The organism is Streptomyces sp. 8N616, from assembly GCF_052246385.1.
Taxonomy (GTDB): domain Bacteria; phylum Actinomycetota; class Actinomycetes; order Streptomycetales; family Streptomycetaceae; genus Streptomyces.
In genome coordinates this window covers 1-55,164 of record NZ_JBQQBY010000042.1, presented here as the reverse complement: position 1 = coordinate 55,164, position 55,164 = coordinate 1, and the positions used below count along the sequence as shown (strand labels likewise).

Annotated in this window: 57 protein-coding genes (1 of these 57 only partly in view); 36 read left to right on the top strand and 21 right to left on the bottom strand. The window is 70.2% G+C overall.

Annotation, left to right across the window (positions count from 1 at the left end; all coding sequences use genetic code 11):
• Together ACTWQC_RS30210 and ACTWQC_RS30205 are read right to left on the bottom strand one after the other, a co-directional pair.
• Positions 1-34, bottom strand: partial view of an HAD family hydrolase gene (locus ACTWQC_RS30210; RefSeq protein ID WP_443319023.1) — the 5' portion only. 914 nt of this gene lie to the left of the window's left edge; 34 of the gene's 948 nt are visible here — the first part of the coding sequence; the start codon lies at positions 32-34; the stop codon falls past the left edge of the window.
• Positions 35-283: 249 nt separating this feature from the next.
• Complete coding sequence (locus ACTWQC_RS30205) at positions 284-565, bottom strand: glutaredoxin family protein (RefSeq protein ID WP_443319022.1); 282 nt, start codon at positions 563-565, stop codon at positions 284-286.
• Between the two features lie 281 nt (positions 566-846).
• Here ACTWQC_RS30205 and ACTWQC_RS30200 point away from each other — a divergent pair, with 281 nt between their 5' ends.
• The 7 genes from ACTWQC_RS30200 to ACTWQC_RS30170 all read left to right on the top strand — a co-directional run bounded on the left by ACTWQC_RS30200 (position 847) and on the right by ACTWQC_RS30170 (position 7,279).
• Positions 847-1,653: a redox-sensing transcriptional repressor Rex gene (locus ACTWQC_RS30200; RefSeq protein WP_443319021.1), complete on the top strand. Its 807-nt coding sequence runs from the start codon at positions 847-849 to the stop codon at positions 1,651-1,653.
• Positions 1,650-3,068, top strand: coding sequence for a glutamyl-tRNA reductase (locus ACTWQC_RS30195; protein WP_443319020.1), 1,419 nt, complete (start codon positions 1,650-1,652; stop codon positions 3,066-3,068). The genes ACTWQC_RS30200 and ACTWQC_RS30195 overlap by 4 nt, the downstream gene beginning before the upstream one ends.
• The gene (hemC, locus tag ACTWQC_RS30190; protein WP_443319019.1) at positions 3,065-4,027 is read left to right on the top strand and encodes a hydroxymethylbilane synthase; all 963 of its coding nucleotides are present in this window, start codon (positions 3,065-3,067) and stop codon (positions 4,025-4,027) included. Before ACTWQC_RS30195 ends, hemC begins: the two co-directional genes overlap by 4 nt.
• A complete protein-coding gene (locus ACTWQC_RS30185) occupies positions 4,024-5,682 on the top strand; it encodes a uroporphyrinogen-III synthase (protein ID WP_443319018.1) in 1,659 nt (552 codons plus the stop codon). The genes hemC and ACTWQC_RS30185 overlap by 4 nt, the downstream gene beginning before the upstream one ends.
• Complete coding sequence (gene hemB / locus ACTWQC_RS30180) at positions 5,679-6,680, top strand: porphobilinogen synthase (RefSeq protein ID WP_443319017.1); 1,002 nt, start codon at positions 5,679-5,681, stop codon at positions 6,678-6,680. The genes ACTWQC_RS30185 and hemB overlap by 4 nt, the downstream gene beginning before the upstream one ends.
• 75 nt (positions 6,681-6,755) lie before the next feature.
• Positions 6,756-7,025, top strand: a complete 270-nt coding sequence (locus ACTWQC_RS30175) for a type II toxin-antitoxin system Phd/YefM family antitoxin (protein ID WP_443319016.1) — start codon at positions 6,756-6,758, stop codon at positions 7,023-7,025.
• Complete coding sequence (locus ACTWQC_RS30170) at positions 7,022-7,279, top strand: Txe/YoeB family addiction module toxin (protein ID WP_443319015.1); 258 nt, start codon at positions 7,022-7,024, stop codon at positions 7,277-7,279. Before ACTWQC_RS30175 ends, ACTWQC_RS30170 begins: the two co-directional genes overlap by 4 nt.
• Before the next feature lie 81 nt (positions 7,280-7,360).
• Here the strand turns inward: ACTWQC_RS30170 and ACTWQC_RS30165 are convergent, their stop codons facing one another.
• The 3 genes from ACTWQC_RS30165 to ACTWQC_RS30155 all read right to left on the bottom strand — a co-directional run bounded on the left by ACTWQC_RS30165 (position 7,361) and on the right by ACTWQC_RS30155 (position 9,116).
• Entirely contained in the window at positions 7,361-7,954 is a 594-nt protein-coding gene (locus ACTWQC_RS30165) for an AMIN-like domain-containing (lipo)protein (RefSeq protein WP_443319014.1), read from the bottom strand.
• 89 nt (positions 7,955-8,043) lie between these two features.
• A complete protein-coding gene (locus ACTWQC_RS30160) occupies positions 8,044-8,301 on the bottom strand; it encodes a DUF397 domain-containing protein (protein WP_443319013.1) in 258 nt (85 codons plus the stop codon).
• Positions 8,298-9,116, bottom strand: a complete 819-nt coding sequence (locus ACTWQC_RS30155; protein WP_443319012.1) for a helix-turn-helix domain-containing protein — start codon at positions 9,114-9,116, stop codon at positions 8,298-8,300. The genes ACTWQC_RS30160 and ACTWQC_RS30155 overlap by 4 nt, the downstream gene beginning before the upstream one ends.
• Here ACTWQC_RS30155 and ACTWQC_RS30150 point away from each other — a divergent pair.
• Genes ACTWQC_RS30150 through ACTWQC_RS30140 form a run of 3 tightly spaced genes read left to right on the top strand, consistent with a single transcriptional unit; the run spans position 9,115 to position 10,445 of the window.
• Positions 9,115-9,813, top strand: a complete 699-nt coding sequence (locus tag ACTWQC_RS30150; RefSeq protein ID WP_443319011.1) for an ATP-binding protein — start codon at positions 9,115-9,117, stop codon at positions 9,811-9,813. The two genes, ACTWQC_RS30155 and ACTWQC_RS30150, sit on opposite strands and share 2 nt — an antisense overlap.
• Positions 9,728-10,294: a Uma2 family endonuclease gene (locus ACTWQC_RS30145; protein WP_443319010.1), complete on the top strand. Its 567-nt coding sequence runs from the start codon at positions 9,728-9,730 to the stop codon at positions 10,292-10,294. The genes ACTWQC_RS30150 and ACTWQC_RS30145 overlap by 86 nt, the downstream gene beginning before the upstream one ends.
• Complete coding sequence (locus ACTWQC_RS30140; RefSeq protein WP_443319009.1) at positions 10,287-10,445, top strand: prevent-host-death family protein; 159 nt, start codon at positions 10,287-10,289, stop codon at positions 10,443-10,445. Before ACTWQC_RS30145 ends, ACTWQC_RS30140 begins: the two co-directional genes overlap by 8 nt.
• A 69-nt stretch (positions 10,446-10,514) precedes the next feature.
• Here ACTWQC_RS30140 and argS read toward each other — a convergent pair whose 3' ends face one another.
• Positions 10,515-12,287 carry an arginine--tRNA ligase gene (gene argS / locus ACTWQC_RS30135; protein ID WP_443319008.1) on the bottom strand — a complete coding sequence of 591 codons (1,773 nt, stop codon included), beginning with the start codon at positions 12,285-12,287 and terminating at the stop codon, positions 10,515-10,517.
• 121 nt (positions 12,288-12,408) lie between these two features.
• On the opposite strand from argS, the gene lysS reads away from it, so the two are divergent.
• Positions 12,409-14,163 carry a lysine--tRNA ligase gene (lysS, locus tag ACTWQC_RS30130; protein WP_443319007.1) on the top strand — a complete coding sequence of 585 codons (1,755 nt, stop codon included), beginning with the start codon at positions 12,409-12,411 and terminating at the stop codon, positions 14,161-14,163.
• A gap of 63 nt (positions 14,164-14,226) precedes the next feature.
• Here the strand turns inward: lysS and ACTWQC_RS30125 are convergent, their stop codons facing one another.
• The 3 genes from ACTWQC_RS30125 to ACTWQC_RS30115 form a co-directional block, all read right to left on the bottom strand.
• The gene (locus ACTWQC_RS30125; RefSeq protein WP_443319006.1) at positions 14,227-15,636 is read right to left on the bottom strand and encodes a DUF2637 domain-containing protein; all 1,410 of its coding nucleotides are present in this window, start codon (positions 15,634-15,636) and stop codon (positions 14,227-14,229) included.
• Positions 15,637-15,821: 185 nt separating this feature from the next.
• Positions 15,822-16,574 carry a DUF3558 domain-containing protein gene (locus ACTWQC_RS30120; protein WP_443319005.1) on the bottom strand — a complete coding sequence of 251 codons (753 nt, stop codon included), beginning with the start codon at positions 16,572-16,574 and terminating at the stop codon, positions 15,822-15,824.
• A 111-nt stretch (positions 16,575-16,685) separates the two neighbouring features.
• Positions 16,686-17,618: a hypothetical protein gene (locus tag ACTWQC_RS30115; protein ID WP_443319004.1), complete on the bottom strand. Its 933-nt coding sequence runs from the start codon at positions 17,616-17,618 to the stop codon at positions 16,686-16,688.
• Between the two features lie 163 nt (positions 17,619-17,781).
• On the opposite strand from ACTWQC_RS30115, the gene ACTWQC_RS30110 reads away from it, so the two are divergent.
• Positions 17,782-18,975 carry an RtcB family protein gene (locus ACTWQC_RS30110; RefSeq protein ID WP_443319003.1) on the top strand — a complete coding sequence of 398 codons (1,194 nt, stop codon included), beginning with the start codon at positions 17,782-17,784 and terminating at the stop codon, positions 18,973-18,975.
• 30 nt (positions 18,976-19,005) lie between these two features.
• Here ACTWQC_RS30110 and ACTWQC_RS30105 read toward each other — a convergent pair whose 3' ends face one another.
• Entirely contained in the window at positions 19,006-19,773 is a 768-nt protein-coding gene (locus ACTWQC_RS30105; protein WP_443319002.1) for an SDR family NAD(P)-dependent oxidoreductase, read from the bottom strand.
• Between the two features lie 49 nt (positions 19,774-19,822).
• Positions 19,823-20,158, bottom strand: a complete 336-nt coding sequence (locus tag ACTWQC_RS30100) for a YnfA family protein (protein WP_443319001.1) — start codon at positions 20,156-20,158, stop codon at positions 19,823-19,825.
• A gap of 91 nt (positions 20,159-20,249) precedes the next feature.
• On the opposite strand from ACTWQC_RS30100, the gene ACTWQC_RS30095 reads away from it, so the two are divergent.
• The 7 genes from ACTWQC_RS30095 to ACTWQC_RS30065 all read left to right on the top strand — a co-directional run bounded on the left by ACTWQC_RS30095 (position 20,250) and on the right by ACTWQC_RS30065 (position 28,493).
• On the top strand, positions 20,250-20,987 hold the full coding sequence (locus ACTWQC_RS30095) for an AAA family ATPase (RefSeq protein ID WP_443319000.1): 738 nt from the start codon (positions 20,250-20,252) through the stop codon (positions 20,985-20,987).
• 322 nt (positions 20,988-21,309) lie between these two features.
• Complete coding sequence (locus tag ACTWQC_RS30090) at positions 21,310-21,432, top strand: hypothetical protein (RefSeq protein WP_443318999.1); 123 nt, start codon at positions 21,310-21,312, stop codon at positions 21,430-21,432.
• Positions 21,433-21,734: 302 nt separating this feature from the next.
• Positions 21,735-22,193: a hypothetical protein gene (locus ACTWQC_RS30085; protein WP_443318998.1), complete on the top strand. Its 459-nt coding sequence runs from the start codon at positions 21,735-21,737 to the stop codon at positions 22,191-22,193.
• A gap of 444 nt (positions 22,194-22,637) precedes the next feature.
• Entirely contained in the window at positions 22,638-25,367 is a 2,730-nt protein-coding gene (locus ACTWQC_RS30080) for a SpoIIE family protein phosphatase (protein WP_443318997.1), read from the top strand.
• Between the two features lie 12 nt (positions 25,368-25,379).
• On the top strand, positions 25,380-26,492 hold the full coding sequence (locus ACTWQC_RS30075; RefSeq protein WP_443318996.1) for a sugar ABC transporter substrate-binding protein: 1,113 nt from the start codon (positions 25,380-25,382) through the stop codon (positions 26,490-26,492).
• A 16-nt stretch (positions 26,493-26,508) separates the two neighbouring features.
• Complete coding sequence (locus tag ACTWQC_RS30070) at positions 26,509-27,297, top strand: ATP-binding cassette domain-containing protein (protein ID WP_443318995.1); 789 nt, start codon at positions 26,509-26,511, stop codon at positions 27,295-27,297.
• Positions 27,294-28,493, top strand: coding sequence for a sugar ABC transporter permease (locus ACTWQC_RS30065; protein ID WP_443318994.1), 1,200 nt, complete (start codon positions 27,294-27,296; stop codon positions 28,491-28,493). Before ACTWQC_RS30070 ends, ACTWQC_RS30065 begins: the two co-directional genes overlap by 4 nt.
• 45 nt (positions 28,494-28,538) lie before the next feature.
• Here ACTWQC_RS30065 and ACTWQC_RS30060 read toward each other — a convergent pair whose 3' ends face one another.
• Positions 28,539-28,907, bottom strand: a complete 369-nt coding sequence (locus ACTWQC_RS30060) for an ArsR/SmtB family transcription factor (RefSeq protein ID WP_443318993.1) — start codon at positions 28,905-28,907, stop codon at positions 28,539-28,541.
• A 109-nt stretch (positions 28,908-29,016) separates the two neighbouring features.
• The gene (locus ACTWQC_RS30055; RefSeq protein ID WP_443319035.1) at positions 29,017-29,595 is read right to left on the bottom strand and encodes a hypothetical protein; all 579 of its coding nucleotides are present in this window, start codon (positions 29,593-29,595) and stop codon (positions 29,017-29,019) included.
• Between the two features lie 116 nt (positions 29,596-29,711).
• On the opposite strand from ACTWQC_RS30055, the gene hemL reads away from it, so the two are divergent.
• The 7 genes from hemL to ccsB all read left to right on the top strand — a co-directional run bounded on the left by hemL (position 29,712) and on the right by ccsB (position 37,794).
• Positions 29,712-31,040, top strand: coding sequence for a glutamate-1-semialdehyde 2,1-aminomutase (hemL, locus tag ACTWQC_RS30050; protein WP_443318992.1), 1,329 nt, complete (start codon positions 29,712-29,714; stop codon positions 31,038-31,040).
• Between the two features lie 8 nt (positions 31,041-31,048).
• A complete protein-coding gene (locus ACTWQC_RS30045; protein WP_443318991.1) occupies positions 31,049-31,810 on the top strand; it encodes a histidine phosphatase family protein in 762 nt (253 codons plus the stop codon).
• Between the two features lie 187 nt (positions 31,811-31,997).
• Entirely contained in the window at positions 31,998-33,254 is a 1,257-nt protein-coding gene (locus ACTWQC_RS30040) for a hypothetical protein (RefSeq protein WP_443319034.1), read from the top strand.
• Between the two features lie 107 nt (positions 33,255-33,361).
• The gene (locus tag ACTWQC_RS30035; protein WP_443318990.1) at positions 33,362-34,003 is read left to right on the top strand and encodes a TlpA family protein disulfide reductase; all 642 of its coding nucleotides are present in this window, start codon (positions 33,362-33,364) and stop codon (positions 34,001-34,003) included.
• A gap of 7 nt (positions 34,004-34,010) precedes the next feature.
• The gene (locus tag ACTWQC_RS30030) at positions 34,011-34,772 is read left to right on the top strand and encodes a cytochrome c biogenesis CcdA family protein (protein WP_443319033.1); all 762 of its coding nucleotides are present in this window, start codon (positions 34,011-34,013) and stop codon (positions 34,770-34,772) included.
• Between the two features lie 5 nt (positions 34,773-34,777).
• A complete protein-coding gene (gene resB, locus ACTWQC_RS30025; RefSeq protein ID WP_443318988.1) occupies positions 34,778-36,700 on the top strand; it encodes a cytochrome c biogenesis protein ResB in 1,923 nt (640 codons plus the stop codon).
• Positions 36,697-37,794, top strand: a complete 1,098-nt coding sequence (gene ccsB / locus ACTWQC_RS30020) for a c-type cytochrome biogenesis protein CcsB (protein ID WP_443318987.1) — start codon at positions 36,697-36,699, stop codon at positions 37,792-37,794. The genes resB and ccsB overlap by 4 nt, the downstream gene beginning before the upstream one ends.
• A gap of 11 nt (positions 37,795-37,805) precedes the next feature.
• Here the strand turns inward: ccsB and ACTWQC_RS30015 are convergent, their stop codons facing one another.
• Together ACTWQC_RS30015 and ACTWQC_RS30010 are read right to left on the bottom strand one after the other, a co-directional pair.
• The gene (locus ACTWQC_RS30015; protein WP_443318986.1) at positions 37,806-38,759 is read right to left on the bottom strand and encodes an isopenicillin N synthase family dioxygenase; all 954 of its coding nucleotides are present in this window, start codon (positions 38,757-38,759) and stop codon (positions 37,806-37,808) included.
• Positions 38,759-39,157: a PLDc N-terminal domain-containing protein gene (locus tag ACTWQC_RS30010; protein WP_443318985.1), complete on the bottom strand. Its 399-nt coding sequence runs from the start codon at positions 39,155-39,157 to the stop codon at positions 38,759-38,761. The genes ACTWQC_RS30015 and ACTWQC_RS30010 overlap by 1 nt, the downstream gene beginning before the upstream one ends.
• A gap of 56 nt (positions 39,158-39,213) precedes the next feature.
• On the opposite strand from ACTWQC_RS30010, the gene ACTWQC_RS30005 reads away from it, so the two are divergent.
• The gene (locus ACTWQC_RS30005; RefSeq protein ID WP_443318984.1) at positions 39,214-40,665 is read left to right on the top strand and encodes a menaquinone biosynthesis decarboxylase; all 1,452 of its coding nucleotides are present in this window, start codon (positions 39,214-39,216) and stop codon (positions 40,663-40,665) included.
• Positions 40,662-41,579, top strand: a complete 918-nt coding sequence (mqnP, locus tag ACTWQC_RS30000) for a menaquinone biosynthesis prenyltransferase MqnP (protein ID WP_443318983.1) — start codon at positions 40,662-40,664, stop codon at positions 41,577-41,579. Before ACTWQC_RS30005 ends, mqnP begins: the two co-directional genes overlap by 4 nt.
• An 86-nt stretch (positions 41,580-41,665) precedes the next feature.
• Here mqnP and ACTWQC_RS29995 read toward each other — a convergent pair whose 3' ends face one another.
• Positions 41,666-42,379, bottom strand: coding sequence for a rhomboid family intramembrane serine protease (locus tag ACTWQC_RS29995; RefSeq protein WP_443318982.1), 714 nt, complete (start codon positions 42,377-42,379; stop codon positions 41,666-41,668).
• 83 nt (positions 42,380-42,462) lie between these two features.
• On the opposite strand from ACTWQC_RS29995, the gene ACTWQC_RS29990 reads away from it, so the two are divergent.
• The 7 genes from ACTWQC_RS29990 (at position 42,463) to ACTWQC_RS29960 (ending at position 48,628) form a co-directional block, all read left to right on the top strand.
• Positions 42,463-43,203 carry a UbiX family flavin prenyltransferase gene (locus tag ACTWQC_RS29990; protein ID WP_443318981.1) on the top strand — a complete coding sequence of 247 codons (741 nt, stop codon included), beginning with the start codon at positions 42,463-42,465 and terminating at the stop codon, positions 43,201-43,203.
• A gap of 134 nt (positions 43,204-43,337) precedes the next feature.
• On the top strand, positions 43,338-43,793 hold the full coding sequence (locus ACTWQC_RS29985) for an Lrp/AsnC family transcriptional regulator (protein WP_443318980.1): 456 nt from the start codon (positions 43,338-43,340) through the stop codon (positions 43,791-43,793).
• Between the two features lie 99 nt (positions 43,794-43,892).
• A complete protein-coding gene (mqnE, locus tag ACTWQC_RS29980; protein ID WP_443318979.1) occupies positions 43,893-45,056 on the top strand; it encodes an aminofutalosine synthase MqnE in 1,164 nt (387 codons plus the stop codon).
• 128 nt (positions 45,057-45,184) lie between these two features.
• Positions 45,185-45,904, top strand: coding sequence for a UdgX family uracil-DNA binding protein (locus tag ACTWQC_RS29975; RefSeq protein WP_443318978.1), 720 nt, complete (start codon positions 45,185-45,187; stop codon positions 45,902-45,904).
• Between the two features lie 19 nt (positions 45,905-45,923).
• Positions 45,924-46,448: a GNAT family N-acetyltransferase gene (locus ACTWQC_RS29970; RefSeq protein WP_443318977.1), complete on the top strand. Its 525-nt coding sequence runs from the start codon at positions 45,924-45,926 to the stop codon at positions 46,446-46,448.
• A gap of 111 nt (positions 46,449-46,559) precedes the next feature.
• The gene (locus ACTWQC_RS29965; RefSeq protein WP_443318976.1) at positions 46,560-46,874 is read left to right on the top strand and encodes a DUF4229 domain-containing protein; all 315 of its coding nucleotides are present in this window, start codon (positions 46,560-46,562) and stop codon (positions 46,872-46,874) included.
• Positions 46,875-47,263: 389 nt separating this feature from the next.
• Entirely contained in the window at positions 47,264-48,628 is a 1,365-nt protein-coding gene (locus ACTWQC_RS29960) for a dicarboxylate/amino acid:cation symporter (RefSeq protein WP_443318975.1), read from the top strand.
• A 634-nt stretch (positions 48,629-49,262) separates the two neighbouring features.
• Here ACTWQC_RS29960 and ACTWQC_RS29955 read toward each other — a convergent pair.
• The 5 genes from ACTWQC_RS29955 to ACTWQC_RS29935 all read right to left on the bottom strand — a co-directional run bounded on the left by ACTWQC_RS29955 (position 49,263) and on the right by ACTWQC_RS29935 (position 53,347).
• Positions 49,263-49,964 carry a hypothetical protein gene (locus tag ACTWQC_RS29955; RefSeq protein ID WP_443318974.1) on the bottom strand — a complete coding sequence of 234 codons (702 nt, stop codon included), beginning with the start codon at positions 49,962-49,964 and terminating at the stop codon, positions 49,263-49,265.
• A gap of 224 nt (positions 49,965-50,188) precedes the next feature.
• On the bottom strand, positions 50,189-50,419 hold the full coding sequence (locus tag ACTWQC_RS29950) for a hypothetical protein (protein WP_443318973.1): 231 nt from the start codon (positions 50,417-50,419) through the stop codon (positions 50,189-50,191).
• A gap of 60 nt (positions 50,420-50,479) precedes the next feature.
• A complete protein-coding gene (locus ACTWQC_RS29945) occupies positions 50,480-51,895 on the bottom strand; it encodes a hypothetical protein (protein WP_443318972.1) in 1,416 nt (471 codons plus the stop codon).
• Positions 51,896-52,126: 231 nt separating this feature from the next.
• Entirely contained in the window at positions 52,127-52,279 is a 153-nt protein-coding gene (locus tag ACTWQC_RS29940) for a hypothetical protein (protein WP_443318971.1), read from the bottom strand.
• A gap of 279 nt (positions 52,280-52,558) precedes the next feature.
• Positions 52,559-53,347, bottom strand: a complete 789-nt coding sequence (locus tag ACTWQC_RS29935) for a hypothetical protein (protein ID WP_443318970.1) — start codon at positions 53,345-53,347, stop codon at positions 52,559-52,561.
• Between the two features lie 1,037 nt (positions 53,348-54,384).
• Here ACTWQC_RS29935 and ACTWQC_RS29930 point away from each other — a divergent pair.
• Complete coding sequence (locus tag ACTWQC_RS29930) at positions 54,385-55,149, top strand: TetR/AcrR family transcriptional regulator (protein WP_443318969.1); 765 nt, start codon at positions 54,385-54,387, stop codon at positions 55,147-55,149.
• The last annotated feature ends 15 nt before the right edge of the window (positions 55,150-55,164 follow it).

Sequence of the window (55,164 nt, the reverse complement as noted above, 5' to 3'; positions counted from 1 at the left end):
GCCTTCTGTGGTTGAGCCATCCCAGTACGGACATGACGTGAGCATAGCCAGGCCGTCCGGTCAAACCGGAGTCGGGAGGATTCGGGGCGCGTGAACTTCACACGGCGCGCTTGTTACCGCGCGCGGGTCACAGCGCCCGGCCCGTCGCGCGCGTGGCGCCGCTCCGCGCGCCTGCACCGCCCCCGGCGCGCCGGAAGCCCGGTCGCGGCGGGACCTTGGTCCTGCCGCGACCGCCCGCTGCCCGCAGGCCCCCGCCGCCCGCCGGAACCCATCGCCGGGTCCCTCAGCCCGCGCCCAGGGCCTTCCTCAGTCGCTGCGGATCCACCCGCCAGAAGTCGTGCTGCGCCCCGTCGACGAGGACAACCGGAATCTGCTCCCAGTACTTGCGGTGCAGCTCGGCGTCCAGGGTGATGTCCTTCTCCTCCCAGGCCGCGCCCAGCTCCTCGCAGACCGCGACGATCACCTTCCGCGCGTCGTCGCACAGGTGGCAGCCGGGCTTGCCGATCAGCGTGACGGTGCTGTCGGCGGGATTCCTGCGGGGGGTGCGGGGCAGCAGCGGGCTCATGACTCCGGGCTCATGACTCGATTACCATCAGGGGCGCTTTTGGGGTTGTCCGGGGGCAATGTCGTAAGGAGAGTGTGCGCGTGCCCCCGTCGGCGGCACAACGGATCCGTCCCGCGAGGGGTTCCGCGATCATGTCACCGAACCGCGTGACCCCGGTCACTTTGACCGGACAAAGCGGACACCATCTTTGTGCACGCGTTCACAAAGACATAGCCTGCTGTCGACGGGGCGGTCGTGGGACGTGTGACCGCCTGCAGCCCCGCTCTACCCGCAGGAGCACCGTGGCAACTGGCCGAACACACCGACCGGCGACCCGCAGCCGAGGGATTCCCGAGGCCACCGTCGCCCGGCTTCCGCTGTATCTGCGCGCACTGACCGCGCTCTCCGAGCGCTCGGTCCCCACGGTCTCCTCCGAGGAGCTCGCCGCAGCCGCCGGGGTGAACTCCGCCAAGCTGCGCAAGGACTTCTCCTACCTCGGCTCGTACGGGACGCGTGGCGTCGGCTACGACGTCGAGTACCTCGTGTACCAGATCTCCCGCGAGCTCGGCCTGACCCAGGACTGGCCGGTCGTGATCGTCGGAATCGGTAACCTCGGCGCCGCGCTCGCCAACTACGGGGGCTTCGCCTCCCGCGGCTTCCGGGTCGCCGCGCTGATCGACGCCGACCCCGCGATGACCGGCAAGCCGGTCGCGGGCCTGCCCGTCCGGCACACCGACGACCTGGAATCGATCATCAGCGACAACGGCGTGTCCATCGGGGTCATCGCGACCCCGGCGGGCGCCGCCCAGCAGGTCTGCGAGCGGCTCGTCGCCGCCGGTGTGACCTCGATCCTCAACTTCGCGCCCACCGTGCTCTCCGTGCCCGACGGCGTGGACGTACGCAAGGTCGACCTGTCGATCGAACTCCAGATCCTCGCCTTCCACGAGCAGCGGAAGGCCGGGGAGGAGGGCGCCGCCGAGCTGCCCGAGCCGGCGGCCGGGGCGACGGCGGCCGGGGCGGCGGTCACGCCTCCGCCGGCCGTCCGGGCGAGCGCCGACGGCGGCAGAAAGGGACCCGACGGGGACGTGCCCGCCGTGATGCCCGCATGAGTCTTCTGGTCGTCGGACTGAGCCACCGCAGCGCCCCGGTGAGCGTGCTGGAGCGGGCCTCCCTCGCCGCCGAGTCGCAGGGCAAGCTGCTGCAGGACGCGCTCGCCGCGGAGCCCGCCGCCGAGGCCGCGGTGCTCGCCACCTGCAACCGCATCGAGCTGTACGCGGATGTGGACAAGTTCCACGCCGGTGTCGCCGAGCTGTCCACGCTGCTGTCCGTGCACAGCGGTGTCTGCCTCGAGGAGCTCACCCCGTACCTCTACGTGCACTACGAGGACCGGGCCGTCCACCACCTCTTCTCGGTGGCCTGCGGCCTGGACTCGATGGTCGTCGGCGAGGGCCAGATCCTCGGCCAGATCAAGGACGCGCTGGCGCTCGGGCAGGAGCTGCACACCGCGGGCCGGCTGCTCAACGACCTCTTCCAGCAGGCGTTGCGGGTCGGCAAGCGGGCGCACAGCGAAACCGGCATCGACCGCGCCGGGCAGTCGCTCGTCACGTTCGGCCTCGAGCAGCTCGCCGACGGCGGCCCCGTGGAGGAGTGGGCCGCGGGCAAGCGCGCCCTCGTCATCGGCGCGGGTTCCATGTCGTCCCTCGCCGCAACGACGCTCGCGCGCGCCGGTGTGGCCGAACTGGTGATCGCCAACAGGACGGTGGACCGCGCAGAGCGGCTCGCCACGACCCTCGCCACCGGCCAGCTCGCCGCCGGGTCCGGCCCGGCCCTGCGCGTGCGCGCCGTGCCGATGGAGTCCGTCGACGACGAGCTCGCCGGCGCGGACCTGGTCGTCTCCTGTACGGGCGCCACGGGGCTCGTCCTGACGGCCGGTGCCCTGCTGACGGCACTCACGGACGGCCCCGAGCGCGCGGACCGCCCGGAGAGCAGGCTCGACGTGCTCGACCTCGCGATGCCGCGTGACGTCGACGCGGCCGCCCACCGCATCGACCGCGTCCGCCTCGTCGACATCGAGACCCTCGCCGAGGCCTCCGCCACGCCCTCTGATCAGCCGACTCCGTCGGCGGGGCCCATGGCGGCCGACGTCGACCGCGTCCGCGCCATCGTGTCGGAGGAGGTCGGGGCCTTCGGCGCCGCTCAGCGTGCCGCCCACATCACCCCCACCGTGGTCGCCCTGCGCACCATGGCCTCCGATGTCGTCGCCAGTGAGATCGCCCGGCTCGACGGCCGCCTCCCCGACCTGGACGACAAGCAGCGCGCCGAGATCGCCCAGACCGTGCGCCGCGTCGTCGACAAGCTCCTGCACGCGCCCACGGTGCGGGTCAAGGAGCTCGCGGGCGAGCCCGGCGGCGCCGGGTACGCCGACGCGCTGCGGGAACTCTTCGACCTCGACCCGCAGGCGGTCGCCGCCGTCAGCCGGGCCGACAGCTCCACCACGAACGACCCGAATCGAGGGCGCTCATGAGCACCACAGAGCCACTTCGTCTCGGCACCCGGCGCAGCAGGCTCGCCCTCGCCCAGTCCGGGCGCATCGCCGACGCCGTGCGCGAACTGACCGGCCGCCCCGTCGAGCTGGTCGAGATCAGCACGTACGGCGACACCTCCCGCGAGGCCCTCGCGAAGATCGGCGGCAGCGGTGTCTTCGTCACCGCGCTGCGCGACGCACTGCTCCGCGGCGAGGTCGACTTCGCCGTGCACTCCCTCAAGGACCTGCCGACAACCCAGCCCGAGGAGCTGATCCTCGCGGCGGTGCCGGAGCGCGAGGATCCGCGCGACGCCCTCGTCGCCCGCGACGGCCTCACCTTCGAGCAGCTCCCCGCCGGATCGCGTATCGGCACCGGCGCGCCGCGCCGCATGGCGCAGCTCAATGCCTGGGCCCGCAGCCTCGGCCGCGACATCGAGACCGTGCCGATCCGCGGCAATGTCGACACCCGCATCGGATACGTGCGCTCCGGCGAGCTGGACGCCGTGGTCCTGGCCGCCGCGGGCCTGACCCGTATCGGCCGCATCGACGAGGCCACCCAGAAGCTGCCCGTCGACACCGTGCTGCCTGCCCCCGGCCAGGGGGCCCTGGCGGTCGAATGCGCCGCGTCCAGCGCGGACCTCGCAGCCCGTCTCGCCGAGCTCGACGACCCGCACACCCGGGCCGCCGTGACCGCCGAGCGTTCCCTGCTCGCCGCCCTGGAGGCCGGCTGCAGCGCACCCGTGGGCGCGCTGGCCGACCTTCTGGCCGACGGGCAGGTTGTCACCGAAATGCGCCTGCGCGGCGCCGTCGGCACGACCGACGGCGCCACGCTGGTGCAGCTGTCCACCACCGGTCCCGTACCCGTGTCTCACGACGACGCCCTTGCTCTCGGCCGCGAACTGGCCGCCGAGATGCTCGCCAAGGGTGCGGCCGGTCTTATGGGGGAGCGAGCACTTTGAGCCCCACCGCCGCAAATCTTGCAAGAGCACCACACGCTGCTCTCGGTCACGTCACCTTCCTCGGTGCCGGACCCGGAGATCCGGGACTGCTGACGCTGCGCGCCGTCGAGGCGCTGGCCCGCGCGGACGTCCTGGTCGCCGATCCTCAGGTGCTGGATGTGGTGAGCAAGCACGCGAGGGCAGGCGCGGACATCCCGCAGCCTGAGCATGACGAGCCGTCAACCGCTGCGGCACAGCCCGCCCTGCGAGATGCGGCCAATCTTGTCATGGCGGCCGCGCGGGGCGGCAAGCGGGTGGTGCGTGCGGTCGCGGGCGACCCCGGCATGGACGGCGACACCGGCCAGGAGATGCTGGCGTGCGCTGCCGAGGGCATCCCGTTCGAGGTGGTGCCCGGGGTGGCCACGGCCGTGGGCGTGCCCGCGTACGCCGGTGTGCCGCTGCGGTCCTCCGAGGGCGCCGACGTCCGCTTCATCGACGCCCGTACGGCCTCCGACCGCTGCTGGACCGAGACCGGGGCCAGCGACGCGACCGTCGTCGTCACCACCACCCTCGACTCGGTCGGTACGGCCGCGGGCGAGCTGGTCGCGGCCGGGCGCAAGCCGGACACGCCGCTGACCGTCACCGTCGCCGGTACGACCACCCGCCAGCGCACCTGGACCGCCACCCTCGGCACCATCGCGCAGACCCTCAAGGCCGCCAAGGTGCTGCCCTCGCCCGACGGCGGCCAGCCGGTCATAGCCGTGGTCGGCGAGCGCGGCGCCCCCGCCCGGCGCGACCAGCTCGCGTGGTTCGAGTCCAAGCCGCTCTTCGGCTGGAAGGTCCTCGTGCCGCGCACGAAGGAGCAGGCCGCCTCGCTCTCCGACCAGCTGCGCTCGTACGGTGCCGTCCCCCATGAGGTACCGACGATCGCCGTCGAACCGCCGCGCACCCCGCAGCAGATGGAGCGCGCCGTCAAGGGCTTGGTGACGGGCCGTTACGAGTGGATCGCCTTCACGTCGGTCAACGCGGTGAAGGCGGTCCGCGAGAAGTTCGAGGAGTACGGGCTCGACGCCCGCGCCTTCGCCGGGATCAAGGTCGCGGCGGTCGGCGAGCAGACCGCCAAGGCGCTGGTGGCCTTCGGCGTGAAGCCGGACCTCGTACCGAGCGGGGAACAGTCCGCGGCCGGGCTGCTGGAGGACTGGCCGCCGTACGACCCGGTCTTCGACCCGATCGACCGCGTCTTCCTGCCGCGCGCCGACATCGCGACCGAGACGCTCGTCGCGGGCCTGATCGAGCTGGGCTGGGAGGTGGACGACGTGACCGCCTACCGGACCGTCCGCGCCTCGCCGCCGCCCGCCGAGACCCGCGAGGCGATCAAGGGCGGCGGCTTCGACGCCGTACTGTTCACCTCGTCGAGCACGGTGCGGAATCTGGTGGGCATCGCGGGCAAGCCACACAACGTCACCATCATCGCCTGCATCGGCCCGGCGACGGCCAAGACGGCGGAGGAGCACGGCCTGCGGGTCGACGTCCTCTCGCCCGAGCCGTCGGTGCACAAGCTCGCAGAGGCCCTTGCGGAGTTCGGCGCGCAGCGCCGCACGGCAGCCGTCGAGGCAGGTGAACACGTCACCCGGCCGAGCGAGCGCCGACCGGGATCGCGCAGGAGGCGCACGTGAGCGTTTACGGAAATTTCCCCGGCGCGCGGCCGCGGCGGCTGCGGACCACCCCAGCCATGCGGCGGATGGTCGCCGAGACCCGGCTGCACCCGGCCGAGCTGATCCTCCCCGCCTTCGTGCGGGAGGGCATCAGCGAGCCGGTGCCGATCTCCTCCATGCCGGGCGTCGTCCAGCACACCCGCAACACGCTGCGGAAGGCCGCGGCCGAGGCGGTCGAGGCGGGCGTCGGCGGCATCATGCTCTTCGGCGTCCCGGAGGAGCAGAAGAAGGACGCGACCGGCTCGCCGGGGACGGACCCGCACGGGATCCTGCAGCTCGCCCTCCAGGACGTACGGGCCGAGGTCGGCGACGAGCTCGTCGTCATGTCCGACCTGTGCCTGGACGAGCACACCGACCACGGCCACTGCGGCGTGCTGGACGCCGAGGGCCGGGTGGACAACGACGCGACGCTGGAGCGGTACGCGGAGATGGCGCGGGTCCAGGCGGACGCGGGCGCCCATGTCGTCGGCCCCAGCGGCATGATGGACGGGCAGGTGCGGGTCATCCGCGAGGCCCTGGACGGCATCGGCCGCCAGGACGTCGGGGTCCTCGCCTATACGGCCAAGTATGCGTCGGCCTTCTACGGGCCCTTCCGCGAGGCGGTGGCCTCGTCCCTCAAGGGCGACCGCAAGACGTACCAGCAGGACCCGGCCAATGCGAGGGAAGCCCTGCGGGAACTGGCGCTTGATCTGGCCGAAGGCGCCGACATGGTGATGGTCAAGCCCGCGCTGCCGTATCTGGATGTGCTGCGGCGGATCGCGGACGAGGTGGACGTGCCGGTCGCCGCGTACCAGATCTCCGGCGAGTACGCGATGGTCGAGGCCGCGGCCGCGCAAGGGTGGCTGGAGCGCGACCGCGCGATCATGGAGACGCTGACCTCCGTCCGCCGTGCGGGCGCGGGGCTGATCCTGACCTACTGGGCGACGGAGGTCGCGCAGCGGCTGGGGCGGGGCGACTAGCGCCCCTACGAGGAGCCGCCGCCACATCGGTGGAGTGGTACGATTTCTTGTACCGCTCTGGAAAGGGTGCCGCCCATGTCCATCACCGCCAGCGAGGCACGCAAGAACCTCTTCAAGCTCATCGAGTCAGTCAACGACGACCGCACGCCCGTCGAGATCGTCTCCCGCAAGGGCACGGCTGTCCTCATCTCGCTCGAGGACTACGAAGCGCTGCAGGAGACCGCCTATCTCCTGCGCTCCCCGGCGAACGCCCGTCGCCTTCTCGAGTCGATCGCCGAGGCCGAGAGCGGGAGCGTCGAGCACCATGAGCTCGTGGACGATGAGGCCGGGGACACCGCTGCGTGAAGCTCTCGTTCACGTCCCGGGGCTGGCAGGACTACACCTACTGGACTGAGACGGACAGGAAGATGACCCGGCGGATCAACCGGCTCATCAACGAGGCGCTACGCGATCCGTTCAACGGCATCGGCAAGCCCGAGCCTCTGCGGCAGCAGCTCGCCGGTTATTGGTCCCGGCGGATCGATGACGAACACCGCCTCGTCTACAAGCCCAAGGGCGACGAGCTCATCGTGGTGCAGGCCCGCTACCGCTACGAGTAGCAGCTGAGCAGCAGCCGGTGGCGGCGTTCCGATCGGGGCGCCGCCACCGGCTTTCCGTGTGCTGAGCCGTCCGGTCCGGCGTCAGCGGGCCGTTGTCCAGGTGTGGGCGACGTCGACCACGAGCTTGTCGGACACCTGGAAGACCCGGAAGGGCAGTCGGGCGCGAACGCCCAGTCCTATCTGGGTGTCGCCCTCGAAACTGCCTGCGAACCGGGTGTCCTTGAAGGTCCGGTATCCGTCGATGTTCACCCCGGGCAGCGGCTGTCCCGACCGCCCCGGGTACGTCACCGCGCCCGTCTCCGGGTCATAGCTCGGCGCCGCCACACGGATCTCGATAATGGCTCCACCGCTGACCGGGATGTAGTCACCCGAACCGTCCTGGTACAGCCGGTCGACGTACCGGACGTTGTAGCCGATCGGGCCGCCGCTCGTGCCGCGGATGTCGAAGACCATCCGGTCGTAGCAGTCGTGCCGACCGGTCCTGATGTCCAACAGCGGCCGGTAATCGCTGTCCCAGTCCGCCTTGTCACCGCTTCCCCAGGCTGTCGCGCAGGCCGCCGCGGTCGCGGCGGATGCTGCGGGTGCCGCCGCGGCAGCGGTGGCCGAGACCGCCGTCACCGCCAGCCCGGCGCCCGCCAGAACGAGAGCGGCCAGTGCAGTTCCCCACCGTCGCATGTCTACCCCCCAAGGTTTCGACTACGGGTACGTCAGTGGGACCGTCGAGTAACCCGGAGGGTTGTGGGCCTAATCCTGTTTAAACTTGCTCAATCCTGCCGTTCGTGCAGATTGAGCCAGGATGCGAAGGACGTCCAGGCGTCGGGGGTGAAGGTGAGGTTCGGGCCGTCCGGGTCCTTGGAGTCGCGGACGTGGACGGCGGCGGGGTGGGCGGCGACCTCGACGCATTCGCCGCCCTCATCGCCGCTGTAGCTGGACTTTCGCCAGGTGTAGGCGACTTCGAGGCAGGCGCCGCCCTGCTCGCTGCTGTAGCTGGACTTGAACCACTCCAGTGCGCCGTCGTTCATAGGTCTCCTAGCAGCCGGTCCAACAGGCCCTTCGTCTCCTCGGGGTTGAGGGCCTGTGTCCGCAGCATCGCATACTTGTGGGCCAGGATGCTCAGCTCATCGGGGTCGGAAACGAACTGGCTGCCGCGTTGCGTCTCGGTATAGGCGAGTTGTTGATGGTCGGGGGTCTCCAGCAGGATGAACGGGCCTGAGAGACCGGCATGGGTAGTTCGGCCGACCGGCATGATCTGAAGTGTGAGGCCGGGAAGGTCGGCGCACTCGCGCAAGTGGCGTACCTGCTCCCGGTACACCTCGTCGCCGCCCAGGCGGTCCATCAACACGACTTCGGAAATGACGAAGCTTGCGATTGGCGGGACCTTGCGGTGAAGAATCTCCTGGCGCTCGATGCGGGCCGCGACTCGGAGCTCGATCTCCTCCCCGCTGAGCACAGGGACGTCATTGCTGATAACCGCCCGGGCGTAACGCTCGGTCTGCAGTAGGCCTGGGATGACCTGATTCTCGTACCAGGAGAGAGCGATCGCCTCGCGCTCACAGTCGATGTATTCCGTAGCCCATACCGGGTACTTATCGATCTCCGGCATGTTCTCCACCGCCACCGCGAGCGCGCCCTTCGTCTCCAGGATGCGGTCCAGATCCTCCGCAAGATCCAGCTTCAGCGGGCGCCTGCCCTGCTCGATCGACGCGATGGTCTCCTCGTGGAGACACAGCCTCTCGGCCAGCTCCCGCTGAGTGAGCCGGGCCGCCCGGCGGAACTGAGCCACCAGGGCGCCTACGAGTCGTAAAGCTGATGCGTTTTTCCTCTTCCGTGGGTGCATGTCCCCCAACTCCCCACCCCTGTCCAGGCGTTACTCACCGTCAGCCCGTACAAACAATCCGTACGGGTTCGCCTACTGGCGCAGCCTAGTCGCGGAGAGTGACCATGGTGTCATGAATGGCACCACTGAACCGCCGTCTTTCCGCGAGAAGTTCTACCGCCGCGACCGCCGGTCCGTACCCGCTGCCAGGGGGTTCACCCAACGGGTGCTGGCGGACTGGGGGTTCGGCGGACGGTCGGACGACGTATTACTCTGCGTGAGCGAGTTGGCCACGAATGCGCTGCTGCATGGGGTTCCGCCGGGGCGCGGCTTCAGGCTGTTCCTGTCACTGGACGGAGACGGCGGCCCGCTCCGCGTCGAGGTGCACGACAGCGGCGAGGGGTATCCGCGCATCCCGGAGGCGGGGGCCGGGGCACGGGACGAGTCCGGCAGGGGCCTGCTGCTCGTAGAGGCGCTCGCCGACAAGTGGGGCGTCGGCGAGCGCGACCCGGGCAAGATCGTCTGGTGCGAGTTCGCGGACGTCGCCGACCCCCGGACTGAGACGGGGCTCGGTCGACTCGCCGCGCCATGGTCCGCCGATAGAATTCGTGGGGAGTGGAAGGGAGGACGTCATGACTCTCACGACCCCGGAGCACGCCATGAGCCCGCTTCGCAAGGCCGCCGAGGCCGCCGAGGAAGCCACCGGGCTGCGCGCTGAGATCATCCGAGGAGTCCTCATGATGTCCCCGACCCCGCGCGGCAAGCATGCCGGGATCATCAACGCTCTCTACGACCAGCTGCGCCCGGCGGTCCCGGACCACCTGCGCCCCTTCCAGGTCGCGTCCGTCGCGATGCCCGGTGACCCGGACGACTACGCCACTCCCGGCCTGCTCGTCTGCGACGCCGGGTTCGGGGAGTCGGACGACTGGCTGGCCGACCCCGGCGATGTCGACCTGGTCGTCGAAGTGGTCTCCAAGGGCAACAGCACCAAGGACACCCGCGACATGGTCGGCTGGTACGCCGACGCAGGCGTGCCCGCGTATCTGCTCGTCGACCCGCGCGACGGCACGTGGACGCTCTACACCGTCCCGCGCGAGGGGGCTTACCAGGGCGTCCTGCACGGTCTCTACGGCGAGACCGTCGCCGTTCCTCGGCTCGACGTGGAGATCGAGACCGGCGGGTTCGCGCGGTATGCCTGACGGCGAGGACTCTGCCGATCGCGCGGTGATGGTTGCCGATATTGAAGATGCTCTTGCGCTCACGGAGTACCGGGCCCTTTCAGCGTGCGATAAAGCGGCAGGCGTTCCCCATGACGAGGTGCGTGCGCGGCTCGGCCTGGAGCGTGCGTGACGTACGAGAACGACACGCGAGAGCCCCCGGAGGTCTGCCGACCTCCGGGGGCTCTCGCGCTGTCGGGGGTTACAGCCGCTCGGGGGTGCGGATGCCCAGCAGGGACATGCCCTGGTGGAGCGTGCGGGCCGTCAGGTCGCACAGGAAGAGGCGGTTCTCGACCGTCTCCGGGGTCTCGGCCTTGATGACCGGGCACTGGTCGTAGAAGGTCGTGTAGAACGAGGCCAGTTGGTAGAGGTACGCGGCCAGCTTGTGCGGCTCGTACGTCTCGGCGACGCCCGCCAGGGACTCCGCGAACTCGTCAAGGTGCAGGCCGAGGGCCCGCTCGGCGGGGGCGAGCGGCAGGTCCGGGTGGGCCTGCGGGCGGGCGGTGTCGCCCGCCTTGCGGATGATCGACTGGATACGGGCGTACGCGTACTGCAGGTAGACGCTGGTGTCGCCGTTCAGCGAGACCATCCGGTCCAGGTCGAAAACGTAGTCCCGGGTCAGCGAGTTCGACAGGTCCGCGTACTTCACGGCGCCGATGCCGACCTGGGCGGCCCGCTCGGCGACCTCCGCCTCCGTCAGGTCCGGGGCCTTCTCCGCCACGACCTGGGCCGCCCGGTCGATCGCCTCGTCCAGCAGGTCGACCAGCCGGACCGTCTCGCCCTCACGCGTCTTGAACGGCTTGCCGTCCTTGCCGAGGACCGTGCCGAACGGGAGGTGCGTGGCGGTGACTTCGTCGGTCAGCCAGCCCGCCCGGCGGGCGGTCTCGAAGACCATCCGGAAGTGCAGCGCCTGCCGGGCGTCCACCACGTAGAGCAGGGTGCCGGCCTTCAGCCGGCCCGTACGGTCGCGGATCGCGGCGAGGTCGGTCGCCGCGTAGCCGAAGCCGCCGTCGGCCTTCTGGACGATGAGCGGGACGGGCGTGCCGTCCTGGCCCTTGATGTCGTCGAAGAAGACGCACAGCGCGCCCTGGGAGCGGACGGCGACGCCCGACTCCTCCAGCAGCTTGCAGGTCTCGACGAGCATGTCGTTGTACGCGCTCTCGCCGACGATGTCCTCGTCGCGGATCTCGACGTCCAGCTTGTGGTACACGCCCTGGAAGTAGATCTTCGACTCGTCGACGATCTTGTGCCAGAGGGCGAGGGTCTCGGCGTCGCCGGCCTGGAGGTCGACGACCCGCCGGCGGGCGCGGGTCTTGAAGTCCTCGTCGGAGTCGAAGAGGGCGCGGGACGCCTTGTAGAGGCGGTTGAGGCGGGACATGGCCGCCTCGCCCTCTCCGTCGCCGTTCGCGGCGTCCGACTCGTGGTCCAGCTCGTGCGGGTGCTCGATCAGGTACTGGATGAGCATGCCGAACTGGGTGCCCCAGTCGCCGATGTGGTGGCGCCGGATCACCGTCTCGCCGCGGTGCTCCAGGATCTGCACGATCGCGTCGCCGATCACGGTGGAGCGCAGATGCCCGACGTGCATCTCCTTGGCCACGTTGGGCTGGGAGTAGTCGATCACGGTGGTGCCCGGCCGCTCCGCGTACGGAACGCCCAGGCGGTCGTCGGCGGCCCGCGCGGCGAGCGTGGAGGTGATCGCGGAGTCGGTGACCGCGATGTTGAGGAAGCCCGGGCCCGAGACCTCGACGCCCGCCAGGACGTCGTCGGCCGGGAGCCGGTCGACGACCTTGGCCGCCAGCTCCCGCGGGTTCCCCTTCAGCTTCTTGGCCAGGCCCAGCACGCCGTTGGCCTGGAAGTCCGCACGGTCGCTGCGTCGCAGCAGCGGGTCGGCGGAGCCGGCCTCCGGCAGGGCAGCCGAGAGGGCGTCCGCGACGCGCTGGTTGACCGAAGCGGCGAGGGAAGGGACCGAGGCCATGGATACGTACCGTTCCGTTGGTGTGGAAGGGGATTGACGCCAGTATCCCATGGCGCCGCCAGTGAATTTCGGTCTGGGACAATGGGGGCGCCAGGCTGTCGAGCAGAGAATCAAGAAGGAAGTGCCGATCGTGGCTCAGAGCACTGAGACCGACTGGGTCTCCAGGTTCGCGGACGAGGTCATTGCCGAGGCGGAGCGCCGCGCCCCCGGCAAACCGATCGTCTGCGCCTCGGGCCTCAGCCCGTCCGGGCCGATCCACCTGGGCAACCTTCGCGAGGTCATGACCCCGCACCTCGTCGCGGACGAGATCCGGCGGCGCGGACACGCGTGCGTGCACATCCTGTCGTGGGACGACTACGACCGGTTCCGGAAGGTGCCGGCCGGTGTCGACCCGTCCTGGTCCGAGCACATCGGCAAGCCGCTGACCTCCGTGCCCGCCCCGCCCGGCAGCTCGTACGCGAACTGGGCCGAGCACTTCAAGGCACCGATGATCAAGGCACTTGAGGAGCTCGGGATCGAGTTCCACGGCATCAGCCAGACCGAGAAGTACACCTCGGGCGCCTACCGCGAGCAGATCCTCTTCGCCATGCGCGAGCGCGAGCGGATCGACGAGATCCTCGACCGCTACCGGACGAAGGACAAGGTCGCGGAGGCGAAGAAGAAGGCGCAGCCGAAGCAGCAGCAGAAGGGCAAGCTCGACGAGGCGGACGCGGCAGCCGCCGAGGCCGCGGCGGAGGGCTCGGGTGCCGCGACCGAGGACGACGGCAAGGCGGCCGCGGGCTACTTCCCGTACAAGCCGTACTGCTCGGTCTGCGAGCGCGACCTGACGACGGTCACGGCGTACGACGACGCGACGACCGAGCTCTCGTACACCTGCGCCTGCGGGCACGCCGAGACCGTGCGGCTCTCCGAGCACGACCGCGGCAAGCTGGTCTGGAAGGTCGACTGGCCCATGCGCTGGGCGTACGAGGGCGTGATCTTCGAGCCGTCCGGCGTCGACCACTCCTCGCCGGGCTCGTCGTACGTGGTCGGCGGGCAGATCGTCCGGGAGGTCTTCGGCGGTGAGCAGCCGATCGGGCCGATGTACGCCTTCGTCGGCATCAGCGGCATGGCCAAGATGTCGAGCTCCAAGGGCGGGGTGCCGACCCCGGCCGACGCGCTGGAGATCATGGAAGCGCCGCTGCTGCGCTGGCTGTACGCGCGGCGCAAGCCCAACCAGTCCTTCAAGATCGCCTTCGACCAGGAGATCCAGCGGCTCTACGACGAGTGGGACGCGCTGGAGCGGAAGGTCGCGGAGGGCGGCGCGCAGCCGGCGGACGCGGCCGCGTACAGCCGCGCGACGCGTACGGCCGCGGGTGAGCTGCCGCGGACGCCGCGGCCGCTGCCGTACCGGACGCTCGCCTCGGTCGTCGACATCACCACCGGGCACGACGAGCAGACGCTGCGGATTCTGCGGGACCTCGACCCGGCCGACCCGATCACGTCGCTGGACGAGACCCGGCCGCGGCTCGACAAGGCCGAGCGGTGGATCACCACGCAGGTGCCGGCCGAGTCCCGCACGCGGGTCCGGGAGGAGCCGGACACCGAGCTGCTGGCCTCGCTGGGCGAAGGGGAGCGGGAGTCGCTGCGGCTGCTGCTGGACGGGCTCGACGAGCACTGGTCGCTGGACGGTCTCACGGCGCTGGTGTACGGGGTGCCGAAGATCCAGGCGGGGCTCGCGCCGGACGCGAAGCCGACGCCGGAGCTGAAGGTGGCGCAGCGGTCGTTCTTCGCGCTGCTCTACCGGCTGCTGGTGGGGCGCGACACGGGGCCGCGGCTGCCGACGCTGCTGCTGGCGGTGGGGGCGGACCGGGTGCGGAAGCTCTTGGGGGCGTAGCCCTGACCGGCCGGTTGTGGGCATTCGTTCCGCCCCGCGGAACGAATGCCCACACCCTTCTGCTCAGCCCGCCATTCCCATTTCCGTCTCGTAGCGGTCGCGCAGCTCGCGCAGGTAGGTGCGCAGGTAGTTCTCGCTCAGCAGGCTGCCGTCGCGGTTGGTGACCCCGAAGCGGTCGTGGAGGGCGCGGGAGAGCTGGCGGGCGGTGGGGCGGTTGCCCTGTTCCGCTATGAAGCCGCGGTACGCCTCGAAGTAGACCTCTTCGTGCGGGACTCCGTCGGGAAAGCCGGTGGGGTCGTCACCGGCCTCGGGCGCGGGGTAGTCCTCCGGCGCCGGCGCGGGCTCGACGAAGAGCTGTTCCTGCGGCTCCTGCGCGGTGGCGCGCGGCGACGGTACGAAGGCGGAGTGGCCGTTCAACTGGGCCTGGCCCAGCGCCCGGTAGCGGCCCGGGCCGACCGGAACGGTGACGTGCGGGGCCTCGGACTCGGCCGCGTACGTCGCGGGGGCGGGTGGTGGCTGGGGCCGTGCGGACGTCTGGAGGGCGTCCTGACGGTCCGCCGCGGCGTCGGAGACCTCTGGGGCGTACTCCTCGCCGTACGCCCCAGAGGCGTACTCCTCGGCGGTCTGCCCGAGCCCGAGCCCGCGCCCGATCCCGGCCCCGGTCTCCGTCCCGTCCCCGCCGCCGGCGGTCAGCGACCGGCGGTCCGTCGCCTCCCGTTGGGCGAGTTCCGGCGCCGGGGCCCCCTGGCCGGCGCGTTCGGCGGGCAGGACGGGCGGGTCGATCCCGGCCGCGGCGAGGCCGGCGGGACCGGTCTCGGCCAGCGGTATGCCGTACCGCGCCAGCTTCAGCGGCATGAGGGACTCCACGGGCGCCTTGCGGCGCCAGGCGCGGCCGTAGCGGGCGCGGAGGCGGGCCTGGTAGACGAGGCGGTCCTGCTCGAGCCTGATGACCTCGTCGTAACTGCGCAGCTCCCACAGCTTCATCCGCCGCCACAGCCGGAAGGTGGAGGGGAAGGCGAGCAGCCAGCGGGCGATGCGTACCGACTCCATGTGCCGGTCGGCGGTGATGTCGGCGATCCGGCCGATCGCGTGCCGGGCCGCTTCGATGGCGACGACGAAGAGGACCGGGATGACGGCGTGCATGCCGACGCCGAGGGGGTCGGGCCAGGCCGCGGCGCCGTTGAAGGCGATGGTCGCGGCCGTCAGCAGCCAGGCGGTCTGGCGCAGCAGCGGGAACGGGATCCGGATCCAGGTCAGCAGCAGGTCCAGGGCGAGCAGGACGACGATCCCGGCGTCGATGCCGATGGGGAAGACGAGGGAGAAGTCGCCGAAGCCCTTCTTCTCGGCGAGGTCGCGCACGGCCGCGTACGAGCCGGCGAAGCCGATCGCCGCGATGATGAGCGCGCCGGCGACGACCACGCCGATGAGTATCCGGTGTGTGCGTGTCAGCTTCATCGCGTTCGGCGCGGCCATCCCGCGATCCCCTCCAACCAACAGCCTTCGGCATCCGGACCGGCTTCGGAATCCGGCGGCCCACAGCCTGGCATACGCGGGGGCGCCGCGGTGCCCGGGTCCGCGCGGGATCCGGGCACCGGGTCGCCGTTTCAGCTGATTTACGGCCTACGTACGCGCGTTGCCCGCTCCAGTTTCTCGGCGCTTCACGCGCCGGACCGGCTCGCCGTGCCCGCCTTCGCGACGGCCGCGGCGGCCTCCTTGGCGGCGCTCTGTGCGTCCTTGAGCATGTCGGCGGCCTTCGGCGTCTTCGCGTCCTCGTAGCCCGCGCCGTTGTAGTTGAGGGTGATGACGACGTTGGCCGTGCGGGCGATGACGGTCTGGTTCCTGAAGTCTTCGCGGTCCTTCTTCACGGCGTACGTGAGAGTCGCCGCCTGGTCGCCGACCCCCGCGGCCGTACCGGTCTTGAGGTCTTTGGCGCCCTTTGCCGGCTTCGAGCTGCCGACCTGCTTGGTGAAGTAGTCCTTGGCGCGGCTCTCGCCGCTGCCGAGGGTGGGGTCGGACTCGAAGCGCTGGAAGGAGATGTCCAGCCAGCGGTACTGGAAGCCGTCGAGCCCGTTCCAGGAGCAGGTGCCGCGCGCGTCGATGTCGGGGGACTTTCCGGCCGTACCGGACTTGGTCTTCGCCTTGGGTACGAGGTTCCCGACGGTCTTCTTGGTGAGTGCCGTGCACGGGCGGGGCAGCTTGGCGTACTTCGCGGGCTCAGGCGTCGGCGTCGCGCTGGGCTCGGCCGACTTCTCGGTGCCGCCGCCCGCGTCCGAGCCCTTGGTGTCGTCGCCGGAGTCCGGGAGCAAGGAGCAGCCGGCGACGAGCATCACCGGTACGACGGCTGCGCACGCGAGGAGGCGCGCGAGTCGCGGAGCGGGTCGCTTGGCGGGTCGCTGGGCTGATCTGTGCATGGTTACTTCGCTCTTCCGTCGTCGGTCGTCGTGTCGTCGGTCGTCGTCCATATCGTCCATGTCATCCACGTGACGGGCGGCCGTACTGCGTCCGTTTCGTCCGCAAGGCTATTAGCCGAAGCGCTCGACGAGCTCCTCGGCCAGGCGAAGGGCCTTGGTCTGAAGGTCCCCGCTCTCCGGGACGTCGGACTGGGCGGCGGACCACCGGTCGTACTCGACCGTGACGATGACGTTGGACGCCCGGAAGACGACGGTGATGTCGCGGTGGACGCCGGAATCGGCTGTGACCAGGCGGTCGTCGAGGTACGCGACGTCGGCGAGGTCGTCGAGGGGGCGGGGGGCCGTGGCGGGGTCGTCGCCCGGGTCGCCGGAGGACGAGGAGCTTCCGGAGGACGTGTTCGCGGAACCGTTGGCGGCGCCCCTGTTGTCTTTCTCACTCTCGTCGTTGTCCGGTTCGTCCGCCTTGTCCGCTTCGTTGGAGGCGGAGGGGGACGGGGAGGTGGGCGTGGAGGAGTCCGGGTCGTCGCTGTCCGGGTCGTCGCTGTCCGGGGTGTCGCTCTCCGAAACGACCGCGGGGATGTCCGCGGCCGTGGCCTTCTTGTCGTAGAGCTCCTGCGCGCGGTCCTCGTCGCTGACGGCCGGGTCGTACGACACGACGCGCTCGAAGTCGATGCTGAGGTGGCGGGTGCCCTCCGGCGACTCGGCCTGCCAGCGGCAGCCGACGCGGCGGTCCGTGTCGTACGTGATGGCCGCCTGGCCCTCGTACCCCTTCTCCCGCTCCTCCTCCTCGAGGTCCTCGAGGCCGGGCAGCAGCGCGCGGAGCGTGCCGGGCCCGACGGCGCCGCAGGGGTCGTCGAGGGTGCGGTACTTGCCGGGCTCGGCGGCGGGCGCGGTGGCGGCGGGATCGCCCGGCTTGGAGTCCTGCGGGGAGCCGCCGCCGGAGCCGCCGGTGCAGCCGGTGAGTCCGGTGAGGCCGGCGGTGAGCCCTGCGGCGAGCAGCGTGGCGGCCAGGGCGGTGCCTGGTGCGTACGGCCTTCGCTGCACGGTCTGCGGCTCCCTTCGGGGGAAAACTGGTTGCCGCCGGTCGGCGGGCGCTGGACACAATGTTGTATCGCACGCACTGCCGCGCCTGCTGGGTCCTTGTCGAGAAGCTAGCGGTAAGTCCGGCTTTTGCGGTTTCTGTTTTTACGGGGGAATTGAGGACATCATGGCGTACACCGAAGTGCCCGGCGCTCGGGTGCCGATCCGGATGTGGACCGACCCGGCGACGGTCGAGGGCGGCGCGATGCAGCAGCTGCATAACGTCGCGACGCTGCCGTGGATCAAGGGCCTGGCCGTCATGCCCGATGTGCACTACGGCAAGGGCGCGACGGTCGGCTCGGTGATCGCGATGCACGGTGCGGTCTGCCCGGCGGCGGTCGGCGTCGACATCGGCTGCGGCATGAGCGCGGTGAAGACCTCGCTGACCGCGAACGACCTGCCCGGCGACCTGTCCCGGCTGCGCTCGAAGATCGAGCAGGCGATTCCCGTGGGGCGCGGGATGCACGACGACCCGGTGGAGCCGGGGCGGCTGCACGGCTTCCCGACGGCGGGGTGGGACGACTTCTGGGCGCGGTTCCAGGGGGTCGCGGACGCGGTCAAGTTCCGTGAGGAGCGGGCCACGAAGCAGATGGGAACGCTCGGCTCCGGCAACCACTTCGTCGAACTCTGTGTGGATACGACGGGTGCCGTCTGGCTCATGCTCCACTCCGGCTCCCGGAACATCGGCAAGGAGCTGGCCGAGTTCCACATCGGCGAGGCGCAGAAGCTGCCGCACAACCAGGGCCTGGTCGACCGCGACCTCGCGGTCTTCATCGCGGACACACCGCAGATGGCGGCGTACCGGAACGACCTGTTCTGGGCGCAGGAGTACGCCAGGAACAACCGCGCCATCATGATGGGGCTCTTCCAGGACGTGATCCGCAAGGAGTTCAAGAAGGCGAAGCCGACCTTCGAGCAGGTCATCTCCTGTCACCACAACTACGTGGCGGAGGAGCAGTACGAGGGCATGGACCTGCTCGTGACCCGCAAGGGCGCGATCCGGGCGGGCAGCGGCGACTACGGCATCATCCCGGGTTCCATGGGCACGGGCTCGTACATCGTCCGCGGGCTCGGGAACGCGGCCTCGTTCAACTCCGCCTCGCACGGCGCGGGCCGGAAGATGAGCCGCAACGCCGCGAAGAAGCGCTTCACGACGCGGGACCTGGAGGACCAGACCCGGGGTGTGGAGTGCCGCAAGGACTCGGGCGTGGTCGACGAGATCCCGGGCGCGTACAAGCCCATCGAGAAGGTGATGGACCAGCAGCGGGACCTGGTCGAGGTCGTGGCGAAGCTGAAGCAGGTCGTGTGCGTGAAGGGCTGACGCCCTTCCGCCCTTCAGCCCTTCCGCCCTTCAGCTCTCGCGGTGGACCTTGTAGTTGGAGGCCTGGGCGCGGGGGCGGACGACCAGGAGGTCGATGTTGACGTGCGGCGGGCGGGTCACCGCCCAGGTGACCGTGTCCGCCACGTCATCCGCCGTGAGCGGCTCGGCCACGCCCGCGTAGACCGCCGCGGCCTTGTCCTGATCGCCGCGGTAGCGGGTCAGGGCGAACTCCTCCGTCTTCACCATGCCCGGCGCGATCTCGATGACCCGCACCGGCTGTCCGCACAGCTCCAGGCGCAGCGTCTCGGCGATGACATGGGCGCCGTGCTTGGCGGCGACGTAGCCGCCACCGCCCTCGTACGTCGCCAGGCCCGCGGTGGAGGAGAGGACGACGACGGTGCCGTCGCCCGACGCGGTGAGGGCGGGGAGCAGGGCCTGCGTGATGTGGAGCACGCCGAGCACGTTGACCTCGTACATCGAGCGCCAGTCGGCCGGGTCGGCGGAGGCCACGGGCTCGGTGCCGAGCGCGCCGCCCGCGTTGTTGACCAGCACCCGGACCGGGCCGTAGCGGTCGAGGGAGGCGGCGAGCGCCTCGACGGCCGCGCGGTCGGTGACGTCCAGGGCGTACGGCACCGCCTCGTGCCCCGCCTCGGTCAGCTCGGCGGCCAGCGCCTCGATGCGGTCCTTGCGGCGGGCGGTGAGGACGACGCGGTAGCCGGCGGCTGCCAGCCGCCGCGCGGTCGCGGCGCCGATACCGCTGCTCGCACCGGTGATGACGGCAGTCGGGACGGTGGACATGAGGCCTCCTGCGGCGCGGCGTTGTCGGTCCGTACGAAGAATATTCCGGTCAGCGGGCCCGCGGCGCGTACATGATCACGGCGACTCCGATGAGGCAGATCAGCGCACCGGCCACGTCGTAGCGGTCCGGACGGTAGCCGTCCGCGACCACGCCCCAGGCGAGCGACCCGGCCACGAACACCCCGCCGTACGCGGCCAGGATGCGGCCGAAGTGCACGTCCGGCTGGAGTGTGGCCACAAACCCGTACGCGCCGAGGGCGATGACACCGGCACCGATCCAGGCCCAGCCCCGGTGCTCCCGCACGCCCTGCCACACCAGCCAGGCGCCGCCGATCTCCAGCAGGGCGGCGAGGACGAAGAGGGTCACGGAGCGCGCGATGAACATGCCGCAAGCCTATGGACCCGGCCGCCGGGTCCAGGCACCCCGCGAACGGAGCCCAGGAGCGCTGTCAGTCGCGTGTGAGAACGTCGGGGGCATGCTCATAGACCGCGCGTATGCGCACCTTCCGGACAGCAGCGAGTACGACCGGGCCGCGTGGCCGTGGTCGGTGCCGTGCGTGCGGCAGTTGCTGGACGGCGGCCTGCGCTTCACTGCACCCATCACGTTCCTGGTCGGGGAGAACGGCTCGGGGAAGTCGACGCTCGTCGAGGCGCTCGCCGAGGCGTACGGGCTCGACTCGTACGGCGGCTCGGCCGGCTACCGATACGCCAGTTCGCGGCAGCCGTCGCCGCTCGGGACGCGCCTTCGCTTCGACGCCACGGCGGCGGGCCGCCGGATGGTGCGGGGGCCGCGCACCAGTCGGAAGGGCTTCTTTCTGCGGGCGGAGACCGCGCTGGACGCGCTGCGCAGCGAGGCGGCGGGCAAGGGCCTGTCGGTGCGGGTGGACCAGGTGAGTCACGGCGAGGGATTTCTGGCCACGTTCCGCGACAAGTTCCACCAGAGGGGCCTGTATGTTCTGGACGAGCCGGAGGCCGCGCTGTCCTTCGCCTCCTGTCTGCAACTCGTCGGAGTGCTGCACGAGTTGGGCCGCATGGGCGCGCAGGTCATCTGCGCCACCCACTCACCGCTGCTGACCGCGATGCCGGGGGCGGAGATCGTCGAGGTCGGCGAGCACGGCATGCGCTCCGCGGAGTGGCAGGACCTGGCCATCGTCGACCACTGGCGCCGATATCTGGCCGACCCGAACGCCTACTTGCGGCACGTCATCGACTGAGGCCCGGCCCGCCCGGCGTCGCGGATTCTTGGCAAGGATTCTTGGCATGGCCATGAGGCAGGTCCGTACTGCGGTCCCGCCCGCCGCCGAGATGACGCGGCTGGAGAGGGCGGCCCGGCCCCGATGGCCCGGCGCTACCTGTCGGCGGAGCGGCCGTAGGGTTGGTCGCGGACCGCCGGACCGCCGGACCGCCGGACCGCCGGGCCTCCGCGAGTGCGGGGTGCCCCGGCCGCCGGCGCCGAAGAACCGACGAGCAGCACAGCACCGCGGCACCGCAACACCGCGGCGACACAGCGACGGCAAGGAAGGGACAGGGCCCGTCATGGACTCATCGGACGAGCGAAAGCTGTCCCACCACCTTTGGTGGCGGGTGGCCTATTTCTTCTTCGCGATCCACCTCGTCGCGTTCGTCATGATCTACGCGGTCCTGCACGCGGACCGCTGACCTCGCGGTCCGAGCCTCCCGGACCTGCTCCGGGCCTTCCTCGCAGCCTGACAGGGCGTCACTCGTGCGGGGGCCGCCGCCCGGGGGTTCGTGCGGCCGTCCGCCCTTCACCCATGACACGCCGTCAGCGCTGCGAAAAGGCCGTGGGCGGCCCCTCGTATCTGATGTGGCATCAGGGTGACCGGGCGGTGGCCGGGAAAGGATCTCGCGTCGCGGGTCGCCGATTCCTCGCTTTGCATCGGTGCTGTGCCGGAACTTCCCGAGGTGGCCACAGGGGTCACGGCCGGCACCCGGAGGCACCCATGCGTCCTGCTCGCGTCTTCGCCACCGCCGCGGTGGCGACCGCCCTCGTCGGTCTCACCGCTCCTGCCGCCGTGGCCTCCGCCAACCCGCACTGGGCACGCCCCGGCCAGACCCTGTGGATCAGCGACGACCGCCGCTGCGACCTCCGCCAGGGGGCGACCGCGTACTCCGGCGCCTTCGGCACGGTCAGGCTGAGGCCGAGGGTCCACTACCTCGCCACTCACGCGAAGGTCTTCTGGCACGCCCGAGGCAAGTACCGGGTCACCATCCGGTGCGGTGACGGGACGAGGTTCTTCGACCGGGTGCAGGTCGGGCCGACCAGGGGCTCGCACGCAGGCGAGGGCGGTGGGGCCGGGGGGATGAGCGACGCGGAGTTCGCGGGAGGTGCCGGGCTCGTCGCGCTCGCGGCGGGCGGTGGCGTCATGGTCCTGCGGCGCCGCTCGAGAGGTGCGGCATGATCCGGAACACCGGGATCCGTACGACCGGAGCCCGGAGCACCGGGATCCGTACGACCGGGGCCCGGAGCACCGGGATCCGTACGACCGGAGCCCGGAGCACCGGAATCCGTACGACCGGGACCCGTGGCACCGGGAACTGTGGCATCGGAAACTGTGGCATCGGGATCCGGGCGACCGGGTGCTCCGCGGGACCGGAGGGCGGTCCGTCGCCGGAGGCGATACGGGCACGTCTTCCTCGGCCGGACATATGACTGAGGGCGCCCCGCCCACGGTGGGGCGCCTCGCCACGTCACCACCTCTGACCAGCAGAAACGCCGCTGAGAAGCAAATGGGCCGCGCCGCCCCGGGCCCATCCCCGCCCCCGGGCTTCCGAACATCACGCCGTCGTCTGACTAGCCCCTGCCCGTCAGGACGCACAGTATGGACACGAGGTGGGTTGACGATATGTCCAGCGAAGGCGGCGCCGGGGTCGGAGTCCCCAGGCCGCGGGCGGACCTGACAGTCGGGGCAAGCGACGCCGGCCTGCAGAGCGCGGGGGTGGAGCAGGCTGTGACGGAGCAGGTCCTTGTGTTCGCCGGGGCCGCGCTTGCCGCTGTCTATGTAGTCGGCGAAGAGGGCGATGAGGGCGAGCAACTGCGACTGGCCGAGACGGCCGGGGGGCCCGGAGCCCTGTACGAGCTGTCGGCGAGTTACGCCTTGTCCGACCGGTCTCCCGTCGCCGACGCCTGCCGCACCGGCCGCCCCCTCTGGCTGAACCCCGCCGATCTCGCCGCTTACCAGGAGACCGATCCGGACACGCCCCCGCCCGACGTGTCCCTGGGCGCGCTGCCGCTCGGTACGAACGGCAGGCGGCTGGGCTGCCTGGTCGTCGTGGACGACGCGGGGGACGGCTTCGACGCCGAGCGGCGCAATGTCCTCGAGCTGTACGCCGACCAGGTCGCCGCCCGGCTCGAGGCGTGCCGTGAGGCGAAGGCCGCCCGGGCCGCGGGCCGCACGGAGCCGCCCCGTACGGAGTCCCATCCCACGGAGCCGCACCAGGCGGAGTCCCACCCCCAGGAACCCCACCCCCAGGAATCCCACCCCCAGGAATCCCACCCCACAGAGCCCCACCCCCAAGAGCCGCAGGCCGCGGACCCCCGCCAGACGGAGCCGCAGTCGCTGCTGGGCCCCGCCCTCGACCCGCTCCGCGTCGGCTCGTTCACCCTCGTCCTGAGCACCGGCCGGATCGAGGCGGATGCCCGGGTGCTCGAGCTCGTCGACATCGCCCCGGACGACTTCGACGGCCGGGTGGAGACCCTCCTCGCGCACACCGTCCCGGACGACCTGCCTGCGCTGATGTCCATCGTCGAGCCGAGCCAGCTGGCCTCCGGCGGCCGCGAGCTGGAGTTCCGCATCCGCCGGCCCACCGGCGAGCTGCGCTGGCTGCGGCTGCGCGCCCGGGTGCTGGCGGACGCCGCCGGCAGGCCGGAGCGTGTGGTCGGCGTGGTCGCCGACGCCTCGCATCTGCGGCCCACCGCGGACGAGGTCTCCCGGGTGCAGCGGCTGTCCGCCACGCTGGCCAACGCGACGACCATCCGGGACGTCAGCCGGGTGGTGGTCGCGGCGCTGCGGGACCCGCTGGGAGCCGACCGCGTGGCGCTCGCCGAGCTCGAGGCCGACCGGCTGGTCGTCACCGTCCTCGACCCTCCGGAGCCCAGCGCGTGGCCGCACATCTGGCGGTCCGAATGGCGTTCGGAGTGGCCGGATGCGCCGATCCGCGCCCTGCCCACGCTGGAGGCGGCGATGCGCGAGGGCCGTACGAGCCTGTGGCCCGCGGGCACCGCGCTGGAACCCGGCCTGTCCGGCGTAGGGCCCGGCGGCCTCGCCGTCCTGCCGCTCCCGGCCGACGGCCGGGTGGTCGGCGCGTGCCTGGTCGGCTGGGACGAGCCGCACGCGTTCGGCCCCGAGGAGCGGTCCCTGCTGACCGCCACCGCGGGTCTCGTGGGGCAGGCCCTCAAGCGCGCCCACGCATTCGACGCCGAGCACGAGCTCGCCACGATGCTCCAGCGCAGCCTGCTGCCGCGCAGGCTTCCGCCGCTCGCCGGAGGGGTGGCCGTCGCCCGCTATCTGCCGGCGATGATGGGGCTCGAGGTGGGCGGCGACTGGTACGACGTCATCCCGCTCTCCGAGGGCCGGGTCGCGCTGGTCATCGGGGACGTGCAGGGGCACAGCGCCGCGGCCGCGACGATCATGGGCCAGATGCGCACGGCGATCAGGGCGTACGCCGTGGAGGGCCACCCGGCCGACGTGGTCGTCTCCCACGCCAACCGCCTGCTCGTCGGCATGGAGACGGATCTGTTCGCCACCTGCTGCTACGTCGAGCTGGACATGGAGGAGGGCGACGCCTGGATCGTCCGGGCCGGCCACCTCCCGCCGCTGCTGCGCCTGCCGGACGGCATCACCGAGGAGGTGGCGGCCGAGGGCGGGCCCCCGCTGGGGGTGCTCGCGGACGCCGAGTTCCCCCTCACCACGGTCGGTCTGGCCCCCGGCGCGCTCCTCGCCCTGATGACGGACGGCCTGGTCGAGTCCTCGAGCCTCCACCTCGATGACGGCATGCGCCGTGTCCGCGAGGATCTCGCCGCAGCGGATCCGTCGGACGCGGGGCGGGTGGCCGACGCACTGCTCGGCGACATGGGCCGGCGCGACGACGACGTGGCGCTGCTGCTCCTGCGCTACGACGGGATGAAGGTCCGGCCGATACGGGCCAGCTGGACGGTGTGGCGGCTGCCCGACGCGGTCATGCACGCGCGCCGCTTCACCGCGCGCACGATGCGCTCCTGGAAACTGGCGGAGGAGACCGATGTGATCCTTCTGGTCGTCTCCGAACTGGTCACCAACGCCCTGGTGCACACGCAGGGCCCGGTGCGCCTCGACCTCAGGCTCACCGCGGACCGGCTGCGCATCGCCGTGAGCGACTCGTCGCCGCGCGCGCCCGCCAAACCGGTGATCGTGGACTGGGAGTCGACCGGCGGCCGGGGCATTCTCCTCGTCGAGGCGATGTCGGCGTCCTGGGGCTCGGTGCCCGTCAGCGGCGGCAAGCAGGTGTGGAGCGAGATCGTCCTGCCCTCACGCGAGCCTGGCGACACGGAGCCACGCGGCTCGGAGGCCCGCGGCTCGGAGCCGGGCAGCACGTAGGAGGTGCGTCACGTGAAGACCCATCTGCGTGACATCACCGTCGGAGTGGCCGCGGTGTCCCTGGCCGTCGGCCTCGCGGCCTGCGGCAAGGCCGCGGAGTCCGGCGGCATGCGCGCGAGCTCCCCCGGCGGGACGGGTGGCGGCCCGAAGATCGGCGTGCTGCTCCCGGACAGCTACACCGCTCGCTGGGAGGCGTTCGACCGGCCCCTGATCGAGAAGGGGATCGCGGAGCGGTGCAGCGACTGCACGGTCGAGTACGCCAACGCCCGCGGGGACGTGGCCACCCAGCAGCAGCAGGTGGACTCCATGATCATCAAGGGGGTCGAGGTCATGATCCTCGACCCCGTCGACTCCAAGGCGCTCACCAGCTCGGTCGAGAAGGCGGACGGAGCGGGGATCTCGGTCATCGCCTACGACCGGCTCGCCGAGGGCCCGATCTCGGCGTACGTCTCCTTCGACGGCAGGGAGGTCGGCAGGATGCAGGGCGAGGGGCTCCTCCAGGCCATGGGCGACAAGGCGGACGGCGGCCGGATCGTCATGATGAACGGGCCCCCGGCCGACCCCAACTCGGCCTGGTTCAGGGACGGCGCGCTGGACGCGCTCAAGGGCAAGGTGAAGATCCGCCAGGCGTACGAAACCGTCGGATGGCTGCCGGAGAACGCCCACACCAACATGTCCGGCGCCATAGCGGCCCTCGGTCCCGACGGGATCGACGGCGTCTACTCCGCCAACGACGGCCTGGCCACCGGCATCGTCTCGTCCCTCAAGGCCAACAACATCAAGCCGCTGCCCCCGATCACCGGGCAGGACGCCGAACTCGTCGGCGTACAGCGCATCGTGAAGGGCGAGCAGTACATGAGCGTCTACAAGCCCTTCAAGCCCCAGGCCGACGCCGCCGCCGAACTGGCCGTCGCCCTGGGCCGCGGTGAACCGCTCGGCGCCATCGCCGAGGACGAGGTCACCGTCCCCGCCACCGGCCGGGTCCCGGCCGTCCTGCTCACCCCGGTCTTCGTGAAGGCCGACAACATCAAGGAGACCGTCGTCAAGGACGGTATGTACACGATCGAGCAGATCTGCACCCCGAAGTACCGGTCGGATTGCGAGAGGGTCGGACTCATCCCGTAATGCAGGCGGAAAGGAGATGGTGCCCGTGTCAGCCTCGCCCCTGCTGGCGTTGCGCGGCGTCTCCAAGTACTACGGCGCCGTCCAGGCGCTGAAGGATGTCGAGCTGGAGATCCACGCCGGTGAGGTCGTCGCTCTGGTGGGTGACAACGGCGCGGGCAAGTCCACCCTCGTCAAGGTGATTGCGGGTGTCAGCCCAGCCGACCAGGGCGTCATCGAATGGGAGGGCCGGACCGTCCAGGTCAAGCGCCCTCACGACGCCCAGGCCCTGGGGATCTCGACCGTCTACCAGGACCTCGCGCTGTGCGAGAACCTCGACGTCGTCGGCAATCTCTTCCTCGGCCGTGAGATCCGCAAGGTGTGCGTCCTGGACGAGGTGGAGATGGAACGCCGTACCCGCACGCTGCTGAGCACCCTGGCCATCACCATCCCCGACGTGCGCGTCCCCGTCGCCTCGCTGTCCGGGGGCCAGCGGCAGACGGTCGCCATCTCCCGCTCGCTCCTCGGCGAGCCCAAGGTCCTTCTCCTCGACGAGCCCACCGCTTCACTGGGCGTCCAGCAGACGACCCAGGTCCTCGACGTCGTCGACGGTCTGCGCGACCGCGGGCTCGGGGTGCTGCTCATCAGTCACAACATGGGCGACATCAAAGCCGTCGCGGACCAGGTCGCGGTGTTGCGCCTGGGCCGCAACAACGGCTTCTTCGACGTGAACACCACATCCCAGGAACAGATCATCTCCTCCATCACCGGCGCCACGGGCGACGCCGTGATCCGCCGCTCCCCGCGCGCGGGGGAGGCGGGGCTGTGAGCCGGCTCGCGGAGGGCCTCAAGGGCTACGTCGGCGCACTCAAGCGCCGGCTCGGCAGCGGAGAACTCGGCTCGGTCCCGGTCGTCCTCGGGCTCGTCCTGATCTGGGTCATCTTCCAAGCCCTCAACAGCAACTTCCTCTCGCCGCGCAATCTGTCCAACCTCAGCGTGGACATCGTGGGAACCGGGCTGATCGCCGTCGGGATCGTCTTCGTGCTGCTGATCGGCGAACTCGATCTCTCGGTCGGCTCCGTCAGCGGCCTCGCGGCGGCCGTGTTCGCCGTGCTGAGCGTGCAGCACGGCATGCCGGAGGGCCTTGCCGTGATCCTCGCCGCGCTCTCCGGCACGGCAGTCGGACTGGTCCAGGGGTTCTTCTTCGCCAGGGTCGGCGTACCGGCCTTCGTCGTCACCCTCGCAGGCCTGCTCGCCTGGAACGGGCTGATGCTCTACGTCCTGGGCTCGAGCGGCAGCATCAACATCGACGACGAGGGCCTGGTCGCCAAGCTGACGAGCTACTACTTCAACGACGTCGCCGCCGCGTACGGCCTGGCGGCGCTCGGCGCGGCGGTGTTCTTTCTCATCTCGTACCAGGACAGGCGGCGCCGCCTGGCCGCGGGGATGCCGTCCCGGCCGCTCAGCGAGATCGGCGTGCGTACGGGTGTGCTCGCGGTGATCGCGTTCGCCGCCGCGTACGTCCTCAACCGTTTCCAGGGCCTGCCGCTCGCCCTGCTGGTCTTCCTCGCCGTCATCGCCGGCCTGGACTTCCTCCTGCGCCGCACGCCGTACGGGCGGAAGGTCTACGCGCTCGGCGGCGGCGTGGAGGCGGCTCGCCGTGCGGGGGTGAACGTGGTCCGGGTGCGGATCTCGGTCTTCATGGTGTCCGGGACGATGGCCGCGATCGGCGGCTTGTTCCTGGCCTCGCGGATCACCTCGGCGAGCCAGACCTCGGGCTCCGGCATCCTCCTGATGAACGCCATCGCCGCGGCCGTCATCGGCGGCACCAGCCTCTTCGGCGGGCACGGTACGACCTGGGCCGCGCTGCTCGGCATGCTGGTCATCCAGTCGATCGCCTCGGGCATGGCCCTGCTGGGCATTCAGGCCGCCGTCCAGTTCATGATCACCGGAGGGGTGCTGCTCGCGGCCGTGGTCATCGACTCGCTGTCGAGACGCTCGCAGCAGGCACACGGCCGGGCCTGAGGGGGAGAGAACAGGCTGTGGCGGGCCGAGTTGGTGCCGGAGGCCTCAGCCTCGCGGGGCCAGCACGCCGGACATGGCTGCCAGCACCTCCGGCGCGACCCGGTAGTACACCCAGGTGCCGCGCCGCTCGGACGTCAGCAGCCCCGTCTCGCGCAGCTTCTTCAGGTGATGGCTGACCGTCGGCTGCGAGACCCCGACGTCGGAGATGTCGCAGACGCAGGCCTCGCCGCCCTCGTGCGAAGCGACCAGCGAGAACAGCCGGAGCCGGACCGGGTCGCCGAGCGCCTTGAACATCGCCGCGGTCCGCTCGGCCTCCTCGGCCGACAACGGCCGCTCGGTCAGCGGCGGGCAGCAGGGCACGACATCCGACACCAGTTCCGGCGCCACGACGGGAAGCGTCTCCACGTTCGACATGCATCTAGTTTGACATACGTCGAACCAATGGGGGAGTCTCCGCGGTCGCGACCGGCACGGCGTGCGGTCGCGACCGCGGGCTGTCAGCGGATCAGTGCCAGGCCAGGGATCAGGGCCACACCAGACAGTACGGCTGGTGCCCCGCCTCGTGGAGCCGGTGGCTGAAGTCCTGCCACTCGTGCAGCAGTTGGTAGACGTTGAACGCGTCCCGCGGCCCCCCGCGGTCCGGGACCGTCGACCAGATGAACGCCGCCGCTCCGACGGCCTCCTCGCCCACTCCCCGCAGCGGGTCGACGACCGTCATCGGCAGCTTGACCACCGCGTAGTCCGGGTGCAGGACGACGAGCTCGAGCGGCGGCACCTTGTGCAGGGGTATGCCCTCGATACCGGTCAGCACCATGGCCGCCATCATCTCCGGCTTGATCTTGGTGAACATGCCGCCCATGCCGAGCTCGTCACCGCCGAGCTCCTCGGGGCGCATGGAAATGGGGACCCTGGCCGCGGTGGCTCCGTCGGGCGCGCCGAAATATTTGTACGTCACCCCCACCCGTCCACTCCTGCTCCCGCCACTGTTCCCCTCGCGCTCGCCCCTGTGCCTCCCCCGCCCTTCGCCTTCGGCATGGGGGACGCCGGCGCGCTCGGGGCCCAGGTCATCGGTCCCCTCACCCAGTCCGCCACCGCGCTGCATATCTCCACCCGACCACTCGCGGACTCCGCCGCGCAACCCGATCATCGTCCCAGAGACCTCCCCCGCACACGGGCGGTGAAACGCCCCGCCGCGTGTCCCCGTCAGGCTCTGACACCATGGATTACGTGACTCACTCGTACGATGCCTCAGTTCCGGCCCCAGTTTCGCAGACACTTTTCGACCGCGCTGCTGTCGTGACGCCGGGCGGTGTGAACTCCCCCGTCCGCGCGTTCCGTGCCGTGGGTGGTACGCCCCGGTTCATGGTGTCCGGCGCCGGTCCGTACCTCACCGATGCCGACGGCCACGAGTATGTGGATCTCGTGTGCTCGTGGGGCCCGATGATTCTCGGCCACGCACACCCGCAGGTCACCGAGGCGGTGCAGACGGCCGTGGCCCGCGGCACCTCCTTCGGCACGCCGGGCGAGGGCGAAGTCGCGCTCGCCGAGGAGATCGTGGCGAGGGTCACGCCCGTCGAGCAGGTGCGCCTGGTGTCCTCCGGTACCGAGGCGACCATGTCGGCCATCCGGCTCGCCCGCGGCTTCACCGGGCGCGCCAAGGTGATCAAGTTCGCGGGCTGTTACCACGGTCACGTTGACGCCCTGCTGGCCGCGGCCGGGTCCGGCGTCGCGACCTTCGCGCTGCCGGACACGCCCGGGGTGACGGGTGCGCAGACCGGGGACACGATCGTGCTGCCGTACAACGACCTGGACGCCGTACGGCACGCGTTCGCCCGCCACTCGGGCGAGATCGCGTGTGTGATCACCGAGGCGGCGCCGGGCAACATGGGCGTCGTGCCGCCGCGGCCCGGCTTCAACGCGGGCCTGAAGTCGCTGTGTGCGGAGAGCGGCGCGCTCTACATCTCCGACGAGGTCATGACCGGTTTCCGGGTGAGCAGGGCGGGTTGGTACGGCATCGACGGCGTCGAGCCCGACCTGATGACCTTCGGCAAGGTCATGGGCGGCGGGTTCCCGGCCGCGGCCTTCGGCGGCCGGGCGGACGTGATGGCCCATCTTGCCCCGGTCGGCCCGGTCTACCAGGCGGGCACGCTCTCGGGGAACCCGGTCGCGACCGCGGCCGGGCTCGCCCAGCTGCGGCTGCTCGACGACGCGGCGTACGCGCGCGTGGACGCGGTCTCCGCGGAGGTGCAGGGCCTGGTGACCGACGCGCTGGCCAAGGAGGGCGTGGCGCACCGGCTGCAGACGGCCGGGAACATGTTCTCCGTCTTCTTCACCGACGAGGACGTGACCGACTTCGCGAAGGCACGGGCCCAGCAGGCGTACCGCTTCACCGCCTTCTTCCACGCCATGCTGGACCGGGGCGTCTACCTCCCGCCGTCCGCCTTCGAGTCCTGGTTCGTCTCGACGGCCCACGACTCCTCCGCGATCGAGCGCATCGCCGCCGCGCTGCCGGCGGCCGCGCGGGCCGCCGCCGAGGCATCTGCATGATGGACGACATGAGCAACGAGAGCGCCCCAGCCACCGACGCCACCGACGTCCTCCCAGCTTCCCAAGCTCCCGAAGCCTCCGAAGCGCCGGTCACCGTCGTCCATCTGCTGCGGCACGGCGAGGTGGAGAACCCGGACGGCGTGCTCTACGGGCGCAGGCCCGGCTACCACCTCTCCGAGCTGGGGCGGCAGATGGCCGACCGGGTGGCCGAGTACCTCGCCGAGCGCGACATCACGTACGTGGTCTCCTCCCCGCTGGAGCGCGCGCAGGAGACGGCGACGCCGATCGCCAAGGGGCACTCGCTCGACATCGCCACGGACGAGCGGCTCATCGAGGCCGCCAACGTCTTCGAGGGCAAGACCTTCGGGGTCGGCGACGGCGCGCTGCGGCGGCCCGGCAACTGGCGGCACCTCACCAACCCGTTCCGCCCCTCCTGGGGAGAGCCCTACATCGAGCAGGTCGTACGGATGATGGCCGCGCTCTCCGCGGCGCGCGACGCCGCGCGCGGACACGAGGCGGTGGCCGTCAGCCATCAGTTGCCGATCTGGATCGTGCGCAGCTTCGCGGAGCGGCGGCGGCTGTTTCACGACCCGCGCCGGAGGCAGTGCTCGCTCGCCAGCCTGACGTCCTTCACCTTCCAGGGCGACAGGATCGTGTCCGTGGGCTACAGCGAACCGGCCCGGGATCTCGTACCTGCGCATCTGCGGCCGGGCGCGCAACGCCGCTTCGGGCGGGGAGCGGTGAAGGGCGCCAAGGGGTTCGGCGCCTGAGTCCGCGAGCAGTCCTCAGTCGACTCAGCCGGCACAGTCGGCACGGTCGGCTCAGTCGGCGAGCAGTCCTCGAGAAGTCCGCGCGGAATCTCCGCGCCTTCCCGGAACCACCGTCTCCGTCGCTCCCTCTTACCCCCTGTCCGGTTGTAGGAGAAATCGGGCATGGCGAGTGCGGATGGGAACCGAGATGCACGACATCAGCCGACGGGGAATTCTGGGGATGGGGCTGGGCGCTGCGGCTGCTCTCGGCGTCGCGGGATGCGGCTCGAAGCCGGCCCCCGGGTGGTATCAGGAATCCGGCTCGGGTGCCGGGTCGGGGAAGGGGCGCCGGGGCGGGAACGGCGGCCTCGGGACGCAGTTGATCGGTGACGGTTCGACCGCCCGCACCGGCCCGCAGCCGAACCAGCCGAAGCCCGAGCGGCTCGAACCCGGCCAGACCCCGCCGCAGTTCGTGATCTTCTCCTGGGACGGCGCGGGAGAGGTCGGCGACGGCCTTTTCCCGCGCTTCCGGAAGCTCGCCAAGGACCACGGCGCCTCGATGACCTTCTTCCTCTCCGGGCTGTATCTGCTGCCGGAGTCGAAGAAGAGCCTCTACCGGCCGCCGAACAACCCCGTGGGGGCGTCGGACATCGGTTACCTCACCGACGAGCACATCCGGATGACCCTCGAGAACCTGCGCCTGGCCTGGCTCGAAGGCCACGAGATCGGGACGCACTTCAACGGCCACTTCTGCTCCGGCTCCGGTTCGGTGGCCCACTGGACCCCCGCCCAGTGGGAGTCCGAGATCGAGCAGGCTGTGTCGTTCGTCACCAAGTGGCGGACCCACACCCGCTTCCAGGGCCTCGACCCGCTGCCCTTCGACTACGCGAAGGAGCTCATCGGCGGTCGTACGCCGTGTCTGCTCGGCCAGGACAACCTGCTGCGGACGGCGCGGAAGCTCGGGTGGCGCTACGACGCGAGCGCGCCGGGCGGCCGCCAGGTCTGGCCGACGAAAAAACAGGGCATGTGGGACCTTCCGCTCCAGCAGATACCCTTCCCCGGCCGGAGCTTCGAGGTCCTGTCCATGGACTACAACATGCTCGCCAACCAGTCGCAGAATGCGACGCAGAGCGACCCCGCGAACTACCCCGTCTGGGAGCGGCAGGCCCGCGACGCGTACATCAGGGGCTTCGAGCGCGCGTACGAGACCAACCGCGCGCCCCTCTGCATCGGCAACCACTTCGAGCAGTGGAACGGCGGCATCTACATGAACGCCATCGAAGAGGCCGTCAAGCACATCGCCGACGAGAAGCGCAAGGACGTACGCCTGGTCTCCTTCCGGCAGTACGTGGACTGGCTGGACGCCCAGGACCCTGCCGTGCTCGAGAAGCTCCGCGGCCTCGATGTCGGGCAGCGGCCGGCCGGCGGCTGGAAGGCGTATCTCTCCGACCTCACCGCCTCCTGACCGCTGCCCGGCCTCTGCTGACCTCTGTCCCCGCCCCTGACTGGCGGTTTCGTACGACTTGAGGGGGGTGCGGAAGATCCCCCGAAGCTCCATGCGAAACTTTTCACATGTCTGCCAGCCGCGCCCCGCGACGCCGCACGACTCTTCCCTGGCCTGCGGCACGGGGGACCCGTCGCACCGCCCTGCTCGCCGCCGGAGCCGCCGCCGCGGCCCTGGCGCTGACCGCGTGCGGCTCCGGCGGTACGTCCGGAGGGTCCGCGGATACCAAGTTCGTCGCCGGCGAGGGCGGCATCGACACGGCCAAGGCGGGCGACCGGCAGCTGCTCCCCGAGATCTCCGGCAAGACCATCGAGGGCAAGGCCCTTGATCTCGCCGACTACAAGGGCAGGATCCTCGTCGTCAACGTCTGGGGCTCGTGGTGCGCTCCCTGCCGGGCCGAGATGCGGCACCTGGTGAAGGTGGCGAACGCCACAAAGGCGGACGGGGTGGAGTTCGTGGGGATCAACACCCGTGACCCCAACAAGCCCCCGGCGGAGAAGTTCCAGAAGGAGTTCGACGTCCCCTACCCGAGCCTCTACGACCCCATGGGCAAGCTGATGCTGCGCTTCCCCCCCGGCAGCCTCAACCCCAAAGCGATCCCCTCCACCGTGATCGTCGACCGCGAAGGCAGGATCGCCGCCCGGGCGCTCAAGCCGCTCGGCGAGGCCGAACTCCGCAAGACGCTCGAACCGCTGATCGCGGAGAAGTGATCGCGTGATCGCCCTCGCCGCAGCGACCGACCCCAATCAGACCGTCCTCACCGGCGCCCTCCTCCTCGCGGTACCCGTCGCCCTCCTGGGCGGCCTGGTCTCGTTCTTCTCCCCTTGCGTGCTGCCGCTCGTGCCCGGCTACCTCTCGTACGTCACCGGGGTCAGCGGCACCGACCTCGCCGAGGCCCGGCGCGGCCGGATGGTCAGCGGCGCGTCCCTGTTCGTCCTGGGCTTCACCGCGGTCTTCGTCTCCTACGGGGCGCTGTTCGGGAACTTCGGCCTGACGCTGGAGGAGCACAAGGAGACCATCTCCAAGGTGCTCGGCGCCCTCACGATCGTGCTGGGCCTCGCCTTCATGGGCTTCCTCGGCGGCTTCACCCAGCGCGAGTTCCGCTTTCACCGGCGGCCCGCGATGGGTCTCGCGGGCGCGCCGATGCTGGGCGTGCTGTTCGGCGTCGGCTGGACCCCCTGCATCGGGCCGACGCTCGCGGCGGTCAACGCCCTCGCGTTCAACGAGGCCAGCGCCGGCCGCGGTGCGCTGCTCACCGTCGCCTACTGTCTGGGTCTGGGAGTGCCGTTCATCCTGGCCGCGGTCGCCTTCCGGCGCGCACTCGGCGCGTTCAGCTGGGTCAAGCAGCACTATGTGTGGGTGATGCGGATCGGCGGGCTGATGCTGGTCGCGGTCGGCGCTCTGCTCATCACGGGGGTCTGGGACCGCATGATCGCCGATCTGCAGGTCTGGTCGTCCACCTTCACCCCGGGAATCTGAAACCAATGGCCAAAACGGAGACGCAGACCGACAGCGGCGCCCCGACCCAGGACGGCGAGGCCGCTGCGGAGGGCCGCGAGCTGGGCACGGAGGGTCGCGAACTGGTCGCGGAGGACCGCGAATTGGTCGCGGGGGACCGCGAGTTGGGTGCGGCGGGCTCGCAGCTGTCCACCGCTCCCGAGGACCAGATCAACGTCCCGGCCCTGGGAGTCATCGGCTGGGCGCGGTGGTTCTGGCGGCAGCTCACCTCCATGCGGGTCGCGCTGATCCTGCTCTTCCTCCTCTCGCTCGCCTCCATCCCGGGGTCGCTGGTACCGCAGGCGGGCACCGAGCCGGTCAAGGTGCAGGAGTTCCGGGCCGAGCACGAGACGCTCGCCCCGATCTACGACAAGCTGGGCCTGTTCCACGTCTACAGCTCGGTGTGGTTCTCGGCGATCTACATCCTGCTGTTCATCTCCCTCATCGGCTGCATCGTCCCGCGCAGCTGGCAGTTCGTCGGCCAGCTGCGCGGCCGCCCGCCGGCCGCCCCGCGCCGCCTCACCCGGCTGCCCGCCTACACCACCTGGCGCACGGAGGCCGAGCCCGAGCAGGTGCTGGCCGCGGCGCAGCGGATGTTGGGCGGTCGCCGCTTCCGCGCCCGCACCGAGGGGGACGCGGTCGCCGCGGAGAAGGGCTATCTGCGAGAGGCGGGCAATCTCGTCTTCCATAGCGCGCTGATCGTGATGCTGGTGGCCTTCGCGGTCGGGCAGCTGTGGAAGTCTGAGGGGGGCAAGCTGATCGTCGACGGGGACGGCTTCTCCAACACGCTCACGCAGTACGACGACTTCAAGTCCGGCAGCCTCTTCGACTCCGACACTCTGGCTCCTTTCGGCTTCTCACTGAACGGCTTCGATGCGAGCTACGAGCGGACCGGCCCCCAGAAGGGCACCCCCCGCGAGTTCCGCGCCCATGTGAAGTACTGGGAGGGCGCGGACGGCAAGGAACAGACTTCGACCATCGAGGTCAACGAGCCCCTCGAAGTCGCGGGCAACAAGATCTACCTGCTCGGGCACGGCTATGCCCCTGTCGTCACGGTCAAGGACGGGCAGGGCGACATCGCGTACCAGGGGCCGGTCGCCTTCCTGCCGCAGGGCGACGCGGGTCTGACCTCCGTCGGCGTGATCAAGGTCCCCGACTACCGCGACAAGAACGGCAAGAAGGACCAGCTCGGCTTCCAGGGCCGGTTCACCCCGACCTACGCGCTGGACGCGGTGCGCGGCCCGCACTCCTCCTTCCCCGCGCTCGACTACCCGGTGCTCTCCCTGAACGCCTTCCACGGCAGCCTCGGCATCGACTCCGGCGTGCCGCAGAACGTGTACCAGCTCGACCCGCGCAAGATGGAGCAGTTCAAGGACAAGAGCGGCGACTTCCTCCGCAAGGCCCTCCGCCCCGGTGAGACCATGACCCTGCCGAACGGAGCCGGCTCGCTCACCTTCGACGGGGTCAAGCAGTGGGCCAGTTTCCAGATCTCCTATCAGCCGGGCAACGGCCTGGCCCTCGGCGGCGCGGTGGCCGCGCTGCTCGGTCTGGCAGGATCGCTGTTCATCCAGCGCCGACGGGTGTGGGTACGGGCGGTCCGCGGTGACGAAGGCACCACGGTCGTGGAGATGGCCGGGCTCGGCCGCAGCGAGTCCGCCAAGCTCCCGGAGGAACTGGCCGACCTGGCCGTGGCCCTGCAGCCCGACGCACCCCCGGCCGAGGACGCACCGGCCGAGGACGCACCGGCCGAGTCCGCTCCCGCCGACGACGCGCCCGCCGGAGCCTCGGCGGCAGACGACGCCCCGGCAGACGACGCGGCGGCGGACGACCCAGCTGCGGAAGACTCGGCTGCAGAAGACCAGAACGACGATCCCGCTGAACCTGTCGAAGGCGAAGGAGCGCGCGCGTGAACCTCGCGGTCGCGGCCAACGAGAACATGGCCAACATCAGCAACGTGCTGATCTATTCGGCGATGGCGGTCTACACCCTGGCCTTCATCGCGCATATGGCGGAGTGGGTGTTCGGCAGCCGCAGCAAGGTCGGCCGTACTGCCGCCGCGCTCACCGCCCCCGCCGCAGGCTCCGCGCCCGCCGGGAACGTGACCGTGCAGGTCGCAACGAGGGGCGGCGGCACCGCCGTACTGGAGCGTCCCAAGGTCGTGACCCGGTCCGTCGCCGGAGCCCGTGATGTCCCGGACGGCCCCGGCGCCGCGGGCGGCAGTGAGCAGGGCGACCTGTACGGCCGTATCGCCGTCTCGCTGACCGTCCTCGCCTTCCTCATCCACGCCGGTGGCGTGCTCGCCCGCGCCATCTCCGTGGAGCGCGCCCCCTGGGGCAACATGTACGAGTTCTCGACCACCTTCTCGATGGTGGCCGTCGGCGCGTACGCCGTCCTCCTCGCGCTGAAGAAGAGCGTGCGCTGGATCGGACTCCCCCTGGTCACGACCGTCCTCCTCGATCTCGGCCTCGCTGTCACTGTCTTGTACACCGACAGCGACCAACTGGTTCCCGCCCTTCACTCGTACTGGCTCTGGATCCACGTCTCCTGCGCGATCATCTCCGGCGCGGTGCTCTACCTCGGCGCCGTCGGCACGCTGCTCTACCTCTTCCGCGACCGCTTCGAGGCGAAGCTCGCCGACCCCGGAGGCAAGCAGCCCGGCGCGTTCGCCTCGTCCGTCCTGGAGCGGCTGCCCTCGGCCGCCAGCCTCGACAAGTTCGCGTACCGCATCAACGCCACCGTCTTCCCGCTGTGGACCTTCACGATCATCGCGGGCGCGATCTGGGCCGAGGCGGCCTGGGGCCGCTACTGGGGCTGGGACCCCAAGGAGGTCTGGTCCTTCATCACCTGGGTCGCCTACGCCTGCTATCTGCACGCCCGCGCCACCGCCGGATGGAAGGGCCGCAAGGCCGCCTACCTGGCCCTGATCGCCTTCGCGTGCTTCCTCTTCAACTACTACGGCGTCAACATCTTCATCACCGGCAAGCACTCCTACGCCGGGGTCTGACGGCCCAGCCCTCAACCCACGTTGATCGCGTCCAGCTTGCTCCGCAGGTACGTGTGCGAGTCCACCGGCTCGTACGCCACCCTGCCGGTCGGCGCGGGCAGCGACTCCACGCGTGTGCCCGGGTCGCACTCGTAGAAGTACACGAGGGACATCAGCTCCTCCGCCGGGGCGTCGGCCGGCGGAGGCAGCACCCGGTGGCGGCCCGAGCGCCAGCGGTCGCCCGTCCAACGGGCCATCAGATCCCCGATGTTGACGGTGAAGGCCGCCGGGTCGTACGGCGCGTCCTCCCAGCCGCCCTCGTCCGTGAAGACCTGCAGGCCGCCCTTGCCGTGCTGCCGGTCCAGGAGGGTGACCGTCCCGAAGTCGGTGTGCGGCCCGATGCGGAACTGGCCCGGCTCGGGCTCGCCCACGACCTCCGTGCCCGGGTACCAGTTGATGTTGAAGCCCCAGGTGGGGTGACCGGTGTGCCGGGTGAAGAAGTCGAGCGGCTCGCCCAGGGCGCCCGCCAGCAGCTCGAGCAGCACATCGGACAGCGTCCGCATCCGCGCGAGATACGTCTCGACCAGCGGGCGCAGCTCAGGGGCCTCCGCGGGCCAGGCGTTGGGCAGGAACCACTCCGCGTCGACCTCGGGGTCGCCCGTCGGCTCCTCGGCGGCGAAGGAGAGCGACTCCTTCAGATCCGGCGGGCTCTCCGTGCCCTCCGCGTACGCGTTCGCCTCCGCGCCGGGCCCGAGCCAGCCGCGGCCCCCGACCTCGACCGCGTACGGCTCCTTGGCGGCGGCCGGGAGCCGGAAGAAGCCGCGGGCCGCGTCCCGGATCCCGGTGCGCAGGGCGGGATCGATGCCGTGGCCGGTGACCAGCAGGAATCCTGCACTCTGCAGCGCCTCGTCCACGGTCTTCGCCGTCCGCCCGCGGGCCTCCGGGTCGCCGGAGAGCCAGGGCCCCAGGCCGATGGTCGGGATCATCAGGACCGGCTGTCGTCAGGCCCGTTGTCGCGGTCCGGGTCCTTCTCCCCGTCCTGGTCCAGGGACTTGAGGAACTCGGGGTTGTCATCCGGCGCGACCCAGCGCGTACGGCCACGCCCGGCACCGTACGTCCGTGCCGCGCCCTCGTTCTCCGACCGCCGCGGACGCCCCGCCAGAAGCCAGGCGAGGGAGCCGAACAGCAGATAGCCGAAGAGGACGATGATGAGCACCCAGGCCCCCTTGGGGAGCTTGCGCACCTGGTCCTCAGGGGTGTTGAGGCAGTCGATGAACGCGTAGATCCACAGCCCCAGGACCAGCAGGAAGGGCAGATACCTGAGCATGGTGGAGCGGTCCCCCTGGAGAAGGGCGGAGGGCCTGGTGCGGCCCTGGTTACCCATCCAGGGTAGGGCCCCGGTGGCGCGTTCCGGGTAGGAGGTGGCGGATACTGGGGCGTATGGCTTACGACGATCTTCGCTCGCTCCTGAGGGCGCTGGAGCGCGACGGCGACCTCAAGCGCATCAAGGCCGAAGTCGACCCGTACCTGGAGGTCGGTGAGATCGTCGACCGGGTGAACAAGGCGGGCGGGCCCGCGCTGCTCTTCGAGAACGTCAAGGGCTCCGCGATGCCGCTGGCCATGAACGTCTTCGGGACCGACCGCCGCCTCCTCAAGGCGCTCGGGCTGCGGTCCTACGACGAGATCAGCGGGAAGATCGGCGGACTGCTGAAGCCGGAGCTGCCGCACGGCTTCACCGGGATGCGCGAGGCCTTCGGCAAGCTCGGCACCATGGCGCACGTGCCACCGAAGAAGGTGAAGGACGCCCCCGTCCAGGAAGTCGTCCTGACGGGCGAGGACGTCGACCTCGACAAGCTCCCGGCCCTGTTCACCTGGCCCGAGGACGGCGGGTCCTTCTTCAATCTCGGGCTCACGCACACCAAGGACCCGGAGTCGGGGGTCCGGAACCTCGGCCTCTACCGCCTGCAGCGGCACGACCGCCGCACCATCGGCATGCACTGGCAGATCCACAAGGACAGCCGCAATCACTACCAGGTGGCGGCGCGGCGCGGCGAGAAACTGCCGGTCGCCATCGCCTTCGGCTGCCCGCCCGCCGTGACGTACGCGTCGACGGCACCGCTGCCCGGCGACATCGACGAGTACCTCTTCGCCGGGTTCGTGCAGGGCAAGCGGGTCGAGATGGTGGACTGCAGGACCGTACCGCTCCAGGTGCCGGCGCAGGCGGAGGTCGTCCTCGAGGGCTGGCTGGAGCCCGGAAAGATGCTGCCCGAGGGCCCGTTCGGGGACCACACCGGCTTCTACACGCCGCAGGAGGACTTCCCGGCGCTGACCATCGACTGTGTGACGATGCGTCGGCGGCCGCTGCTGCAGTCGATCGTGGTCGGCCGGCCACCGACCGAGGACGGGCCGCTGGGGCGGGCGACCGAGCGCTTCTTCCTCCCCCTGCTCAAGATCATCGTGCCGGACATCGTGGACTACCACCTGCCCGAGGCGGGCGGTTTCCACAACTGCGCGATCGTCTCGATCGACAAGAGGTACCCGAAGCACGCGCAGAAGGTCATGCACGCCATCTGGGGCGCGCACATGATGTCGCTGACCAAGCTGATCGTGGTGGTCGACTCCGACTGCGATGTGCACGATCTGCACGAGGTCGCCTGGCGCGCGCTCGGGAACACCGACTACGCCCGTGACTTGACGGTCGTCGAGGGCCCGGTCGACCACCTCGACCACGCCTCGTACCAGCAGTTCTGGGGCGGCAAGGCGGGCATCGACGCGACGCGGAAGCTGCCCGAGGAGGGCTACACGCGGGACGGCGGCTGGCCGGAGATGGTCCAGTCCGACCCGGATACGGCGGCGAAGGTCGACCGCCGCTGGAAGGAGTACGGCCTGTGAGCGCTGCAGAAGGTGTCCTCGGGCCGGGGCCCGCACCCGCGGGGAGCAAGATCCGGGCCTTCCTTCGTCTCGTGATGATCGAGCACTCGGTCTTCGCGCTGCCCTTCGCCTACATCGCCTCGCTCACCGCGATGTTGCTCGACGACGGGGACGTCCACTGGTGGCAGCTCTTCCTGGTCACCGTCGCGATGGTGGGCCTGCGTACCTTCGCCATGGCCTGCAACCGGATCATCGACCGCGAGATCGACGCCCGAAATCCGCGCACCGCGAGCCGCGAGCTGGTCACCGGCGCGATGTCCGTACGGTCCGCGTGGACCGGCGCGCTCATCGCCGTCTCCCTCTTCCTGGGCGCGGCGGCCCTGCTGAACCCGCTGTGCCTGGCCCTGGCCCCGGTCGCCGTCATCCCGATGGTGATCTATCCGTACGGGAAGCGGTTCACCAACTACCCGCACGCGATCCTCGGTCTGGCGCAGGCCATGGGCCCGGTCGGCGCGTGGATCGCGGTCACCGGGGCGTGGTCGTGGGACGCGGTGATCCTCGGCCTCGCCGTCGGCATCTGGATCGGCGGCTTCGACCTGATCTTCGCCTGCCAGGACGTACAGGCCGACCGCGCGCACGGGGTGCTGTCGGTCCCGGCCCGGTTCGGGGTCCCGGCCGCGCTGTACGGCGCCCGGGCCTGCCACGTCCTGACCACCGCGCTGCTGGTCTGGTACGGGGCCGTGACCGGGGCCGGGACGTTCTTCTGGACCGGCCTCGTGGTCGTCGCCGTTGCCTTCCTCTACGAGCACACGATCGTCAAGCCGCACGACCTGTCCCGGCTGAACCGGGCCTTCTTCACGGTCAACGGCTTCATCGGCATCGCGCTGTTCCTGTGCGCGCTGCTCGACCTGCTGGTCCGCGGCCTCAACGTGTGAGCTCAACGTGTGCGCTCAGCGCGTGAGCTCAGCTGGGAGCTCACCGTGTGAGGTCAACGTGTGCGCTCAGGGTGTGAGGACCCGCCTCAGCGTATGGGCGCCTTCGGTCGCTGTTCGCGGAACAGGAACGCCGCCAGCACGCCGCCGAGCAGTCCGAACAGGTGGCCCTGCCAGCTGATTCCGCTCCCGGCCCCGGTCGGCAGCGCGCCCCACAGGATCGACCCGTAGAGGACCGCCACGACCAGGCCTATCCCGACCCAGGTCGGCCGACGGTCGACGAAGCCGCGCACCAGCAGATAGCCGAAGAGCCCGAACACGACGCCCGACGCCCCCGCGGTGACGGATCCGGCGGGCGCGAATATCCAGACTCCCAGACCGCTCGCCAGGATGATCACCGCCACCACTCCCACGAAGCGGCGGATGCCGCTGACGGCGGCGATGAACCCGAGGATGAGCAGCGGCACCGTGTTCGCCATCACGTGCTCGAATCCGAAGTGGAGGAAGGCGGCGGGCACGATGTCCCGCACCTCGCCGGCCTCGCGCGGGGTGATGCCGTAGGGGTCCAGGGCGTGTCCGCTCGCCGCGTCCACCGACTCCAGAAGCCAGAGCAGCGCCGCCCACGCGAGCACGAGCAGGGCCGCGGCCCTGGCGCGCGCCCCGCGCCCCGGCGCGGCGGGCCGGTTCCCCTCCTGACCCGCCCCGTACGGCGACCGCCCGTACCCGTACGGCCCAGGACCGAAGCGCCCGGAGCCGTACGAACCAGGCTCGGACGACCCGTAACCAGAAGGTCCGTACACCATCGGAGCCCCCTTTCCTCCACCCCTTCCAACGCCCGGGACGGCCGCCCGGGTTCCTCGCCCGTGCCTCCGGATAGGCTCGATCCGTGGAGCCGCCGCATTCGACACCGCAGCCGAGACCGAACGATCACACCGGCACCGGGCAGCGCCGACCCTGGGTGGTCGGGGTGTCCGGCGCATCCGGCACCCCGTACGCCGCGGCGGTGCTGCGTGCCCTGCTGCACGCGGGCGAGGCGGTGGACCTGGTGGTCAGCCGGGCGTCCCGGCTCACTCTCCTGGACGAGACCGGCATTGCTTTCCGCGACGCACACTGGCGCGAGGACCTGCGCCGCTGGCTGGCGCGGGGCGCGGACGGCACGCCGGACCGGTTCGAGGCCGCGCTGCCCGACCTGCCGGCCCTGCCCGAGCAGTCGGACGTACGGCACTGGGCGGCCGGTGACCTGGCCGCCGGTCCGTCCTCCGGCTCGTACCCGGTCAAGGGAATGCTGATCATCCCCGCGAGCACGGCCTGCGTGGCCGGGGTGGCGCTCGGCCTGTCGAAGGACCTGCTGCAGCGGGCGGCGAGCGTGACGCTCAAGGAGCGGCGCAGGCTCGTGGTCGCGGTGCGGGAGACGCCGCTGAGCGGCCAGACCCTGAAGCACCTGGTGACGCTGGACGAGGCGGGCGCGGTGGTGCTGCCGGCCTCCCCGGCGTTCTACGCGGGCGCGACGGACATCCAGGATCTGGTGGACTTCGTGGCCGGCCGGGTGCTGGACGCAGCGGGGGTGCCGCACAAGCTGTACCGCCGCTGGGAGGGGGCGATCGGGGGCTCCCGGGGGGAGGACTAGCGGCGAGGGACGGCGGGCGCACGTGCGCTCCCACGCCTTGGATCCTTAGGTCGATTCGCAGGCAGCTGAACCCTGCGTACCTTAGATTCTTTATATTGACGCTCGACATTGTGAACAATGGAAGGCTCCAGGTAATGGACGCGGTTGACAGGCAGCTCATCCAGGCACTCCGGGAGAACGGCAGGGCCTCGTACGCCGAGCTCGGACGGCTCGTCGGGCTCTCCGGGCCCAGCGTCACGGACCGGATCAACCGCCTGGAGGCGGCCGGTGTGATCACCGGCTATCGCGCGACCGTCAACGCCGCCTCGCTCGGCCTCGGCGTGACCGCGCTCATCGGCATCTCGCTCTCCGACGCCACCGATCACGAAGACGTGGCCCGCCGGCTCCGCGACCTCGAGGAGATCGAGGACTGCTGGTTCATCGCGGGCGACGACTCATACATGCTCAAGGTCAGGGTCAGCGACGTGGACGGCCTGGAGAAGACGATCCGTCGGCTGTCCGGCACCAAGGGCGTCTCCCGCACGCGTACGACGATCGTGCTGTCCACCAAGTGGGAGAACCGGGTCGGCGAGCTGCCCGAGAACGCGTAGCAGTCGCGGTAGCGACTGTGTATGGGGGCACCTCCCGGCCGAAGGCTGGGGGAGTACGGTGTTTGGAGCTCGGTTGGCAGACGTATAGGAGGCGGCTCCATGGACGCGGGGCTCAAGCGCGAGCTGGAGGAGAAGGTCCACGCGGGGGAGCGGCTGACCCGCGAGGACGGCATCGCCCTCTACGAGTCCGACGACCTCGCCTGGCTGGGCGGCCTCGCCCACGAGGTGCGGACGCGGAAGAACGGCGACGTCGTCCACTTCAACGTCAACCGTCACCTCAACATGACGAACGTGTGCACCGCGTCCTGCGCCTACTGCTCCTTCCAGCGCAAGCCGGGCGAGAAGGACGCGTACACGATGCGCATCGAGGAGGCCGTCCGCCTCGCCAAGTCGATGGAGAACGAGAACCTCACCGAGCTGCACATCGTCAACGGCCTTCACCCGACGCTGCCCTGGCGCTATTACCCGCGCTCGCTCAAGGCCCTCAAGGAAGCCCTCCCGCAGGTCTCCCTGAAGGCCTTCACCGCGACCGAGATCCACCACTTCGAGACGATCTCCGGGCTGAGCGCGAGCGAGATCCTCGACGAGCTGATCGACGCCGGACTGGAGTCGCTGACCGGCGGCGGCGCCGAGATCTTCGACTGGGAGGTCCGGCAGCACATCGTCGACCACCGCACCCACTGGGAGGACTGGTCGCGCATCCACCGGCTCGCGCACGAGAAGGGCCTCAAGACGCCGAGCACGATGCTGTACGGGCACATCGAGGAGCCGCGGCACCGCGTGGACCACGTGCTGCGGCTGCGCGAGCTGCAGGACGAGACCGGCGGCTTCCAGGTCTTCATCCCGCTGCGCTACCAGCACGACTTCGTGGACATGAAGGACGGCAAGATCCGCAACCGCCTCCAGGCCCGTACGACCATGGCGACCGGCGCGGAGGCGCTGAGGACCTTCGCGGTCTCCCGGCTGCTCTTCGACAACATCCGGCACGTCAAGGTCTTCTGGGTGATGCACGGGGTGCAGACGGCGCAGCTGGCGCTGCAGCACGGCGCGGACGACATGGACGGGTCGGTCGTCGAGTACAAGATCACGCACGACGCGGACAACTTCGGGACGCCGGACAAGCTGACCCGGGAGGATCTGCTCGACCTGATCCGGGACGCGGGGTTCCAGCCGGTCGAGCGGAACACGCGGTACGAGGTAATCCGCGAGTACCCGGGGCCGGACCCCGACCGGCGCGAGTCCCCGCAGCCGATGCGGGTCTGAGGGGCGTAGGGGGCTGACGGCCTACGGGTCGGAGAGGCGCACGGGGCTCGAAGCCGTACGGATCCGAGGGGCTTACGTCCGAGGGGGCGTACGGGTCTGAGTTCTGCCGAGGCGGGTACCCGGGGCGCATGACCAGCGCGAACGGACCCGGTCACGGTCCAGGCTCCGGCTCCGCCCCCGAGGACGCGTACACCGCCGGCCCCTTCGTCCCCGGCGGCGCTGATCTGGCCGCGCTCCGGGAGGCCGCCGCCGGCTGCCGGGGCTGTCCGCTGCACCGCAACGCGAGCCAGACCGTGTTCGGCCAGGGCGACGCGGACGCCCGCGTGGTCCTGGTCGGCGAGCAGCCGGGCGACCAGGAGGACCGGAAGGGCCTTCCCTTCGTCGGGCCCGCCGGGAGGGTGCTGACGCAGGCGCTCGACGAGGCCGGGATCGATCCTGGCGAGACGTACATCACGAACGCCGTCAAGCACTTCAAGTTCGATTACGTCCCCGAGCGCGGCAAGCGGCGCATTCACAAGACGCCGAACCTGCACGAGCTGTCCGCCTGCAAGCCCTGGCTGGCCGCCGAGCTGCAGCTGATCGACCCCGAGGTGGTCGTGGCGCTCGGCGCGACGGCGGGGAAGGCGCTGCTCGGCCCGTCGTTCCGGGTGACCAAGCAGCGCGGGATGCTGCTGCCGTGCCCGCTGCTGGACGGCGGGGAGGGGGAGGAGAGCAAGGAGGGCGAGGAGCGGGGTGAGTGCCTGGTTGCCACCATCCACCCCTCCGCCGTACTGCGCGCGGACGACCGGGAGGCGGTGTACCAGGGCCTGGTGTCCGACCTGCGGATAGCCGCCCAGGCGCTCGGCTGATCCATTTATCGTCGAGGGCATGACGCTGTCCTTCGACCTGGACCCCGCCATTACCCCCGAGCTGCACGACGGCCTCTGCCGGCTCTGGGCGGACGTCTCGAACGCGGGGGGTGCCGTCGGATTCGTACCACCGGTGACCGCCGACGACATCCGGCCCGAGCTGGTCAAGCACCTCGCGGCCATGGCGGAGGACCGTACGAGGCTGCTGGTCGGGCGTGATGGGGACGGTCGGGTCGCGGCGACCGTCTTCTTCACCTTCAACACGCACCGGCTGATGCGCCACTGGTGCTGGCTGTACACCGTGATGGTCCACCCCTCGCACCACGGCAAGGGATACGGGCGTGAGCTGATGGCCGCCGCGGAGGACGCGGCCCGGGGGATGGACGGCATCGACGGAATCCGGCTGACGTGCCGGGGCGGCCTCGGTCTGGAGCGGTTCTACGGGGCGTGCGGCTACAAGGAGGTCGGGCGGGTGCCCGGCGCGATCAAGGTCGCGGACGACGACTTCCGCGACGACATCACCATGTGGCTCCCGATCAATTGATCCAAAATGGGACGTGCTTCACTGGATGCGGCAGAAGAAGCCGCCGGAGAAGAAGCCAGAGAAGTTCAGAGAAGCAGAGAAGCAGAGAAGCCAGAGATGAAGGTCGGGCCCGTGAGCACCACCACCAGCAGGAGCAGCACCAGTAGTGGCAAGCAGCGCGCGACTCTCCGCTACACCGCGATGCGCCTCGGCATCTTCGCGGGCTGCTTCCTCGTCGTCTGGGGCCTGACCCATCTGCGCGTCCTGCCCGCCGGACTCGGCGACTCCAACCTCATGTGGGTGCTGCTGCTCGCGCTGGTCCTGTCCGCTCCGCTGAGCTGGGTGCTGCTGCGGAAGCAGCGCGACGCCATGTCCGAGCAGATCGTGGAGAAGGTGGACCGCGCGAAGGAGCGGCTTGCGGCGAACCAGGCGCAGGAAGACGCGTAACGGGCGACGGGTGGCGGGTGGCGGGTGACGGGTTACGGGTTACGGGTTACGAGTAACGCTCGTCACGCACCTCTGACGCCCCATGGTGGAGCAGCCGCTCCGCCGTGGGGTGTTGACGTATCGGCGGGCCTGTGACCCGAAGCGGAGCTTTGAAGGTCTCAAAGTTCAAGTGTTAACGTATTTGGCATGACGACAGCAGCCGCGCACCGCCACGCCATGACGCGTCCGCTCATGGCGCGCCTGCCCGTCGTGTTCTGCCGCTGCAACTGCTGTGCGTCCGCGGCCTGTTGCCGCCGCAGCTGAGCGGCATAGCATCGGCGCTGCCGTCCGTACGTACCAACACGGCCGCCGCACCCCGTTCCCGTAACCCCGTATCCCCGTATCCCCGTATGCCTTCCCCCTGCCGGAGTGTGTCCGTGTCCACCCCCCAAGCCCCCGCGAAGAAGCCGTCCGGCTTCTTGATACCGACGGTTCCGTTCTGGGCCCAGATTCTTCTGGGCCTCGTCCTTGGCATTCTGCTGGGCTGGGTCGCCCGCAGCGGTGACGTCAGCTGGCTGGTCACGACCCTCGACAAAATCGGCTCGATCTTCGTCCAGCTGCTGAAGCTGGCCGTCGCGCCACTCGTCTTCTTCGCGATCCTGGTGTCGATCACCAACCTGCGGAAGGTCAACAACGCCGCCCGGCTGGCCGGGCGTACGCTGCTGTGGTTCATGATCACTTCGCTGATCGCCGTCGCCATCGGCCTGGCGCTCGGCCTGATCACCAACCCAGGCGCGGGCACCGGCCTCACCGCGAAGGACGGCGCCAAGCCCGAGGAGGCGGGCTCCTGGCTCGACTTCCTGACCGGCATCGTGCCGACGGACGTCATCACGCCGTTCACCGAGCTCAACGTGCTGCAGATCGTCTTCATGGCGGTCGTCGCGGGCATCGCGGCGCTGCAGCTCGGCGAGAAGGCCGAGCCGATCCTCAATCTCAGCCAGACGGTGCTCGAGCTGTTGCAGAAGGCCCTCTGGTGGGTCATCCGCCTCGCCCCGATCGGCACCCTCGGCCTCATCGGCTACGCCATCGCCACGTATGGCTGGGAGCTGATCGGTAAGTACGCGACCTTCACGGCGGATGTCTACATCGGCTGCACGCTGGTCATGTTCGGCGTCTACCCGCTGCTGCTCGCCACGGTCGCCAAGGTCAACCCGTTGCAGTTCTTCCGCGGCGCCTGGCCCGCCATCCAGCTGGCGTTCGTGTCGCGGTCGTCGGTGGGCACGATGCCGGTCACGCAGCGCGTCACCGAGCGGCTCGGGGTGCCGCGTGAGTACGCCTCCTTCGCCGTGCCGTTCGGCGCCACGACGAAGATGGACGGCTGCGCGGCCATCTACCCGGCGCTCGCCGCGATCTTCATCGCCGAGATCTTCGGCGTGAACCTGGGCGTCGGCGACTACCTGCTCATCGTCTTCGTCTCGGTCATCGGCTCGGCGGCGACGGCGGGACTGACGGGCGCGACGGTGATGCTGACCCTGACCCTGTCGACCCTGGGCCTCCCACTGGAGGGCGTCGGCCTGCTCCTGGCGATCGACCCGGTCCTGGACATGATGCGGACGGCGACGAACGTAGCTGGTCAAGTTGTATGCCCGTTGCTGGTCTCCGGACGTGAGGGCATCCTCGACCGCGAGCGGTACGGTTCTGCGACCGCCTCGCCGGTTGATGGCTACGACGCGACTGGGGCCGGGCAAAAGGTGACTGCCCCGGCTAACGCATAGATGACGTTGAAACCGAAGCGCCCCGGGTTCTGGCCGATCCGGGGCGCTCGCGCGTCGCTGACGTCCCGGCGGGGCGGGTGAGGCCGAGGTAGCCGCTGCGCTGGCTGCTGTCGGTGCTCCGAGCCGCCGGCGGTCAGCTGTGTGAGCGACGCATCGAACGGGCTCCGTCCGCAGTTTCGTGATGCTCATGGCTGGGTGAGAATGCGGGTCCGGAGGAGTGCGAATGAGGCTCGGCCAGACGTTGCCCGTTTCACCCTGTTCACGTGACCTTCGATGACTCCCGAGCTCCAGGGGAGGGTGAGGCGGTGGTGACGGCATCGAGGCCCTGGCGGAGGAAGCCAGCGAAGCCCTGCATCGTTTCGGTGCGTCCTGCTCGGCTTGGCGGACCACCCCAGCAGCAGGTATTCGCGCTGGTGACGGACGAGATCAGCGAAGGTGCGGGCGAGGTCGCGGGCCCGGGTGATGTCCGGGTAGGCGAGCCGGACCTTCAGGAGCCGCTTGTCCTGGCTCTCGGTGAGCGTCTCGGGGGGCCGCATGATCCAGGAGGTGATCTTGCGGGATGCTTGGGCTCATGACGGACACCCCTGGGGGTGCGATAAGCCTCCAGGACTACGGGAATCAGGCTTAGAGTCCTTCAGGTGCCAGGCGGCAGTAGGTCCCTGGTCAGCGCGAAAGCCGAATTGGCGGACGTCAGGAGGGCGTTGATCCGACCGAGGATCCGATCCGCCCTGGCCGGATTCTCCGTTTGGACCGCCTCCGCCAGGTCGTCGGCGTATTCCTGCGCCCGTACGGCCTCGTCGGGATTCGCGCTGCGTGCGTCCTCCCTCAGCGCGTCGATGAGCTGCCGGTGGGAGACGTTGCGCACGTCGGCGCTGTTGCCGTGGCCTCCCTGGGCCACAGCGTGAGGGCTGTTGACGTTCGCCACTATGAAACCGCCGGAGCGGGCCGAGATGTGCACCGCTTCGCTGCCTCCTGCCCACATGAAGTTCTTCCGGTACTCGTCCCAGCCCGTCCGAGTCGGGCCGTACATACCGAACCGCCACCCATAAGTCTTGATCAGCCCGTGCTTGAGCGGTTCCGCAAGAATGAGCATGGCATCCGCGCGATTCCACCCCTGATCCGTGAAGTAGTCCGCCATGCGGACCGCCCGCCAGCCGGGCCCCTTGGATCTTCGGCAGATCTCCCGAAAGACCTGGTTCTGGCATGCCGCCGCCTGCGCCGGGGTGATGGACGGGTGAGGGAGCCGCCGTCTGTGGTGCTTGCTGCGGATCCCCACGAACAGCCCGTGAAGCACCATGCAGAGGACGATGATCGCGATCAGGGTCCCAACACCCAAGACTCCCCCCTCCCCTGCCACGAAAACGCCTTCAGCGTAGGGGAGTTGACGCATCGATGGATAGGCATCGCTCCCCCCGGACGATCACACGGACAACTGGGTTCAACCCGGCCAGCAGGACCTCGTGCAGCCGCTGCCACACCCCGCGGCCTCGTTCCAGTCCCGCAGCCGCCAGCAGGCCATGCCCGACGACAGCACGGCGCCCCTGATCCTCGGACCGAGGATCAGGGGCGCCGCGGTGTGTCCGTCGGCCAGTGGGTGGGACCGCCGCCGCGCCACAGGATCAGCAGCGGATCGTCGAGCCTGACCTCATCCGGATCCAGGCCGGCCCGGCGCAGCAACTCGATCACGTCCCGCGGCCCGTATGCCACGCCAAGGATCGTCCCGTCGACGCGTACCCGGCGGCCACCGCTCGGCGAAGGCGGTTGGACGACGACGCGCGGATCTTCGGTCATACCCCCAGCGTGCCCGGCATCCGCCCGGGACGCATCCGCTCCGACCCGCCCTCTCGAGGCTCAGCCCCTCAGGCGGGCGTTGTACTTTTCGAAGATCCGGTACAGGTCCAGGGCCCGGCGCCCGTACTCTGCGGCCTCGTCGCCTTCGCCGTTGTAGCGGGCGAGGACATCCCTGGTCTCGTCGTCGCTGAACCGGAGTCGGTCGGGGTTCTTGACGCCGGTCAGATGCGCGCTGTGGATGTGCACCAGGGGCACGGTACTGACGTTGTAGCGCTCATCCCTGAAGAGCCTCTGCCAGACATCCCACACGACGTGCCAGTCGTCGATGTTCAGTGGCGGTTCGGGAATCAGTCCCAGTCCGATGGCGTGGTTGCGGGCGCGGATGGCGGTCTTCGCGAAGATCTTGGCTACCCCCGTGGAGGCGTCTTCCTTGGGGTACGGGGCCGGCGGCGGCTCTCCGACGGGAATCTCCTCCCACTCCTTGTACGCGTAGTAGGCCATGACCAGACCATTCCCGATGGGGTCCCCCCAACCGCCGCGGTACTCCCAGAAGATGACCGTCTGGATGAGTGACTTCCGTATGCGGAAGGTCTGGCTGAGACCGGTGATCAGCGCGTCGTGCTCCATGACTTTGCCGAATGATTCGCTCGAGCTGCGACGGCCGCCGGGTTCCGGCATTCCGGGGGGCAGGACGAACTCATGGCCGTTGCTCAGCATGTAGGTGAGCAATTCCGCGAAAAGCGGCTTCCGCTGGGACATGTCGAACTGCACGTCGAGCCGCGGGTTGTCGGCCGGGGGCGGGGGCGGGGGCTGGGGCTGATTTCCCGGCGGGGGCTGCTCGACGGATTCCCTGGCGGACTTCAGGGTCTCCTTCGCCTCGGCCTCCCGCTGGTCGTAGCGCTCCGGGAAGGCCGAGACCTGAACCTTCTGGGCCAACTGTCCGGGTGTGAAACCGGGATTGTCGCGGTCGGCCTTGATGGCTCGCTCGAAGAACTTGTGGGTGGCGTAGTTGACGTTCATGCACTGGGTCGGTGAGCCCCAGCCCTGGCTCGGTCGCTGCTGGAAGACGCCGAGCGAGTCGCGGTCGCCGTGGTTCAGGTTCTCCATGCCCGACTCGACGAGCGCCGCCTCGAATCCGGCGAGCATGGCCTTGTCGGAGACCTGGAGTTCCCTGCCGACCAGGTAGATGACCTTGGCCACCTCCGGGTCGGGGCGCCCCGTGCCCGGGCCCGGCGGAGGCCCTTGCGGCGCGGGCTGAGGCGCTCCCTCGCCGGGGGCTTTGGCGGGTGGTTGAGCGGGTGGTTGAGCGGGTGCGGCCGGTGGTTCCGGCACGCCCTTGTCCGGTGCCTTGGCGCCTGCCGCGGTCTGCGGCCGTGCGCGGTCGTCGTCGTCACCGTCGCCGCCGTCGCCGTCGCCGTCGAGAGCATCGCGCACGGTGTCGGTGATGCGGTGCAGGAACCCTTCACGCTCGGGCATTCGGATACCCCTCATGTCGGCCCCGGGCCCTGGGCGGCCTGGGGAAAGCGGATCGCGGGGCATAGTGATATGCCGTCTGAATACGGCCGTTCTGAATACGGCCACGGATCGGCGGCAGCCACTCGCTCGGCCCCGTCCCGAGGAGTGGCGCGGCCATCGAAGCTACCAAGGCGTTTCTGCTGGACGGGGCGGAGATTGATCCGAGTATCGAGTCGATTGATAAGCGAAGGGCTATCGATCGAGTTTTCCGTTACGGCCCGGAGGGGCGGCGCGGCGGATCGGGGCGAGGGTCTGTACCGGGTCCATGGTGAGGAAGTCGATCACGACCCGGTTGCACAGGTCCGGTTTCTCCACGAGCAGTCCGTGGGAGATGCCGGGGATCACACGCCGTCCAGTTCGGCTGGGCGGGCGTGGGCTGAGTGGACCTCCGGTTGGGTCGGGTGGCCTGCGTGCCGGGCGAACAGCAGCCTGGCGAGGAGCCCCCGCCTGCCGAGCCGCCCCGCCCCACGAGGAGCCGGCCCCGCCGCCCGCGCCCCACACCCCGAACCCGGCCCCGTAAGCCGGCCAGTCATACCCGCGGTCCACGACCGTTATTGAGCTGGGTGGGGACTTCCGCGAGTGACGGCAGCGGCGGTCCCCGCCCTCACAATTCCTTCGAATCCCTCACGGGCCCGTTTTCCGGCGGTCGGGTAACGACCGGACGTCGTCGCCCAGGTCGGCCGCGGAGATGTCGTGTCCCCGGCCGAAGCTCTTGAGCTCTGCGGGCCCTTCGTTCCTGTCGGCCCGATACACGTAGCAGACTTCCATTTGCTGGCACTGCGGGCAGAACCGGCTGGCGACGAACGGGGACAGAGCGACAGGCCCCTTCGGGCTGAGTACGTAAAAGGTGTCGTTGGCGACCGGATCGGCCCACGTGAACATCTGGCGTTCGAAATCGGGGTGGTCGCTCATGGCCCGATGCGCGACGACATCAAAAGTGTGTGATCTCGGCTGGTAGGCGCATGAAACGGTGAGCAGCCACGGTACGTCCTTGAGGAACTGGGCCTTCGCCAGGGCAGGTTCGAGTTGATACGCGCCCTGGGCCACACGCAAGGCGGACTCGCTCTGGCTCCGGGGCTTGTTGCCGTGGGCGGCACGGTTGCGCTCCTGCCGCAATGCATTGAGATATACGACGATTCCTGGTTCGTCGGGCTTGTCCTGAAGTGCATCCCTGAGCCCCGGGACCAGGTCGGGATGGGTTTCGGTAAGGGAGCGGAGGGCGTTGAGCCATGTCGTCCACGTGCCGAACGTCGCGCCCTTCCCGAGATAGGCGCTCCGGAGCGCCGACAAGTTGCGCTGCACCACGCCTTCTGGAAGCCCATGCCCGCCGGCATGACGCTGGGACTGACCGTGGAGCAGAGCCGCTGCGGTGACGCTGATGGTGATGGCGAGGCTCTCGGCGGCGTCGAGCATCGCCTCGTACTGGTCCCTTGGAGTGTGTGCCCCTTGCAGAGCGCGGAGGGCGCGGGCGACGGGGTGTGGCAACGTGGTCCGCGCGATATCCAGCGCTTCTGAGGAGGACGGAGACCAGTCCTCGGTTTCCCTCCGGCCGGCGCGACGTGAGACGCCTCGTTCCGTCCAGACGGGAGTTGACTCAGGAGATGGCGGGCGCGGGGAGTTTGTCGCGGAGGGCGCTACGGGGGCGATGGGTTGAGGCTGGGTTGCTGCAGCCGCCGGCGGCGTCGTTCGCGGCCGGTCCGTCTGCGGAGTGGGCCCCGGAGAGGGTGGTGCCGCGGATGCCTCCTGGGCAGCAGGGGTCGCAGACGGCGGCGCATGAGTGAGGGGAGACCGGTGGTGATGCCTGCGCCACCGCCATCGCCTGATGAGCAACCGGAGCCAGGCCGGGAGCACGCCGAAGATGGCAGTGAAAGAGAGCACGGCCAGGAGGGTGTCCAGCCATACCGGCAGGGGGCTGGGTTCCTTGCTCGTCGGGATCGAGACAGCGGCCAGGGACCCCCACCCCACGGTCATCCAGAATGCCCAGTCCCGGTGCAAGGGGCCGTCGTACAACCGCAGCACCGTGTTGTGCCGCTTCGGCGAAGGTAACGGTGGGGGCGACGATGGGAACCTGGCGTCACTGTCCATGTACGTATGGTGCCTGGGTGGTGTGCCCGGCAACCAGGCTTGCGGTGAATTACTTGCCGATTCAAGGGGCTTGGGTAGCTGACGTCGTCCCCGCTGCTCGCCTGGCTTCGGCCTCCCTGCGCGAGCGTGGCGCCGCCACGCGGGCGTGGCTGCGTACGCCCTTGTTCCCGCCCCTGGATGCCCTCGCCCGTGGACGCGGGAGGCCGCCGGGCGTCACGCGCGCTTGATGCGCCAAGGCTGCGAGTTCATGTCGATGTGAGGTCAAGCCCGCACGGTGACGAGTGACCTTGATCAGTTCGTGCAGGTGTCGCTCTGTCCGGCCGTAAACTTACCCACGAGTAGCAACAGGGGAGGGGCGAACGGTCTTGGGTGCCAAGGGCAAGCGGATGCCGCGCGCGGTGCGGGAGCAGCAGATGCTCGACGCGGCGGTGGAGACCTTCGCGCAGCGCGGCTACCGGGCCGCTTCGATGGATGAGATAGCCGAGCTGGCGGGGGTCTCGAAGCCGCTGGTCTATCTGTATCTCAACTCCAAGGAGGAGCTGTTCAACGCCTGCATCCGGCGGGAGGTGGACGCGCTGGTGAAGGCGGTACGGGATGCGGTCCGGCCGGGCGCCGGGTCGGGTGCCGGTGTGGACGCCGAATCGGGCGCCGGGTCGGGTGCCGGTGTGGACGGCGAGCAGGATGCCTGGTCGAGCGCCGGGTCGGCGGCCGAGCAGCTGTGGAACGGGCTGCGGGGCTTCTTCGCACACACCGCCCAGCACCCCCACGGCTGGGCAGTCGTGCACAGTCAGGCCCGCACGCACGGCGAGCCCTTCGCGGCCGAAGTCGCCGCGATGCGGGCGGAGATCGTCGAGTTCGTGACCCAGCTGATCGCGGCGGCGGCGCGTGAGGCGGAGTGCACAGCGCACTTCGGAGGGACATCCTCCGGGCCCCCCGACGAGCTGGCCGAGCGCGAGGTCTCCGCCCTTGCGCACGCACTCGTGGGCGCGGCCGAGTCCCTGGCAGGTTGGGCCAACGACCGTACGGACGACCGCCCGTCGGCCACGGAGACGGCGGGGACGCTGATGAACTTCGCGTGGGCGGGCCTGGATAACCTCATGAACGGGCGTCGCTGGTCCACTCGCTGCTGACGGTCACCTCGCCGG

Coding starts and splice junctions, on each gene's coding strand:
- ACTWQC_RS29985 (WP_443318980.1), top strand. CDS start 43,338: ATGGACGCGGTTGACAGGCAGCTCATCCAGGCACTCCGGGAGAACGGC.
- ACTWQC_RS30035 (WP_443318990.1), top strand. CDS start 33,362: ATGTCTGCCAGCCGCGCCCCGCGACGCCGCACGACTCTTCCCTGGCCT.
- ACTWQC_RS30165 (WP_443319014.1), bottom strand. CDS start 7,954: ATGCGACGGTGGGGAACTGCACTGGCCGCTCTCGTTCTGGCGGGCGCC.
- ACTWQC_RS30120 (WP_443319005.1), bottom strand. CDS start 16,574: ATGCACAGATCAGCCCAGCGACCCGCCAAGCGACCCGCTCCGCGACTC.
- ACTWQC_RS29945 (WP_443318972.1), bottom strand. CDS start 51,895: ATGCCCGAGCGTGAAGGGTTCCTGCACCGCATCACCGACACCGTGCGC.
- ACTWQC_RS30145 (WP_443319010.1), top strand. CDS start 9,728: ATGACTCTCACGACCCCGGAGCACGCCATGAGCCCGCTTCGCAAGGCC.
- ACTWQC_RS30100 (WP_443319001.1), bottom strand. CDS start 20,158: ATGTTCATCGCGCGCTCCGTGACCCTCTTCGTCCTCGCCGCCCTGCTG.
- hemC (WP_443319019.1), top strand. CDS start 3,065: ATGAGCACCACAGAGCCACTTCGTCTCGGCACCCGGCGCAGCAGGCTC.
- ACTWQC_RS30150 (WP_443319011.1), top strand. CDS start 9,115: ATGTCCCCCAACTCCCCACCCCTGTCCAGGCGTTACTCACCGTCAGCC.
- ACTWQC_RS30125 (WP_443319006.1), bottom strand. CDS start 15,636: ATGGCCGCGCCGAACGCGATGAAGCTGACACGCACACACCGGATACTC.
- ACTWQC_RS29975 (WP_443318978.1), top strand. CDS start 45,185: ATGACCAGCGCGAACGGACCCGGTCACGGTCCAGGCTCCGGCTCCGCC.
- ACTWQC_RS30155 (WP_443319012.1), bottom strand. CDS start 9,116: ATGCACCCACGGAAGAGGAAAAACGCATCAGCTTTACGACTCGTAGGC.
- argS (WP_443319008.1), bottom strand. CDS start 12,287: ATGGCCTCGGTCCCTTCCCTCGCCGCTTCGGTCAACCAGCGCGTCGCG.
- ACTWQC_RS30085 (WP_443318998.1), top strand. CDS start 21,735: ATGCGTCCTGCTCGCGTCTTCGCCACCGCCGCGGTGGCGACCGCCCTC.
- ACTWQC_RS29950 (WP_443318973.1), bottom strand. CDS start 50,419: ATGACCGAAGATCCGCGCGTCGTCGTCCAACCGCCTTCGCCGAGCGGT.
- ACTWQC_RS29995 (WP_443318982.1), bottom strand. CDS start 42,379: ATGGTGTACGGACCTTCTGGTTACGGGTCGTCCGAGCCTGGTTCGTAC.
- ACTWQC_RS30140 (WP_443319009.1), top strand. CDS start 10,287: ATGCCTGACGGCGAGGACTCTGCCGATCGCGCGGTGATGGTTGCCGAT.
- ACTWQC_RS30110 (WP_443319003.1), top strand. CDS start 17,782: ATGGCGTACACCGAAGTGCCCGGCGCTCGGGTGCCGATCCGGATGTGG.
- ACTWQC_RS30060 (WP_443318993.1), bottom strand. CDS start 28,907: ATGTCGAACGTGGAGACGCTTCCCGTCGTGGCGCCGGAACTGGTGTCG.
- ACTWQC_RS30015 (WP_443318986.1), bottom strand. CDS start 38,759: ATGATCCCGACCATCGGCCTGGGGCCCTGGCTCTCCGGCGACCCGGAG.
- ACTWQC_RS30090 (WP_443318999.1), top strand. CDS start 21,310: ATGGACTCATCGGACGAGCGAAAGCTGTCCCACCACCTTTGGTGGCGG.
- ACTWQC_RS30070 (WP_443318995.1), top strand. CDS start 26,509: ATGGTGCCCGTGTCAGCCTCGCCCCTGCTGGCGTTGCGCGGCGTCTCC.
- ACTWQC_RS30010 (WP_443318985.1), bottom strand. CDS start 39,157: ATGGGTAACCAGGGCCGCACCAGGCCCTCCGCCCTTCTCCAGGGGGAC.
- ACTWQC_RS30080 (WP_443318997.1), top strand. CDS start 22,638: ATGTCCAGCGAAGGCGGCGCCGGGGTCGGAGTCCCCAGGCCGCGGGCG.
- ACTWQC_RS30095 (WP_443319000.1), top strand. CDS start 20,250: ATGCTCATAGACCGCGCGTATGCGCACCTTCCGGACAGCAGCGAGTAC.
- ACTWQC_RS29970 (WP_443318977.1), top strand. CDS start 45,924: ATGACGCTGTCCTTCGACCTGGACCCCGCCATTACCCCCGAGCTGCAC.
- ACTWQC_RS30205 (WP_443319022.1), bottom strand. CDS start 565: ATGAGCCCGCTGCTGCCCCGCACCCCCCGCAGGAATCCCGCCGACAGC.
- ACTWQC_RS30105 (WP_443319002.1), bottom strand. CDS start 19,773: ATGTCCACCGTCCCGACTGCCGTCATCACCGGTGCGAGCAGCGGTATC.
- ACTWQC_RS29935 (WP_443318970.1), bottom strand. CDS start 53,347: ATGCTCGACGCCGCCGAGAGCCTCGCCATCACCATCAGCGTCACCGCA.
- ACTWQC_RS29960 (WP_443318975.1), top strand. CDS start 47,264: ATGCCTTCCCCCTGCCGGAGTGTGTCCGTGTCCACCCCCCAAGCCCCC.
- ACTWQC_RS30040 (WP_443319034.1), top strand. CDS start 31,998: ATGCACGACATCAGCCGACGGGGAATTCTGGGGATGGGGCTGGGCGCT.
- ACTWQC_RS30160 (WP_443319013.1), bottom strand. CDS start 8,301: ATGAACGACGGCGCACTGGAGTGGTTCAAGTCCAGCTACAGCAGCGAG.
- hemL (WP_443318992.1), top strand. CDS start 29,712: ATGGATTACGTGACTCACTCGTACGATGCCTCAGTTCCGGCCCCAGTT.
- mqnE (WP_443318979.1), top strand. CDS start 43,893: ATGGACGCGGGGCTCAAGCGCGAGCTGGAGGAGAAGGTCCACGCGGGG.
- ACTWQC_RS30175 (WP_443319016.1), top strand. CDS start 6,756: ATGTCCATCACCGCCAGCGAGGCACGCAAGAACCTCTTCAAGCTCATC.
- ACTWQC_RS30045 (WP_443318991.1), top strand. CDS start 31,049: ATGAGCAACGAGAGCGCCCCAGCCACCGACGCCACCGACGTCCTCCCA.
- ACTWQC_RS30005 (WP_443318984.1), top strand. CDS start 39,214: ATGGCTTACGACGATCTTCGCTCGCTCCTGAGGGCGCTGGAGCGCGAC.
- resB (WP_443318988.1), top strand. CDS start 34,778: ATGGCCAAAACGGAGACGCAGACCGACAGCGGCGCCCCGACCCAGGAC.
- ACTWQC_RS30195 (WP_443319020.1), top strand. CDS start 1,650: ATGAGTCTTCTGGTCGTCGGACTGAGCCACCGCAGCGCCCCGGTGAGC.
- ACTWQC_RS30055 (WP_443319035.1), bottom strand. CDS start 29,595: ATGCAGCGCGGTGGCGGACTGGGTGAGGGGACCGATGACCTGGGCCCC.